The organism is Sanguibacter sp. TS_SC_8 (assembly GCF_055361235.1).
Genome location: NZ_CM143955.1, coordinates 3,661,378 through 3,718,071, shown reverse-complemented (window position 1 = coordinate 3,718,071; position 56,694 = coordinate 3,661,378). Strand labels below are relative to the sequence as shown.

52 protein-coding genes and 1 tRNA gene (2 of these 53 cut by a window edge) are annotated in these 56,694 nt (G+C 71.8%); 27 read left to right on the top strand and 26 right to left on the bottom strand.

Annotation, left to right across the window (positions count from 1 at the left end; genetic code table 11):
• From ACWA15_RS16705 to ACWA15_RS16695, 3 genes are all read right to left on the bottom strand, one after another.
• A protein-coding gene (locus ACWA15_RS16705; protein WP_464056649.1) for a DEAD/DEAH box helicase family protein crosses the window boundary here: on the bottom strand, window positions 1-84 show its 5' portion. 441 nt of this gene lie to the left of the window's left edge; only the first 84 of its 525 coding nucleotides appear in the window; the start codon lies at window positions 82-84; the stop codon falls past the left edge of the window.
• 29 nt (window positions 85-113) lie between these two features.
• On the bottom strand, window positions 114-1,529 hold the full coding sequence (locus ACWA15_RS16700) for a TrkH family potassium uptake protein (protein ID WP_464056648.1): 1,416 nt from the start codon (window positions 1,527-1,529) through the stop codon (window positions 114-116).
• Between the two features lie 71 nt (window positions 1,530-1,600).
• Window positions 1,601-1,801: a hypothetical protein gene (locus tag ACWA15_RS16695; protein ID WP_464056646.1), complete on the bottom strand. Its 201-nt coding sequence runs from the start codon at window positions 1,799-1,801 to the stop codon at window positions 1,601-1,603.
• Between the two features lie 221 nt (window positions 1,802-2,022).
• Between ACWA15_RS16695 and ACWA15_RS16690 the strand changes: the two genes are divergently transcribed.
• Window positions 2,023-2,217 carry a hypothetical protein gene (locus tag ACWA15_RS16690; RefSeq protein WP_464056645.1) on the top strand — a complete coding sequence of 65 codons (195 nt, stop codon included), beginning with the start codon at window positions 2,023-2,025 and terminating at the stop codon, window positions 2,215-2,217.
• Between the two features lie 52 nt (window positions 2,218-2,269).
• On the opposite strand, the gene ACWA15_RS16685 is transcribed toward ACWA15_RS16690, so the two are convergent.
• A tRNA-Lys gene (locus ACWA15_RS16685) sits at window positions 2,270-2,342 on the bottom strand.
• Window positions 2,343-2,738: 396 nt separating this feature from the next.
• Between ACWA15_RS16685 and ACWA15_RS16680 the strand changes: the two genes are divergently transcribed.
• Window positions 2,739-3,020: an iron-sulfur cluster biosynthesis family protein gene (locus tag ACWA15_RS16680; protein WP_464056644.1), complete on the top strand. Its 282-nt coding sequence runs from the start codon at window positions 2,739-2,741 to the stop codon at window positions 3,018-3,020.
• 113 nt (window positions 3,021-3,133) lie between these two features.
• Here the strand turns inward: ACWA15_RS16680 and ACWA15_RS16675 are convergent, their stop codons facing one another.
• Window positions 3,134-3,871, bottom strand: a complete 738-nt coding sequence (locus ACWA15_RS16675; RefSeq protein WP_464056643.1) for a M50 family metallopeptidase — start codon at window positions 3,869-3,871, stop codon at window positions 3,134-3,136.
• Window positions 3,872-4,299: 428 nt separating this feature from the next.
• On the opposite strand from ACWA15_RS16675, the gene ACWA15_RS16670 reads away from it, so the two are divergent.
• On the top strand, window positions 4,300-5,820 hold the full coding sequence (locus ACWA15_RS16670; RefSeq protein WP_464059548.1) for a DEAD/DEAH box helicase: 1,521 nt from the start codon (window positions 4,300-4,302) through the stop codon (window positions 5,818-5,820).
• A 113-nt stretch (window positions 5,821-5,933) separates the two neighbouring features.
• On the top strand, window positions 5,934-6,338 hold the full coding sequence (gene msrB / locus ACWA15_RS16665) for a peptide-methionine (R)-S-oxide reductase MsrB (RefSeq protein ID WP_464056641.1): 405 nt from the start codon (window positions 5,934-5,936) through the stop codon (window positions 6,336-6,338).
• Window positions 6,339-6,435: 97 nt separating this feature from the next.
• On the opposite strand, the gene ACWA15_RS16660 is transcribed toward msrB, so the two are convergent.
• The 3 genes from ACWA15_RS16660 to ACWA15_RS16650 all read right to left on the bottom strand — a co-directional run bounded on the left by ACWA15_RS16660 (window position 6,436) and on the right by ACWA15_RS16650 (window position 10,311).
• Window positions 6,436-8,142 carry an MDR family MFS transporter gene (locus ACWA15_RS16660; protein ID WP_464056639.1) on the bottom strand — a complete coding sequence of 569 codons (1,707 nt, stop codon included), beginning with the start codon at window positions 8,140-8,142 and terminating at the stop codon, window positions 6,436-6,438.
• A 9-nt stretch (window positions 8,143-8,151) separates the two neighbouring features.
• Complete coding sequence (locus ACWA15_RS16655; RefSeq protein ID WP_464056638.1) at window positions 8,152-8,628, bottom strand: MarR family winged helix-turn-helix transcriptional regulator; 477 nt, start codon at window positions 8,626-8,628, stop codon at window positions 8,152-8,154.
• Window positions 8,629-8,835: 207 nt separating this feature from the next.
• Complete coding sequence (locus ACWA15_RS16650; RefSeq protein ID WP_464056637.1) at window positions 8,836-10,311, bottom strand: sugar porter family MFS transporter; 1,476 nt, start codon at window positions 10,309-10,311, stop codon at window positions 8,836-8,838.
• 223 nt (window positions 10,312-10,534) lie between these two features.
• Between ACWA15_RS16650 and ACWA15_RS16645 the strand changes: the two genes are divergently transcribed.
• The 3 genes from ACWA15_RS16645 to ACWA15_RS16635 all read left to right on the top strand — a co-directional run bounded on the left by ACWA15_RS16645 (window position 10,535) and on the right by ACWA15_RS16635 (window position 13,126).
• Complete coding sequence (locus tag ACWA15_RS16645; protein WP_464059547.1) at window positions 10,535-11,134, top strand: hypothetical protein; 600 nt, start codon at window positions 10,535-10,537, stop codon at window positions 11,132-11,134.
• 361 nt (window positions 11,135-11,495) lie between these two features.
• Complete coding sequence (locus ACWA15_RS16640) at window positions 11,496-12,116, top strand: DUF47 domain-containing protein (RefSeq protein ID WP_464056635.1); 621 nt, start codon at window positions 11,496-11,498, stop codon at window positions 12,114-12,116.
• A gap of 5 nt (window positions 12,117-12,121) precedes the next feature.
• Window positions 12,122-13,126 carry an anion permease gene (locus tag ACWA15_RS16635; protein WP_464056634.1) on the top strand — a complete coding sequence of 335 codons (1,005 nt, stop codon included), beginning with the start codon at window positions 12,122-12,124 and terminating at the stop codon, window positions 13,124-13,126.
• Window positions 13,127-13,217: 91 nt separating this feature from the next.
• Here the strand turns inward: ACWA15_RS16635 and ACWA15_RS16630 are convergent, their stop codons facing one another.
• The 4 genes from ACWA15_RS16630 to mshD form a co-directional block, all read right to left on the bottom strand.
• A complete protein-coding gene (locus tag ACWA15_RS16630; RefSeq protein ID WP_464056633.1) occupies window positions 13,218-13,838 on the bottom strand; it encodes an L-threonylcarbamoyladenylate synthase in 621 nt (206 codons plus the stop codon).
• Between the two features lie 103 nt (window positions 13,839-13,941).
• A complete protein-coding gene (locus ACWA15_RS16625) occupies window positions 13,942-14,976 on the bottom strand; it encodes an NUDIX hydrolase (RefSeq protein ID WP_464056632.1) in 1,035 nt (344 codons plus the stop codon).
• Window positions 14,973-17,303 (bottom strand): RNA degradosome polyphosphate kinase, encoded by a 2,331-nt coding sequence (locus ACWA15_RS16620; protein ID WP_464056631.1) that lies wholly within the window; start codon window positions 17,301-17,303, stop codon window positions 14,973-14,975. Before ACWA15_RS16620 ends, ACWA15_RS16625 begins: the two co-directional genes overlap by 4 nt.
• Window positions 17,300-18,301, bottom strand: coding sequence for a mycothiol synthase (mshD, locus tag ACWA15_RS16615; protein WP_464056630.1), 1,002 nt, complete (start codon window positions 18,299-18,301; stop codon window positions 17,300-17,302). Before mshD ends, ACWA15_RS16620 begins: the two co-directional genes overlap by 4 nt.
• A gap of 149 nt (window positions 18,302-18,450) precedes the next feature.
• Between mshD and ACWA15_RS16610 the strand changes: the two genes are divergently transcribed.
• Genes ACWA15_RS16610 through ACWA15_RS16600 form a run of 3 tightly spaced genes read left to right on the top strand, consistent with a single transcriptional unit; the run spans window position 18,451 to window position 22,410 of the window.
• Window positions 18,451-19,233 (top strand): ATP-binding cassette domain-containing protein, encoded by a 783-nt coding sequence (locus ACWA15_RS16610; protein WP_464056629.1) that lies wholly within the window; start codon window positions 18,451-18,453, stop codon window positions 19,231-19,233.
• A 40-nt stretch (window positions 19,234-19,273) separates the two neighbouring features.
• Window positions 19,274-21,775: a YhgE/Pip family protein gene (locus ACWA15_RS16605; RefSeq protein ID WP_464056628.1), complete on the top strand. Its 2,502-nt coding sequence runs from the start codon at window positions 19,274-19,276 to the stop codon at window positions 21,773-21,775.
• A 41-nt stretch (window positions 21,776-21,816) separates the two neighbouring features.
• Window positions 21,817-22,410, top strand: coding sequence for a TetR/AcrR family transcriptional regulator (locus ACWA15_RS16600; RefSeq protein WP_464056626.1), 594 nt, complete (start codon window positions 21,817-21,819; stop codon window positions 22,408-22,410).
• Here ACWA15_RS16600 and ACWA15_RS16595 read toward each other — a convergent pair.
• Window positions 22,394-22,654: a hypothetical protein gene (locus ACWA15_RS16595; RefSeq protein ID WP_464056625.1), complete on the bottom strand. Its 261-nt coding sequence runs from the start codon at window positions 22,652-22,654 to the stop codon at window positions 22,394-22,396. The genes ACWA15_RS16600 and ACWA15_RS16595 overlap by 17 nt on opposite strands.
• A 108-nt stretch (window positions 22,655-22,762) precedes the next feature.
• Window positions 22,763-26,089, bottom strand: coding sequence for a proline dehydrogenase family protein (locus tag ACWA15_RS16590; RefSeq protein WP_464056623.1), 3,327 nt, complete (start codon window positions 26,087-26,089; stop codon window positions 22,763-22,765).
• A 187-nt stretch (window positions 26,090-26,276) separates the two neighbouring features.
• Here ACWA15_RS16590 and ACWA15_RS16585 point away from each other — a divergent pair, with 187 nt between their 5' ends.
• The 5 genes from ACWA15_RS16585 (at window position 26,277) to ACWA15_RS16565 (ending at window position 32,728) form a co-directional block, all read left to right on the top strand.
• Entirely contained in the window at window positions 26,277-27,536 is a 1,260-nt protein-coding gene (locus ACWA15_RS16585; RefSeq protein ID WP_464056621.1) for an efflux RND transporter periplasmic adaptor subunit, read from the top strand.
• A complete protein-coding gene (locus ACWA15_RS16580) occupies window positions 27,529-28,281 on the top strand; it encodes an ABC transporter ATP-binding protein (RefSeq protein WP_464056620.1) in 753 nt (250 codons plus the stop codon). Before ACWA15_RS16585 ends, ACWA15_RS16580 begins: the two co-directional genes overlap by 8 nt.
• Window positions 28,278-29,510, top strand: a complete 1,233-nt coding sequence (locus tag ACWA15_RS16575; protein ID WP_464056619.1) for an ABC transporter permease — start codon at window positions 28,278-28,280, stop codon at window positions 29,508-29,510. Before ACWA15_RS16580 ends, ACWA15_RS16575 begins: the two co-directional genes overlap by 4 nt.
• A 68-nt stretch (window positions 29,511-29,578) precedes the next feature.
• A complete protein-coding gene (locus tag ACWA15_RS16570; RefSeq protein ID WP_464056618.1) occupies window positions 29,579-30,580 on the top strand; it encodes a hypothetical protein in 1,002 nt (333 codons plus the stop codon).
• 18 nt (window positions 30,581-30,598) lie between these two features.
• The gene (locus tag ACWA15_RS16565) at window positions 30,599-32,728 is read left to right on the top strand and encodes an efflux RND transporter periplasmic adaptor subunit (protein ID WP_464056616.1); all 2,130 of its coding nucleotides are present in this window, start codon (window positions 30,599-30,601) and stop codon (window positions 32,726-32,728) included.
• Window positions 32,729-32,770: 42 nt separating this feature from the next.
• Here ACWA15_RS16565 and ACWA15_RS16560 read toward each other — a convergent pair whose 3' ends face one another.
• The 3 genes from ACWA15_RS16560 to ACWA15_RS16550 all read right to left on the bottom strand — a co-directional run bounded on the left by ACWA15_RS16560 (window position 32,771) and on the right by ACWA15_RS16550 (window position 37,296).
• Window positions 32,771-33,652 (bottom strand): hypothetical protein, encoded by an 882-nt coding sequence (locus tag ACWA15_RS16560; RefSeq protein ID WP_464056615.1) that lies wholly within the window; start codon window positions 33,650-33,652, stop codon window positions 32,771-32,773.
• A 7-nt stretch (window positions 33,653-33,659) separates the two neighbouring features.
• Entirely contained in the window at window positions 33,660-35,660 is a 2,001-nt protein-coding gene (gene acs / locus ACWA15_RS16555) for an acetate--CoA ligase (RefSeq protein ID WP_464056614.1), read from the bottom strand.
• 238 nt (window positions 35,661-35,898) lie between these two features.
• The gene (locus tag ACWA15_RS16550; protein ID WP_464056613.1) at window positions 35,899-37,296 is read right to left on the bottom strand and encodes a cellulase family glycosylhydrolase; all 1,398 of its coding nucleotides are present in this window, start codon (window positions 37,294-37,296) and stop codon (window positions 35,899-35,901) included.
• A 204-nt stretch (window positions 37,297-37,500) separates the two neighbouring features.
• Between ACWA15_RS16550 and ACWA15_RS16545 the strand changes: the two genes are divergently transcribed.
• Window positions 37,501-38,124: an NADPH-dependent FMN reductase gene (locus tag ACWA15_RS16545; RefSeq protein WP_464056611.1), complete on the top strand. Its 624-nt coding sequence runs from the start codon at window positions 37,501-37,503 to the stop codon at window positions 38,122-38,124.
• On the opposite strand, the gene ACWA15_RS16540 is transcribed toward ACWA15_RS16545, so the two are convergent.
• Window positions 38,121-39,044 carry a formate/nitrite transporter family protein gene (locus ACWA15_RS16540; protein WP_464056610.1) on the bottom strand — a complete coding sequence of 308 codons (924 nt, stop codon included), beginning with the start codon at window positions 39,042-39,044 and terminating at the stop codon, window positions 38,121-38,123. The genes ACWA15_RS16545 and ACWA15_RS16540 overlap by 4 nt on opposite strands.
• A 183-nt stretch (window positions 39,045-39,227) precedes the next feature.
• Between ACWA15_RS16540 and ACWA15_RS16535 the strand changes: the two genes are divergently transcribed.
• Both ACWA15_RS16535 and ACWA15_RS16530 read left to right on the top strand, forming a co-directional pair.
• A complete protein-coding gene (locus ACWA15_RS16535) occupies window positions 39,228-40,307 on the top strand; it encodes an NADH:flavin oxidoreductase/NADH oxidase (RefSeq protein ID WP_464056609.1) in 1,080 nt (359 codons plus the stop codon).
• A 58-nt stretch (window positions 40,308-40,365) separates the two neighbouring features.
• Complete coding sequence (locus tag ACWA15_RS16530) at window positions 40,366-41,085, top strand: AAA family ATPase (RefSeq protein ID WP_464056607.1); 720 nt, start codon at window positions 40,366-40,368, stop codon at window positions 41,083-41,085.
• Between the two features lie 68 nt (window positions 41,086-41,153).
• On the opposite strand, the gene ACWA15_RS16525 is transcribed toward ACWA15_RS16530, so the two are convergent.
• Together ACWA15_RS16525 and ACWA15_RS16520 are read right to left on the bottom strand one after the other, a co-directional pair.
• Window positions 41,154-42,539, bottom strand: a complete 1,386-nt coding sequence (locus tag ACWA15_RS16525) for an NAD-dependent malic enzyme (protein ID WP_464056605.1) — start codon at window positions 42,537-42,539, stop codon at window positions 41,154-41,156.
• 388 nt (window positions 42,540-42,927) lie between these two features.
• Complete coding sequence (locus ACWA15_RS16520; protein WP_464056604.1) at window positions 42,928-43,767, bottom strand: HAD family hydrolase; 840 nt, start codon at window positions 43,765-43,767, stop codon at window positions 42,928-42,930.
• Between the two features lie 186 nt (window positions 43,768-43,953).
• On the opposite strand from ACWA15_RS16520, the gene ssd reads away from it, so the two are divergent.
• From ssd to ACWA15_RS16475, 9 genes are all read left to right on the top strand, one after another.
• Window positions 43,954-44,742 carry a septum site-determining protein Ssd gene (ssd, locus tag ACWA15_RS16515; RefSeq protein ID WP_464056603.1) on the top strand — a complete coding sequence of 263 codons (789 nt, stop codon included), beginning with the start codon at window positions 43,954-43,956 and terminating at the stop codon, window positions 44,740-44,742.
• Window positions 44,694-46,001, top strand: a complete 1,308-nt coding sequence (locus ACWA15_RS16510) for a TadA family conjugal transfer-associated ATPase (protein ID WP_464056602.1) — start codon at window positions 44,694-44,696, stop codon at window positions 45,999-46,001. The genes ssd and ACWA15_RS16510 overlap by 49 nt, the downstream gene beginning before the upstream one ends.
• A gap of 17 nt (window positions 46,002-46,018) precedes the next feature.
• Window positions 46,019-46,798, top strand: coding sequence for a hypothetical protein (locus ACWA15_RS16505; RefSeq protein ID WP_464056601.1), 780 nt, complete (start codon window positions 46,019-46,021; stop codon window positions 46,796-46,798).
• 29 nt (window positions 46,799-46,827) lie between these two features.
• The gene (locus tag ACWA15_RS16500) at window positions 46,828-47,397 is read left to right on the top strand and encodes a type II secretion system F family protein (RefSeq protein ID WP_464056600.1); all 570 of its coding nucleotides are present in this window, start codon (window positions 46,828-46,830) and stop codon (window positions 47,395-47,397) included.
• Window positions 47,398-47,807: 410 nt separating this feature from the next.
• Window positions 47,808-48,008, top strand: a complete 201-nt coding sequence (locus ACWA15_RS16495) for a DUF4244 domain-containing protein (protein ID WP_464056598.1) — start codon at window positions 47,808-47,810, stop codon at window positions 48,006-48,008.
• Between the two features lie 2 nt (window positions 48,009-48,010).
• Window positions 48,011-48,478 (top strand): TadE family type IV pilus minor pilin, encoded by a 468-nt coding sequence (locus ACWA15_RS16490; RefSeq protein WP_464056596.1) that lies wholly within the window; start codon window positions 48,011-48,013, stop codon window positions 48,476-48,478.
• Window positions 48,475-48,879: an Rv3654c family TadE-like protein gene (locus ACWA15_RS16485; protein WP_464056594.1), complete on the top strand. Its 405-nt coding sequence runs from the start codon at window positions 48,475-48,477 to the stop codon at window positions 48,877-48,879. The genes ACWA15_RS16490 and ACWA15_RS16485 overlap by 4 nt, the downstream gene beginning before the upstream one ends.
• A 172-nt stretch (window positions 48,880-49,051) precedes the next feature.
• Window positions 49,052-49,792: a zf-HC2 domain-containing protein gene (locus ACWA15_RS16480; protein WP_464056593.1), complete on the top strand. Its 741-nt coding sequence runs from the start codon at window positions 49,052-49,054 to the stop codon at window positions 49,790-49,792.
• Window positions 49,793-49,873: 81 nt separating this feature from the next.
• The gene (locus ACWA15_RS16475) at window positions 49,874-51,154 is read left to right on the top strand and encodes an aspartate aminotransferase type Ic (RefSeq protein WP_464056592.1); all 1,281 of its coding nucleotides are present in this window, start codon (window positions 49,874-49,876) and stop codon (window positions 51,152-51,154) included.
• Between the two features lie 76 nt (window positions 51,155-51,230).
• On the opposite strand, the gene ACWA15_RS16470 is transcribed toward ACWA15_RS16475, so the two are convergent.
• The 6 genes from ACWA15_RS16470 to ACWA15_RS16445 form a co-directional block, all read right to left on the bottom strand.
• Window positions 51,231-52,109, bottom strand: coding sequence for an oxygenase MpaB family protein (locus ACWA15_RS16470; protein ID WP_464056591.1), 879 nt, complete (start codon window positions 52,107-52,109; stop codon window positions 51,231-51,233).
• A 51-nt stretch (window positions 52,110-52,160) separates the two neighbouring features.
• Entirely contained in the window at window positions 52,161-53,267 is a 1,107-nt protein-coding gene (locus ACWA15_RS16465) for a DNA alkylation repair protein (protein WP_464056589.1), read from the bottom strand.
• Window positions 53,268-53,320: 53 nt separating this feature from the next.
• Window positions 53,321-54,079, bottom strand: coding sequence for an iron ABC transporter ATP-binding protein (locus ACWA15_RS16460; protein WP_464056588.1), 759 nt, complete (start codon window positions 54,077-54,079; stop codon window positions 53,321-53,323).
• Complete coding sequence (locus tag ACWA15_RS16455; protein ID WP_464056587.1) at window positions 54,076-55,170, bottom strand: iron chelate uptake ABC transporter family permease subunit; 1,095 nt, start codon at window positions 55,168-55,170, stop codon at window positions 54,076-54,078. Before ACWA15_RS16455 ends, ACWA15_RS16460 begins: the two co-directional genes overlap by 4 nt.
• Window positions 55,157-56,122, bottom strand: coding sequence for an ABC transporter permease (locus tag ACWA15_RS16450; RefSeq protein WP_464056585.1), 966 nt, complete (start codon window positions 56,120-56,122; stop codon window positions 55,157-55,159). Before ACWA15_RS16450 ends, ACWA15_RS16455 begins: the two co-directional genes overlap by 14 nt.
• Before the next feature lie 95 nt (window positions 56,123-56,217).
• Window positions 56,218-56,694, bottom strand: the final stretch of a protein-coding gene (locus tag ACWA15_RS16445; RefSeq protein ID WP_464056584.1) for an ABC transporter substrate-binding protein. The gene runs 504 nt beyond the window's last position; only the last 477 of its 981 coding nucleotides appear in the window; its start codon lies beyond the right edge, outside the window; its stop codon occupies window positions 56,218-56,220.

Here is a 56,694-nt window from a genome sequence, read left to right as displayed (position 1 = left end):
CCGTGAATCCGGGATCAGCCGTTGCACGAGAGCAGCGGTGGTCGTCTTCCCGACCCCATGAGTGCCGTTCAGCCACACGATCATCGGCCCATGCTAGCGACAGCGCCGCCGGGTCAGCCGACGATCGGGGCGGCCTCCGGCAGCCGGACGAGGCGCTCCTTCGACCGCAGCGCCAACGCCGTGCCGAGCGTCACCGGGCCGAGCCGCCCGATGAACATGAGCACGCAGAGCATCACCTGGTGCCACGGCTCGAGGTCGGCGGTGATCCCAGTCGACAGGCCCACGGTCGCGAAGGCGGACGTGACCTCGTAGAGCACCTCGTCGGACGTGAAGTTCGAGGTCATCGCGATGGCGATGGTGGGGATGAGGACCGCGGCGACGCCGAGGAGGGCGACCGCGAGGGCCTGACGCTGCGCGAACGGGGCGATCCTCCGGTCAAAGAGGGTCGCGTCCGGGTCGCCCCGGAGCTCGGCCCAGATGACGATGAGCAGCACGGTGAAGGTGGTGATCTTGATGCCGCCCGCAGTGCCGCCGCTGCCGCCACCGATGAACATGAGCACGTCGCTGCCCAGCCACGTCGCACTACCCATCTGCGCCACGTCCACGCTGTTGAAGCCTGCGGTGCGCGGCATGACGCCTTGGAAGAAGCCCGCGAGGATCTTTCCTCGGGTGTCGAGCGCACCCAGCGTCGCGGGGTTGCTCCACTCCGCCACGGTGATGAACACTGCGCCGAGCACGAGGAGCGCCGCTGTCATGAGGACGGTGATCTTCGTGTGCAGGCTCCACGCCTGGGGCCGGTGGGGGCTGCGCCACAGCTCGAGGATCACCGGGAAGCCGATGCCGCCGACGATCACCGCGGCCGCGATGGGCAGGCAGACCCAGGGGTCGGTCACGAAGCCCATGAGGCTGTCCGTGTACAGCGCGAAGCCCGCGTTGTTGAACGCCGAGACCGCGTGGAAAAGACCGAGCCAGAGCGCCCGCCCGATCGGCTCGTCGTAGGTGAGGACGAACCGGCCGGCGAGCACGAGCGCCGCGAGCCCTTCGACGAGCACCGTGACGATCCCGATGCCCAGCAGGACCCGGCGGACGTCGCCGATCCCGACGCTCCGGGTGGCTGACGCGCTCATGAGCCTGGTGTGCAGGCCCAGTCGGCGGGAGATGAGGAGCCCGAGGAGGGACGCGAGCGTCATGATCCCGAAGCCGCCCACCTGGATGAGCGCCATGATGACGGCCTGCCCGAAGGGGGTCCAGAACGTCGCCGTGTCCACGACGATGAGGCCGGTCACGCAAATGGCAGAGGTCGACGTGAAGAGGGCCTCCAGGACGGTCGCCCCTCGTCCGGCGCTCGAGGCCGGCAGGAGCAGCAGGAGCGTCCCGATGCCGATGGCGGCGGCGAAGCTGGTGACGAGGATCTGCCCGGGACGCCGCCGGATCCCTGGATGGGTTGTCGTTCCAGGTCGGTTGCGAGACGAGCCGTGACGTCCACCACTGCGAAGGCGGTCACGGATCGACGAGGGGTGCTGGGCCATGCGTGCGACTCCGAGCGACGCGCCCGCTCCTGGTCAGCAGACTCGAACGTGGCCATCGTAACTGCAGGTCGTCACCGTCGGGGCAGTGCGGTGATGAAGTCGCGCACCGCGTCGGTCGCGACCTGGCCTTGCGGACCGAACCACAACAGGTGTGTCAGCGCGTCGCTCCAGACGACGTCCGCGTGGGGGATCTCCTCGGCGATCACGCGCGTGTGCTCGACGCCGACGGCGCCGTCGTGCCGGCTCTGGACCACGGGCGCCGGGGGGACCATTGTGGCAAGAGTCGGCGTGGGCAACCACCGGAAGCCCGCTCCCACCATCGCTGACCGCCCACCGGCAGAGATCCCCACGGCACACACCTGTCGAATGCCGAGGTGCCGTTGATGAACGCGGCGCACGGCTCAGGAGAAGTTGTCCTGGATCTAGCGGTAACGTTGCAAACTGTTCCGCAAGTCCCGGTGCTCGGGGGTGCAGCTTCTATCTAGGGGAACTCGTGATCGGCTCCAAGAACGTCTGGGGGGCGCTGGTCGGCCTCGCGTTTGTCATCCTGGGCGCGGGTGGCGCGGCGAACGGGAAGGTTGGACCAAGCATCGCGCTGACCGGCGTCGGACTCGTCTTCGCAGGGTGGCACCTCTATCACCTGGCGATCGTTCGTCGGAACGGCAGTGACGGCCCGACGCACGTCTGATTCGCCGCGTCGGTGGCTCGTCGTTCGGCGATCACCCGCCCGACGAAAAGAGTGGGCCCCGTGGGGCTCGAACCCACGACCCGCGGATTAAAAGTCCGATGCTCTGCCAACTGAGCTAGGGGCCCTGGCGCGCTCGCCCGCCCGGTGCTGGCCCGGCGTCGGGCAGGGGAACCTGCGGTGACGAGGGGCAACGTCGGAGGTGCTGACTCGCCGAGTGATCAGATTACGCGGTCCGCAAGCCGAACGGGTAACCGAAGCGTCCGGGCGGGCGCCAGGGGCGTGCGGAGTGACATGCGTGCAGGACCTTCACATGCTCCCAGCAGGTCCGGGATGCTGCGGCTCCGACCTGGAGATCGCGTGAACCCGCAGCCCACGACCTGATAATCATGGCGTTCTGGCTTGCGTTATCGGCTGAGGATTGTTTCGGTGGGGGGGTCCGTATGACTCCCGGACGTGCCTTTCGCCGCCGCGCAACCCGTGGCGGGAGGGGCTGGGAGTGCCCGGCTACGAGAGGAGATCTCGTGCTTACCCTGACTGACAACGCCCGACTCGCTGTGCAGGACCTGGCCACCCAGGCGAACCTTCCGGACGGTGGTGGTCTGCGGATCGCCGCGGCCGACGGGACTCCCGGTGACTTCGACCTCGCCCTCGTGACCGAGGCTCCGCCGACCGACGAGGTCATCGACCTCGAAGGAACCCACGTGTTCGTCGAGCCGGTGGCTTCCACCTCGCTCGCCGACCTCGCGCTCGACGCGGACGCCACGGGAGACTCGACGTCGTTCACGCTCACCCCGCAGGACTGACGGCTTCGCGCCGTCAGGCGCGGTAGAGCGCAGTGCCCCGGTCGGAAACGACCGGGGCACTGTTGTGTCTGCTCTTGTGTCTGCTCTGACCTGCGGCGAGACCCGCCCGGCCGCTAGAAGCGCGGGAGGTCCTCGATCGACCAGGCGCCGATCCACCACGACCCCAGCGCCAGCGCGCCGACCGTGACGACGAAGAACGCGCAGACCCAGAACAGCCCCGGCAGCGGGGTGAGGCGGGCGAGCATGTCCGCGTCGGAGGTGCGGGCCCGTCCCGCCCGGCGGGAGGCCTGCAGCTCGATGACCGGGCGGGGGGCGGCGAGCAGCAGGAACCACGTCACGAGGTACGCGGCGGCCGTCTGCCACTGCGTGCTCGCGAACCACGAGACGGCAACCAGGGCTGCGGCGCTGACGAGGATCGAGAGCAGTCCGAACCAGTTGCGGATCTGCATGAGCATGAGCGCAAGCACGACGATGAGCAGCCACAGCAGACCGACGCCGTAGCCCTGGCGGAGCATGAAGGCCGCGCCGAGGCCGATCAGCCCGGGGCCGGTGTACCCCGCGAAGGCGGTGAGGATCATGCCGAGGCCGCGCGGCTTGCCGGAGGACACGGTGAGCCCGGAGGTGTCCGAGTGCAGCCGGATCCCGGTGAGCCGGCGCCCGGTGATGAGCGCAACGAAGGCGTGCGCTCCCTCGTGGGCAATCGTCACCACGTGCCGGGCGACCCGCCACGTGGGGCTCAGGACGATGAGCAGGGCGACGCCGGCGGTCGCCCACACGATCCACTGCTCGGGGGCGGGAAGCTGCTCGGTCGCGCGGGACCAGATCTCGGAGAGGATCGACACGGAAGACATTCGACCACACCAACCCGCACGTCCTCCCCAGGCCCGCCCGGTCTTGCGTCCCTCTGGTGCACACTTTCCGCCCCTTTCTGGCCGCGAACGGGGCGGAAAGTGTGCACCCGGCGAGGGGCCGGGAGTGAGGGGAGCGTGCGGGGGCGTGCGGGGGGAGGCGGGGGGAGGCGGGGGAGGTGGGGATCACACCGATAATCCGGCCGGGTTTGCAGAGGGCGTGAGAGACTTGACCCAGGCAGCGCGAGTTCCGCGCGCCGAGCGTCGAGGGAATCGCCCGACGGCGCATAGAGATAAGGCACCCCTTGACGAATTCACAGCGCTCCGGCGCGCCCGCAACTTCCCGTACCCAGAACGCCTCCGCGCGCACCGCAGCTCCGGCCGCGGTAGCCCCCGACGCGGCGTTCACGGACTTTGCGCTCCCCACCTCGATCATCAGCTACCTCGCTGAGACCGGGATCATCGCACCCTTCCCGATCCAGACGACGACGCTCCCGGACACCCTCGCGGGCCGCGACGTGCTCGGCCGCGGACGCACCGGCTCCGGCAAGACCCTCGCGTTCTCGCTGCCGACGGTGACCCGCCTCGCGGCCAGCTCCGGCCGCCGCAAGCCGAGCCGCCCGCGTGGCCTCGTGCTGGTCCCCACCCGTGAGCTGGCCAACCAGATCAACGCGGTCATGGAGCCCCTCGCCAAGCTCGTCGGTCTCAAGACCACGACGATCTTCGGTGGCGTCGCCCAGAGCCGCCAGGTCACCGCGCTGCAGGGCGGCATCGACATCGTCATCGCCTGCCCGGGCCGCCTCGAGGACCTCATCAGCCAGAAGCTCGTCTTCCTCGACGAGGTCGAGATCACCGTCCTCGACGAGGCCGACCACATGGCCGACCTCGGCTTCCTGCCCGGCGTCAAGCGGATCATGGACCGCACCCCCGCCAAGGGCCAGCGCCTGCTGTTCTCGGCCACCCTCGACAACGGCGTGGACCAGCTGGTCAAGCGCTACATGGACGCTCCTTCGAGCCACGCCGTGGACAGCGCCGAGTCGCACGTCTCCACGATGACGCACCACATCTTCGAGGTGTCCGACGCCGCCGCCAAGCGCGACGTCATCCAGGCCCTCGCCTCGGGCACGTCCAAGCGCCTCCTCTTCACCCGCACCAAGCACCAGGCCAAGAAGCTCGCCAAGCAGCTCACGGCCGACGGCGTCCCCGCGGTCGACCTGCACGGCAACCTCGGCCAGGGCGCGCGCGAGCGCAACCTCGCCGCCTTCTCCTCCGGCGTGGTCAACGTGCTGGTGGCCACGGACATCGCGGCCCGCGGGATCCACGTCGACGAGGTCAGCCTCGTCGTGCACGTGGACCCGCCCGCCGAGCACAAGGCCTACACCCACCGTTCGGGCCGCACGGCCCGCGCCGGGTCCGGTGGCGACGTCGTGACGATCATGCTCCCCGAGCAGCGCGGCGACGTGCGTGACCTGACCCGCCAGGCGAAGATCAACGCCCAGCCGCGCAAGGTCGTCCCCGGCGACGAGGCCATCGCGCGCCTTGTCGGCGAGGTCGCTGCCTACGTCAAGCCGGCTCCCGTCCAGGAGCAGACCGAGCAGCAGCGGTCCAGCGGCGGCGGCGGTCGTGGCCGCTCCGGTGGCCGCGGTGGACGCTCCGGCGTCTCGGCGACCGGCGCACCGCTGACCGAGCGCTCCCCGTCCTCACGCAGCGGCGGCGGCTCGACCGGCGGCTCCTCGCGCGGCGGGGCACCGTCCCGTGGCGCAGCCGGTGGCCGCTCCGGTGGACCCGGCCGCAGCTCCGGTCGCGGCGCTCCGGTGCAGTACTCCACGAGCACGCCCGGCTCGGGCATGACGTCCTCGCCGGCCTCCGCCGCCCCCAGCGGTGACGGTCGCAGCGAAGGCCGTGGCGGCCCGCGTCGCTCGAGCACCCAGGGACGTCGTCGCTCGAGCTGACCGACTGCTCGACTACCGCACGACCACCGCACCACCACTCAGGCCCGCCGGAATCTTCCGGCGGGCCTGAGCGTTACCGGGGGAGCAGGACCAGCCACGACGGAAGGACGACGATGACGTACGACGTGACCAAGACCGATGATGACTGGCGCTCCGAGCTCAGCCCGGAGGAGTTCGCGGTGCTGCGTCGCGCGGGCACCGAGCGTCCCGGCACCGGCGCGCTGCTCGACGAGAGCCGCACCGGTATCTACCACTGCCGCGCGTGCGGCAACGAGCTGTTCCGGTCGGAGGCGAAGTTCGATTCCCACTGCGGGTGGCCGAGCTTCTACGCCCCCAAGGAGTCCGACGCCGTCGAGCTCCTCGAGGACGCCAGCCTGGGCATGGTGCGCACCGAGGTGCGCTGCGCCAAGTGCGGCTCGCACCTGGGCCACCTGTTCGACGACGCGCCCCAGACCCCGACCGGGGACCGGTTCTGCATGAACTCGGTGTCGCTGACCTTCGAGGACACCCCGGCCTGAGCCACCTGCACCCCTGAACGCGACGAAGGCCTGGACCAGATCGGTCCAGGCCTTCGTCATGTCCGGCGGCCGGTCACCCTGCAGCCGGGCCGTGAGATCAGCGGGCGACGGGGGTGAGCGCGTCGTCGGCCGTGTCGTTGCTGTCCGCGGCGACGGAACCGATCTCGGTCGACCCTGCGCGTGCTTGGTCGGCGGCCAGTGCCTCCGCGCGGGCCAGCTCCTCGAGACGCTCCTGGACGCCGGACTTGTTGCCGAGCGGGATCTCCTTGAGGAGGACCACCGCGATCAGGGCGATGATCGCGATCGGCGCGGCGATGAGGAAGATCTCCGCCACGCCGGCGCCGTAGGCCCGTTCGACCAGGTCCTTGAGCGGCCCCGTCAGGGTGGTGACGTCGGGGATGGTGCCCCCGCTGAGCCCCCCGCCGTCGACCCCCAGATCGCCGAGACCCTTGGTGATCTCGGAGGTGATGCGTGAACCCAGGATCGCGCCCAGGACCGAGACGCCGACCGCGCCACCGAGGGTCCGGAAGAACGCGATGGTCGCGGTTCCGGTGCCCATCTCAGAGGGGGCCAGGGTGTTCTGCGCGGCGAGCACGAGGTTCTGCATGAGCATGCCCATACCGATCCCGACGATGAACAGGTAGACACCGATGACGGCCATGTTCGTGTGATAGTCGATCGTGCCCATGAGGCCCAGACCCGCGGTGAGTGCGATGCCCCCGGCAACCATGAACTTCTTGTAGCGCCCGGTCCGGGTGATGAGACCGCCGACGCCGACCGAGGCGAGGAGGTTGCCGGCGATCATCGGGATGGTCAGCAACCCGGAGACGGTCGCGGACTTGCCGCGGGCGACCTGCATGTACTGGCTGAGGAAGACGGAGGTGCCGAAGAGGGCTACTCCGACGGCCGCGCTGCCGATGATCGCGAGGACCACGGTCCGGTTGCGGAACAGTGAGAGGGGGATGATCGGCGCCTCGACCCGGCTCTCCACCCAGACCGCCAGTCCGAGCAGCGCGAGAGATCCACCGACCATCGCGAAGGTCTGCCACGAAGCCCAGGCGAAGGTGTTGCCGGCGAACGTGACCCACAGGAGCAGCCCGGAGATCCCGAGCGAGAGCAGCAGTGCGCCCCAGTAGTCGAGGCGGACCCGCACCCGCGGCATCGGCGGCAGGCGCAGGGTGGCCTGCAGGGTGATGATCGCGGCGATCGCGAACGGGATGCCGATGAAGAAGTTCCAGCGCCACCCGACCGTGTCGGTCAGCGCGCCGCCGAGCAGCGGGCCACCGACCATGCCGACGGCCATGATGCCGCCCATGAGGCCCATGTACTTGCCTCGCTGACGCGGGGAGATGATGTCCGCGATGAGCACGGTGGCCAGGGCGGTGAGGCCGCCGGCGCCGATGCCCTGGAACGCGCGGAAGAGGATGAGGGTGCCGGTGCTCTGCGCGAACCCGGCGGCCGCGGCTGAGACGACGGTGATCACGAGGGCGATCTGGATCAAGGTCTTGCGGTTGACCAGGTCGGCGAGCTTGCCCCAGATGGGCGTGCTGATCGTCGTGGTCAGCAGGGTCGCGGTGACCACCCAGGTGAACGCGGACTGCGTGCCCTGGAGGTCGGCGATGATCTTGGGGAGCGAGGAGGAGACGACCGAGGTCGCCAGGATCGACACGAACATCCCGAGGAGGATCCCGGAGAGGGCCTTCATGACCTGGCGGTGGCTCATCTGCGCGGGCTCGCCGGGGAGGTGGTCGGCGACGAGGGTCGGATCAGCCTGCTGATCAAGGGTCTTGGGTGGAGTGGTCATGCGACGTCCTTAAGAATCTTTGGTGTGGGCTGCCTGCGAGTGCTCGCCCTGGTGCGCTGTGATCGTCTGTGCGATCGCCGTCATGTGATCGGTGGCGAGCTTGAGCTCGGCCGGGTCCCAGTCCTGGAACATCTCCGCCATCAGGACGGTGACGGCCTCGCTGAGCTCGGCGACCTTGGCCCGTCCCTGCTCGGTCAGCACGACCGTGCGGGCTCTGCGGTCGTCGTGGTCGACGTCGCGTGCGGCGAGTCCGGCGTCCACGAGAGCGCTCACCTGCCGGCTGGTCACCGAGAGGTCGACGCGGAAGTGCTGGGCGGCACAACCGATCTGGACGGGGCCATGGGTGTTGAGGTAGCGCAGCAGGCCGATGCTCGTGCGAGGCAGATCGAGGGTACGGGTCAGTCGCGATCCGATCTCGCGCTGCGCGTGGCCGAACTCCTCGAAGGCGCGGAGGATGTCGTGGACTGCCGGGGTGGTGGGGGTCATGAGATGGTCCTTTCGACTACCTCACGGTAAATCACTTGCTTGCGGTCTGCAAGTATCTTCGGATGTGGCGGTCATCACCCGCTCCACACGACGACAGGTGCACAGCTTCCGCCCGTTTCCCGGAGGAAAGGGGGCGGAAGCTGTGCACCTGTCGAGGGGGCCGGAGCTGGGGCCGGAGCCGGGGTCGCGGTCGCGGGCGGAGCCTGGTCAGTGGCGGGTCGGGGCGGTGTCTTCCATGTCTTCGAGCTCGCGGTTGCGGGTCTCCTTGACCTTGAAGGCGACGAAGACGAAGGACAGCAGTGCGAAGGTGCCGTACATCGCGTAGACCCAGGAGAGGCCGAGGCCGTCAGCCATCGGGGGGAAGGAGACCGTGATCGCGAAGTTCGCGATCCACTGCGCGGCAGCGGCCAGGGCCAGGGCCGAGGCGCGGATCCGGTTGGGGAACATCTCTCCGAGCAGGACCCACACGACCGGGCCCCAGGAGGCACCGAAGGAGACGACGAAGACGTTCGCGGCGACGAGGGCGATCGTGCCCCAGGCGCCGGGGAGCGAGACGTTGTCACCTGATCCCGTGGCCTGGGTGAAGGCCAAGGCCATCATGCCGAGCGAGACCGTCATCCCGGCAGAGCCGGCGAGCAGCAGCGGCTTTCGGCCGACCTTGTCGACCAGGGCGATCGCGATGAAGGTCACGAGGACGTTCGTCACCGCCGTGATGGTCGAGTACGTGAAGGAGTCAGAGTCGTCAAAGCCGACCGACCGCCACAGGGTCGTCGAGTAGTAGAAGATCACGTTGATCCCGACGAACTGCTGGAACACCGAGAGCAGGATGCCGACCCAGACGATCGGCAGCAGGCCGAACCGCGGTCCGCGCAGCGACGTCTGCTTGACCAGCTTGGCGTCGCGGGTCACCAGGTGCTCGATCTGGGCCACCTTGGCGTCCACGTCGACGGGACCCAGCACCGATCGCAGGACCGTGCGAGCCTCCTCGATCTTCCCCTTGGCGACGAGGAACCGCGGCGACTCCGGGACGGTCAGGGCGACCCAGGCGTAGACGGCCGAGGGGATGACCGCGATGAGGAACATCCACCGCCAGGCCTCCAGCCCGAAGAGGCTGTCACCGAGGGCGATCGGCATGCCCGCGTCCACCGGTCCGGCGGTCGTGGCGAAGAGCTGGTCGGAGAGCAGTGCGACGAAGATACCGATCGTGATCGCCAGCTGCTGGAGCGAGGCCAGTCGCCCGCGGATGGCGGTCGGTGAGATCTCAGCGATGTAGGCAGGGGTGATCACCGAGGCGATGCCGATGCCGATGCCGCCGACGATGCGCCACAGGATGAGGTCCCACACGGCGAACGCGAAGCCGGAGCCGATCGAGGAGACGAGGAACATCAGCGCGCCGAGCAGCATCACCTTGGGACGGCCCCACAGGTCAGCCAGCCGACCTGCGTACCAGGCTCCCAGTGCGCAGCCCAGCAGGGCGACGGCCACGGCGAACCCGGTGACCGTGGCGCTGAGCTCGAAGTCGGTCTCGATCGCGTCGACCGCACCGTTGATGACCGAGCTGTCGAAGCCGAAGAGGAAGCCACCCACAGCCGCCGAGATCGACAGGCTGATCGCCTTGCGGTGGGCGGAGCGTTCGGCACGGGACTGGTCTGGTTCGATCGGTTGTTCCGTTGAATCGGTCATCTTCCGCCTCCGGACGATCGTTGCGGGCTCGTGGCGTCGTGCGCGAGCTCCGGGATTTTTGCCTCCCACACAGTAGTGGGGCCCGGGATCCCGACCGGCATGGCGCCCGGGGTCCCTGGTCCTTCACACTGTAGTGATGAGTGACTTCCCCGGCGCGCCCACCTCGTCCACCACCACCCAGCCTGACCAGCAGCGACAGGGCCGTCACCCGCGCCGACCTGCCATGTTGGACCCGCGCGACGCCGATGAGATCCCCGGCGAGCTGGACCCCGCGCTGCGAGGTGAGATTGCGCACACCACCGCGGCCGCGATCGTCCACCGGGCCAGGGAGAGCGAAGACCCGGAGGTGGTGGAGCGTCTGGTCCGCCTCGTCGAGGACGAGGGGCTCGACGTCGTCGCCGCGTTGTGGGCGGACAGTTCCGCGGACACGCTCCCGGGCGCGCTGTGGCGGCTGTACGTGCTGCGCGAATGGGTGCGCAGGGATCCTGACACGGTCGCCGAACGGTACCGCCTCGGTGTGGCCGCCGCCCCCGTGCACGAGGTGGTCGCCGGGGTCGTCACCCCCACCGGTCCCGGCGACGTACGCACCGTGGCCGACGCCGTGCTGTCGGGAGTCTTCGCCGGCGATCTCGCGGTGGCGCTCGAGCGCGGCGCGGCGTTCTGTCGTGTGCTGGCGGTCGGTGCAGCCTTCGACGCCGACTACGTGGACACCGTCGACACCGGGCACGCGGCGAGGATGACCCGTGGGGCGGCGTCTCTGGTGCGGACGGCCGAGGAACTCGAGCACGCCGCGAGCCTCTGGCGCGCACGGCGCCTCGACTGATCGATCTGACTCTCGTCGATCTCGGCGATCTCCCGACCCCGCGTCCCACTCCCGTGTGCGAGCCGCGTAAAGTAGGACTCGACGTCGGGCCACGGTAGCCCCGGGCTCCACATTAAGCCGCTACGAGCGGCCTTCGCGCCGTCAGGCGCTGCGTGGTCCGGCGTCCTTTTTTGATCCTCGGTGCGTCCCGCCCCCCCACAGCGACACCATGAGTTCACTGTGAATATGGCTCCGCGACACCCCCCGAGTTGTGTGTTCACCAAAGTGCTGCCCTACTCTGTTAACGATCAGCCGATCACACCTGTTGCTGCTCTGATTTTTCACTGCCAGCCAACGTCGCTTCCCCCCACCGGAGTCAGCTGTGCGCCTGCGCCTCACACCGCGCGATACCTCGTTCTTCGATCTCTTGGCCGACCTGGCAAGTCATCTGGTGACTGGGGCGAACCTGCTCAGCGAGCTCCTCGGAGCCGATCGAGCCGGACGCAAGGTACTAGCCAAGAAGCTCGCTGACAGCGAGCACGCTGCCGACGACGCGACGCACTCGATCATGCGCCGGCTGAACCAGACCTTCGTCACCCCCTTCGACCGGGACGACATCTCCGGTCTCGCCTCAGCCCTTGACGACTGCATGGACTACATGGAGGAAGCGGGTGACCTCATCGTCTTGTACAAGCTCGACGAGCTGCCCGCCCGGGTGTCCGACCAGATCCAGGTCCTCCAGCGCTGCGCCGAGCTGACCGCCGAGGCTATGCCGCACCTGCGCTCGATGGGCGACCTCACCGAGTACTGGGTCGAGGTCAACAGCCTCGAGAACCAGGCTGACAAGATCCACCGCAAGTTGCTCGCCGAGATGTTCGACGAGATCACCGACCCCATCCACCTGATGAAGCTCAAAGAGGTCGTCGAGACCCTCGAGTTCGCGGCGGACGCCTTTGAGACCGTGGCGAACATGGTCGAGACCATCGCGCTCAAGGAGTCCTGAGCCCGGTGGAGGTCGCGCTCGTCATTCTTGTTGTCGCGCTCGCACTGGGCTTTGACTACACCAACGGTTTTCACGACGCGGCCAACGCGATCGCCACGTCCGTCTCCACCCGGGCACTGACCCCGCGGGCTGCGCTGATCATGGCCGCGGTGATGAACTTCGTCGGTGCCCTGCTCGGCACGGAGGTCGCCGAGACGATCGCCAAGTCGATCGTCAACCTCGAGGGGGCGCCACCCCACACGTCGCTGGTGGTCGTCGTGGCGGCCCTCATCGGTGCGATCACCTGGAACCTCATCACCTGGTGGTTCGGGCTCCCGTCCTCCTCCACGCACGCTCTCATCGGCGGGCTGGTCGGTGCGGGCCTGGCGGCTGGGCTGGGGATCTACTGGGACAAGATCGTCGACAAGGTCGTCCTGCCGATGGTGCTCTCCCCGCTCATCGGCTTCACCCTGGCCTTCGCCGTGATGATCGCCGTCCTGTGGATCTTCAAGAGCGCCTCCCCGAGCAAGGCGACCCGCCGGTTCCGGCTCTCCCAGACGGCCTCGGCCGCCGCCATGGCGCTCGGTCACGGACTCCAGGACGCGCAGAAGACGATGGGTGTCATCTTCATGGCGCTCCTCACCGTCGGATGGGCGAACGCCGACGAGGGCATCCCGCTCTGGGTCAAGCTCGCCGCCGCCGCGGCGATCTCCCTCGGCACCTATGCCGGTGGCTGGCGCATCATGCGGACCCTGGGCCGCAAGATCATCGAGCTCGACCCGGCGCGCGGCTTCGTGGCCGAGAGCGTCTCCGCGGTGGTCCTCTACGTCAACGCCTTCGTCCTGCACGCGCCCGTCTCCACGACGCACACGATCACCTCGGCGATCATGGGCGTCGGCGCGACCAAGCGGCTCTCCGCGGTGCGCTGGGGTGTGGCGAAGAACATCGGCATCGCGTGGGTCCTCACGATCCCCGCTGCCGCGTCCGTGGCCGCGCTGATGTACTTCATGCTGCACCCGGTCCTCGGCTGACCAGCACGCACAGCACAGTCAACCCGCACGACACCGCAGCGCCCCCGGGGATCTCCCCAGGGGCGCTGCGTCGTCGGCGGAGGGGCCAGGTCTACTCGAAGCGGCTCGGGTCGCCGAGGCCGACGCGCACCACCTCGGGTGCGCCGCTCGACCAGTCCACGACGGTCGTCGGCTCGCTGCCGCAGTCGCCGGCGTCGAGCACGGCGTCGAGCACGTGGTCGAGCTCTTCCTTGATCTGCCAGCCGTCGGTGACCTGGTCGGCCGCGCCGTCGAGCAGGAGGGTGCTCGAGAGCAGCGGCCCGCCGAGCTCGCGGATGAGCGCGAGGGCGACCGGGTGGTCGGGGATGCGCACGCCGACGGTCTTCTTCTTCGCGTGGGCGAACCGACGGGGGACCTCCTTGGAGGCCGGGAGGATGAAGGTATAGGCGCCCGGGGTCGCCGCCTTGATGGCGCGGAAGGCGACGTTGTCGAGGATGACGAACTGGCCCAGCTGGGTGAAGTCCGAGCACACGAGCGTGAAGTGGTGCTTGTCGCTGAGCCGGCGGATCGACCGGATCCGGTCCGCTCCGGTGTGGCTGTCGAGGGAGCACCCGAAGGCGTACGAGGAGTCCGTCGGGTACGCGATGAGCGCGTCCTCGCGCAGCAGATCAGCGACCTGTGCGATGGTGCGAGCCTGCGGGTTGACGGGGTGGACGTCGAAGTATCTGGCCATGACCTGAGCCTAGGCTCCATCCGGCGACGTTTCACCACGACCGGCCCGGCCCAGGGGTGCGGGTCGGTGGACGTGGATCAGGGGGAGTGGGTCAGCGCGCGGATCAGTGGATCGTGGGCCGGATGTGCTCGACGCCGACCACCCGCGGGCCTTTGGGGCTCTGCGCCACGTGCGTGACGAGAACCTCGCCGGGCTCGAGGAACGGGTCCTTCGTGGGCAGCGCGGCCGCGACCGCTCGGCGGGAGTGCTGGCCGAGCACGTCCAGGACGGTCGGCAGCACCGGGCGGTGCGTGCACAGCGCCGTGGGGGTGGCCGACTCGAGCAGGGCGCGGATGACGGCAGCGACCTGGCTGGGGGAGCGTTCGTGGTGCACCTCGGTGAGGTGCTCGCTGCTGATCGACGTGAGGCCGGCAGCCCGGGTGTAGGGCTCGATGGTGTCAGCGCAGCGCCGCCACTGGCTGGTCACCACGGCGTTGACACCGAAGGCCGCGAGCACGGGCACGAGGGCGACCGACTGCGCGTGCCCGGTCGGGGTCAGCGGGCGGTCCGTCTCGGATCCGTGCCAGTTGCTGCGGCCCAGCGCCTTGCCGTGCCGGGCCACCACGAGCGCCGTCGTGGCCAGCCGGCCGTGCTCGTACTCCTCGGCGAGCGCGGCCAGCGGGATGCGGTCGGCCGCGCGGGTGAGCTTCTCGGTGGCCTTGTCGACCGTGAACCACCCGATGTCGTCGATCTCGGTCGGGTTGACCGGGTGGACCGGGGCGCGCGCCGTGAGCGGGGACGCGCCGGGCGTGGCGCGGGTCGCCGCCCAGTAGTGCACCCGCTTCACCGCGCCCTCGGGGGTGAGGTACTGCAGGCCGGGCAGCGGCACCCCGAGGATGACCGGTCGCCCGGTCTCCTCGGCGACCTCGCGCGCTGCGGCGGCAGGCAAGGTCTCACCCGCGTCGAGCTTGCCCTTGGGCCAGGACCAGTCGTCGTAGCGGGGCCGGTGGATGAGCTGGACCTGCAGCTTGCCCTTGTGGACGCGCCACACCAGCGCGCCCGCAGACTCGATGACAGCCGCCTGGTCGGTGGCCGGGTCGCTCACGCCGGTGGTGCCTCGCACGCGGAACCGCGATCCGGTGGGAGAGCTCACACTCACCGGCCCAGGCTCAGGCGGCGACGCTGACGGGCGATGAGGTCGTGCTGGATGTCGTTCAAGGGATCGCCGTTCGCGTCGAGGTGGTGTCGGTTCCAGGTGCCGTCGGAGCGCAGGTGCCAGGACGAGGTGGAGTCTGCCATGGAAACGTCGATCATCTCGATGAGATCGTTGATCTGAGACTCGTCCGAGAGTCGGATGAGGGTCTCCACCCGACGGTCGAGGTTGCGGTGCATGAGGTCGGCGGAGCCGATGTAGACCTCGGGTCCGGTGGCCGGTCCTTCCCCGAAGGCAGGCCCGTTCGAGTTGGCGAAGGCGAAGATCCGGGAGTGCTCGAGGAAGCGTCCCAGGATCGACCGGACCCGGATCGTCTCGCTCAGCCCGGGCACGCCGGGGCGCACCGCGCAGATGCCGCGGACGACGAGGTCGATGGGTACCCCGGCCTGGGACGCGCGGTAGAGCGAGTCGATGACGGCCTCGTCGACCATGGAGTTGACCTTGATCTTGATCCACGACGGCTGGCCTGCGCGGGCCGCGGCAGCCTCGCGGTCGATGCGCTCCAGCAGCCCGGTCCTCACCGAGCGCGGCGCGACGAGCAGACGGTGGAAGCGGGACTGCGGCGCGTACCCGCTGAGCTGGTTGAACAGCCGGGTGAGGTCCTGGCCGACGTCGGGGTCGCAGGTGAGCAGCCCGAGGTCGGTGTACAGCCGCGCCGTCTTGGGGTTGTAGTTCCCGGTGCCCACGTGGCAGTACCGGCGCAGGCCGTCCGGCTCCTGGCGCACGACGAGGGAGAGCTTGCAGTGGGTCTTGAGCCCGACGATCCCGTAGACCACGTGCACACCGGCCTGCTCGAGCTTGCGCGCCCAGGAGATGTTGTTCTGCTCGTCGAAGCGGGCCTTGATCTCGACGAGGGCGAGGACCTGCTTGCCGGCGTCGGCCGCGTCGATCAGCGCGTCGACGATCGGGGAGTCACCCGAGGTCCGGTAGAGGGTCTGCTTGATGGCGAGCACGGCGGGGTCCGCGGCGGCCTGCTCGAGGAAGGTCTGCACCGAGGTCGAGAAGGAGTCGTAGGGGTGGTGCAGCAGGATGTCCCGGTCACGGATGGCAGCGAAGATGTCCGTCGGGCTGGCGCTCTCCACCTCGGCGAGGAACCGGTGCGTGGTGGGGACGAACCGCGGGTAGTTGAGGTCGGAGCGGTCCAGGTCGGCGATGAGGTTGAGGCCGGTGAGGTCGAGCGGTGCCGGCAGCGTGTACACCTCGTCCTCGACGACGCCGAGCTCGCGCACGAGGAGCTGGCGGATCCGCGGGCTGATGCCCTCGGCGAGCTCGAGGCGCACCGGCGGCCCGAAGCGACGGCGCAGCAGCTCCTTCTCCATCGCCTTGAGGAGGTTCTCGGCGTCGTCCTCCTCGACCTCGACGTCCTCGTTGCGGGTCACGCGGAAGGTGTGGTGCTCCACGACCTCCATGCCCGGGAAGAGGTGGTCCAGGTGGTGGGAGATGATGTCTTCGAGCGGCACGAAGGACGTCCGGCCCTTGTTGGTCTGGGTCCCGGGCGCGCTCGGGCGGCCCTTGGCGTCGACCGCGATGAAGCGGGGCAGCAGGCCGGGGACCTTGACCCGGGCGAAGTGCTCCTTGCCGGTGGCCGGGTTGAGCACCAGGACCGAGAGGTTGAGCGAGAGCCCGGAGATGTAGGGGAAAGGGTGCGCCGGGTCGACCGCGAGCGGGGTCAGGACCGGGAAGATCTGCTTGCGGAAGAACTTGTGCAGGCGGTCCTGCTCCTGGGTGGACAGCTCCTCCCACCGCACGATGTTGATGCCCTCGGCGTCGAGCGCACCTCGGACGCCACCGGAGAAGGCCCGGGCGTGGCGAGCCATGAGGACGTTGGCCCGCGAGCTGATCGCCTCGAGGGTCTCCCGCGGGGTCATGCCGGAGGCAGCCGTCACGGCCAGTCCGGTGGCGATGCGCCGCTTGAGGCCGGCGACCCGGACCATGAAGAACTCGTCGAGGTTGGAGGCGAAGATCGCCAGGTAGCGCACCCGGGCGAGGAGCGGCTGGGTCTCGTCCTCGGCGAGCTCGAGCACCCGCTCGTTGAACGCGAGCCAGCTCAGCTCACGGTCGCCGAAGCGGTCCTGGGGCAGCTCAGGAAGCTCGGCGTGCACGGCAGGGGAGAGCGATGCGTCCTCACCCTCGCCGATGTGCTCGGCGATGTGTGCGGCAAGCTCGGGGTCGTACAGACCGGAGCGGGGCTGGACCGTGGCTGCGGCGGCGCCGGGGCGTGGCGCGGGGGACTTGTCGGTGCCACGGCGTGATGTCGTCGTCGAATCGCTCATGGGTTCATCGTGACATCACTGGATGAATTTTGGGTGTCCATCTCTTCGCCGAACTGAACGTCGACCATCACTTGGGCGAATCCGACCGCTGCGTAGGTGCGAATGGCCACCGTGTTGTCGCCCTCGGTGTACAGCTCAGCGGTCGCCAGCCCCAGCGCGGTGAACCGGTCCAGGCTCGCGCGGGTCAGGATCGAGCCGAGGCCCAGCCCCTGTGCGGACGGGTCGACGCCGAGGGCGTAGATCTCCCCGGCGCCCCCCGGCGCGCCCCCCGCGGCGCGTGTCTCGTCGGGGACCTTGAGCCAGCTGAAGCCGAGGATCTCGCCGTCTGGGCCGTCCGGGCCGTCCGGGTCGCTGCCGCCGCGCCGGGCCAGCAGGAAGGACTCGGGGTCGAACCAGTCCTCGGCCATCCGGGCGTGCAGGTCGGCCGCCGTGATCCGGCCCTGCTCCGGGTGGCTCGCGAAGGCGCGGGCGTTGACCTCGAGCCAGGCGGCCTCGTCGGCGCCGGGCCGGAAGGTGGCCAGGTACACGCCGTCGGGCAAGGAGGGGGGCTCGGGGCGGGAGGAGGTGAGGTCGAGGCTCATCTTCCAGAGCTCGCGCACGACGACGAGACCGGCCTGGCCGGCCAGCGAGCGGGCGGCCGGGAGGTCGCCGTGCGCCCACACCTTCAGGGTGCGGCGCCCCGCCTGGGCGAGCAGCTGCGCGCGGGAGAGCAGCCCGGAGCCGACGCCGTGACGGCGCGCGAAGGGGTGGACCACGAGCTCGGCGGACGCGGTTCCGGCGACCGCGAGGTCGACCTGGGCGTACCCGGCCAGGTCGTCGGCGGCACGGACGAAGAGGTGGGCCACCCGCGCGCCCGGGTCGGTGAGCCACAGGAGCGGCTGCTCGGAGAGCGGGGCCACCCCGTCGACGTGCTGGGCGGCGCGCACGAGGCGGCGCACGGCACCGGCGTCGGTCTCGGTCAGGGGGCCGGTCACGACCGCGATCTGGGTGTCATCCACCGGGCAATTCCATCACGGTTCGGCAGGCAGTGACGCAGATCGCACCGTGCGCGGAGGGGTTCGGCTTGAAGTCGTCGATCCACCGAGCGTACTTTAGTACTGACCGGTCAGTCTAAAAGTGATCGGGTGCCACTCTCGGAGGACCACTCATGAACCAAGCCGTCGCTCAGCACGTCCGCGACGCCGTCGAGGCGACACCGGCCGCGCAGGCCGGGCCGCCCGAGCGCCCGCTCGCGATCAGGGCCCGCGGCCTCACCCTCGCCGGTTCGCGCGGCCTCGTCTACGGACCGCTCGACCTCGACGTCCTCACCGGGGACCTCGTCGTGCTGCAGGGGCCCCAGGGCGCCGGCCGGTCGTGCCTGCTGCTCACCCTCGCCGGCCGGATGGTGCCCGACGCCGGCAGCCGACTGACCCTGCTGGGCACAGCCTTGCCGGCGCGGCGCGGGCAGCGTCAGCGCCGCCAGGTCCAGCGCCGCGCCGCGATCGCCGGCTTCTCCGGGATCGACGAGCTCGACGACGCCGTCACGGTCGCCGACACGATCCGGGAGCGCCTCGCCTGGCTCTCCCCCTGGTACCAGCGCACCCCGGCGGTGACCGAGACGGCCTATGCGGCCCTGGCCGACCCCGTCTTCGGTCCGCGTGCCCGCCCGGCCCTGGACTCCATGGTCTGGGACCTCGACGAGGTCGACGCCATGCTGCTGCGGATCATGCTCGCCCTGGCTCAGGGCCCCGAGCTGCTCGTCGTCGACGACCTCGACCAGGTGCACGACAGCGCCCGCCGCCAGCTCGTCTGGGACCGCCTCGACGCGATCACCGCGGCCGGGGTGACGGTGATCGGCTCGGTCGCCTCGGCCGGTGAGGTCGGCGCCATGCGCTGGTCCACCCCGCCCACCACGGTGTCCCTGACGACCGGCCCGCTGCCGGTCGCGTGACCCCGCGCCCCCACTCCTCACGAACGGAACCACTCCTGTGATGTCTTTCACCTCGACCGGTACGGAGCTGCGGCGCTTCCGCCGCGGGCTGCTGCCCAAGCTCGGGATCGGGGCGATGATCTTCGTCCCGCTGCTCTACGGGGCCATGTACCTCTGGGCGTTCTGGGACCCCACCGGCAACCTCGACGCCCTCCCGGTCGCGATCGTCAACGCCGACACGGGCACGGTGACCGACGACGCGCCGGTCAACGTGGGTGACCAGGTGACCAAGAGCCTCGTCGACTCCGGCGACCTCCAGTGGGCCCGGGTCGACGCCGCGGACGCCGAGCGTGGAGTGCGGGACGGCACGTACTACTTCGCGGTGACCATCCCCGCGGACTTCTCCACCACCGTGGCCGGAGCGGGGGGCGACGACCCCCGGGCCGCCGAGCTCATGGTCACCTACAACGACGCCAACTCCTTCCTCGCCTCGACCCTCGGCGGCAGCGCCATGACGCAGGTCCAGGGCGCGATCCGGGAACAGATCGGCGAGCAGGCAGTCGACAAGCTGCTCGTCGGGCTGGGCAGCGCCCGCGACGGGTTCGCCCAGGCCAGCGACGGCTCGCTGACCCTCACCGCGGCGAGCGGGCAGCTCTCCGACGGCGCGGGCGCAGTGAGCGACGGGGCCACCTCGGCCGCCGACGGCGCCGCGACGCTCGCCACCGGGACCAGCCAGCTGGCCGACGGCGCGAGCAGCGCCGAGACCGGCGCCGGCCAGATCGCCACCGGCGCCGGCACGCTCGCCTCCGCCAGCACCTCCCTGAGCACCGGCGCGCAGTCTCTCGCCGGCGGGACGACCGACCTCGCCGCAGGCGCGGGGACGCTCTCCACCGGAGCCTCGACCGTCTCCGCAGGTGCCAGCTCCCTGGCCACGGGCGCCTCCGACGCCCTCACCGGCGCCACCGCCCTGGCCACCGGCGCCACCAGCACCCAGGCCGGACTCCTCCAGCTCGCCTCCGGCGCCCAGACCCTGGCCGGCGCCTTCACCGCCGAGACCGGGCTCGTGGCCGGGATGGACAGTGCCGTCACCGGCGCGCAGACGTTGTCCGCGGGCGTCACCGCGGCCCAGACCGAGGTCACCGCGCTCGCCGGCCAGGTGCCCGCGCTCCGCCAGCTCGCGGAGTCGAACATCGCCGCGTTCCAGACGCTGCCGGCGACCCCCCAGATCACCGCCCTGATCGCGGCGAACCAGGCGACGCTGACCGCCCTGCCCACCGACGAAGAGCTCACCGCCTCGGCGACGGCCTTCCAGACCCTGGTCGCCGGCGCGAACCAGCTCGCCACGAGCGAGACCTCCGGGCTCCCGGCGCTCGCGCACGGCATCTCCCAGGCGTCCGCGGGAGCCACCGCGCTCACCGCCCAGCTGCAGCCCGGCACCAGCGAGCCCACCGTGCGTGACGGCGTCGACCAGGTCGCCGCCGGAGCGGGGAGCCTGCGGGACGGCCTGACCACGCTCAGCACGGGCGCCACGTCCCTCGAGCAGGGCACGTCCGCGCTGACCACCGGCGCGAACCAGCTGACCACCGGCGCGACCACGCTGGACACCGGCGCACACACCCTCGCCGACGGCTCCACGCAGCTGAGCACCGGGGCCTCCGCCCTGTCGACGGGCGCCTCGAGCCTGCTCACCGGCACTCAGCAGCTCGCCGACGGGACCGCCGCGGCGGACACCGGCGCGCAAGCCCTGGCCACCGGGACAGCCACCCTCGCCGACGGCGCGACGCAGGTCTCCGACGGGTCGGTGCAGCTCACCACGGGCGCACAGACCCTCGCCGACGGGCTCGGGGCCGGCGCCGACGCGCTGCCCGACGACTCCGAGGCGCTGCGTGAGCAGCGGGCCCAGGTCATCGCCGCACCCGTGACGGTCACCGACACCCACATCGCTCAGGCCGAAGGGTTCGGTGAGGGCTTCGCGCCGTTCTTCATCCCGCTCGCCCTCTTCGTGGGAGCCCTCATCACGTGGCTGCTGCTGCGCCCCATCCCCAGCCGAGCGCTGGCCACACCCGCCTCGGGCTGGCGGACCACCCTCGCCGGCTACCTCCCGGCCCTGGTCATCGGCGCCGCGCAGGTCGCGGTCATGCTCGCGGTCATCCACTTCGGGGTGGGCCTGCAGATGGAGCACGTCGCCGGGACCATCGCGTTCACGATGCTCGTCGCGGCCACCTTCCTCGCCCTGCAGCAGGCGCTCATCGCGCTGCTCGGCCCGGCTGCGGGCAAGGTCGCGATCCTGGCCCTGCTCATGCTCCAGCTCGCGTCCTCCGGGGGGACCTACCCGGTCGAGACGACACCGGCGTTCCTGCAGGCGATGCACCCGCTGCTGCCGATGAGCTACGCCGTCGACGGGCTCCGTCAGGTGATCACCGGAGGGGTCGACGCCCGCCTCGGCGTCGCGATCGTCTACCTCCTGGGCGTGCTGCTAGTGTCGCTGGCGATCAGCGCCTGGCGGGCCGGGCGGATGCGCACCTGGACGCTGGAGCGGCTGCACCCGGCGCTGGAGATCTGAGCGCGGACGGACGAGCACGACGAGCGGGACGGGTGAGAATCGTGGGGACCGAGGACCTGGGCACCCGGCGCGAGCAGGCCTTCGCGGCCCGCCGCGCCGGGACCCGGCAGCAGATCATCGATGCGGCGGTCGACCTCATCGCCGACCAGGGCTTCACCGCGACCTCGGTCGACGACATCGCCGCGGCGGCGGGCGTGGCCAAGGGGAGCGTCTACTACAACTTCGGGTCGAAGAGCGACGTCTTCGAGGCCGCGCTGGCCGTCGGCCTCGAACGCCTGACCCAGACCCTGGCGCAGGCGCGTGCGGGGCTGGTGGGCAAGGAGGCGCTCGCGGCCCTCGTCGCCGCGGTGCTCGAGCAGATCCAGGCCCACCCGAACTTCGCCAAGCTGCTCGCCGCCGAGGTGTTCCGGGTGGGCCGGGAGTGGCAGGTGACGGTCGGCCACATCCGCGCGGAGGTCATCGAGTTCTACGCCGCGGCGCTGCGTGAGGCCCGGCCCGGCGCGGACGTGTCGCTCCTGGCCGCCGCGGTCTTCGGGGCGACGCTGGTCGCCGGGCTGGAGTGGTTGGTCTTCCAGCCCGAGCGGGAGTTCGACGAGGTGCTCGCGGCGGTGCTCGCCCTCACCCTCGGCCTGTGACCACGAGCATGGTGACCGCCCCGACCACCGCCCCGATCGCGCCCAGGTCACCCGGCGCCGGGACTGCGGCGTGGTCCACCGGGACCCCGGCGTGGGCCGCCAGGACCGCGGCGCACGCCCCGGTCGCCAGGACGGCGGCGAACCGTGCGGTCTGAACCCGGCGCCTGATGGTGCGGGCGGGATGCCTGCTGCGGGCGGGCTGGGCAGGCTGGGCGGGTGGCGTGGTGCGCTGAGTGGCTGACATGCCAGCGACGCTAGGCACCCCACGGTGCCGGTGCGGGGCAGGGTCGGCCGGTCTGTGGACTCCCCGCGGCCCGCACCACCCTGTGGGCACCCTCTTTCAGAGAGCCCGTCACAGCGCGGCGGTCGGCGTAGCCGGCAGGTGGCCGAACCGGTGCACGGTCCGTGACACCGACTGCTCACGCAGCATGGTCACCAGCTCCCGACGCCCGCTCGCCACGACCGGTGCGTCGAGGACGGTGACCGTCCCGGTGCGCTCGGCCGCCGCAGCGCGCAACCCGGGGGCTCCGCCGACGACGCGGACGTGCCCGGTCACCTCACCGGAGGCCACCTGGGCGGCGAACCGGGCGTCGCCGGTCTGCTCGGCGCGGCTGACCGTGACCGGGACCCCCGCGCGTCGCGCGGCAGCGAGCACCCGGTCGACCTCGCAGGCCCGCCCGTCCGTCCCGACCCGCACCGTGATGTGGGGCAGCGGCCGGTAGCGCAGCACGTTCGACTCCGCCCGCAGCCCGGCCAGCTCCTGGTCGCCCGACAGGTCGGGCCAGCACCGGGCGTCGTCGGCCAGCGCCCAGGTGAGCCACGCCTGGGGCGCGCTCTCCCGGGAGGGCACGCTCGCGGCGTCGTGCCAGCGGCCGAGCTGCGCGACATAGCCGGGGCCGCCGGCCTTGGCGCCGGGGCCCACGACCGAGGCCTTCCAGCCTCCGAAGGGCTGCCGGCCCACGATCGCCCCGGTGATGTGCCGGTTGACGTAGGCGTTGCCCACCTCGATGCGGTCCAGCCACGTCGCGATCTCCTCCTCGTCGAGGGAGTGCAGCCCACCGGTGAGGCCGAAGGGCACCGCGTTCGCCACGGTGATCGCCTCGTCCAGGGTCTCCACCCGCATCACGCCCAGGACCGGCCCGAACACCTCGGTGAGGTGGAAGAAGGACCCGGGAGCGACGTCGACCTTGACCCCGGGGGTCCACAGGTGCTCGGGGTCGCCGGGCGCTCGGGCGGGCACCAGGCGCGGGCGCACGAGCCACCGCTCGCCCGGGTCGAGGGTGGTCAGCGCGCGCCGCAGCTTGGCCCCTGGTGGCCCGGTGAGCGGCCCCATCGTGGTCGCGAGGCGGGTCGCCGGCCCGACGGCGAGCGACGTCACCGCGTCCGCCAGCTGGCGGCGCAGCCGCGCGCTGCCCCCGGTCGACCCGACGAGGATGAGCAGCGACGCCGCGGAGCACTTCTGCCCCGCGTGCGAGAACGCCGACCGTACGACGTCCGCGACCGCGAGGTCCACGTCCGCCGAGGCCGTCACGATGATCGCGTTCTTGCCGGAGGTCTCCGCGAGCACCTGCAGGTCCGGGCGCCAGCGGGCGAAGAGCTGGGCGGTCTCGAGCGACCCGGTGAGCAGCACCCGGGTCACGTCCGGATGGGTCACCAGGAGCCTCCCGGCGCCCGCCTCCGGCGCGCGGACCACCTGGACCACGTCGGGGGAGTGGCCGTGGTGGACGAGGGCTTCACGCACCGCGCGGACACCGGTCTCGGCGCACCGCGGGGTGAGGTGGGAGGGCTTGATGATGACCGGGGCACCGGCGGCGAGGGAGGCCAGGACGGAGCCGAGCGGGATCGCGACGGGGAAGTTCCACGGCGGGGTGACGACCGTGACGCCCGCCGGGGCGAACACGGCGCCGGGCACGTCATCCAGCGCGGCGGCCTGCTCAGCGTAGTACGCCGCGAAGTCGACCGCCTCGCTGACCTCGGGGTCCGCCTCGGCGACAGTCTTGTGGGCCTCGTGGACCATCGTGGCCACGAGGTCGGTGCGTGCCTCCTCGAGCAGCCGGCTCGCGGTGCGCAGCACCTGCGCCCGCTGGTCCGGCGTCGTCCCTGCCCACGCACTCACCTGCCCGACGGCGCGCGCCACGACCGCGTCGACGTCGCCGTCCGTGCGCAGCAGCCGGGTGGGTGCGGGGTCGGCGAGCAGCCGGCGGTCGGTGGCGGGGGAGACCACGCGCTGGGCCCAGGCGCGGCTCGCTGCCAGGGCGGGGTCGGTGTCGGGGGCGTTGGCGAAGAACGTGCGCTCCGGTGCCTCCGCGCGCGCCGTGCGGCGCGGGGTAGGCGAGACGGCGTCGCTGGCGGTGACCGCCGCGCGAAAGGCCTCCTCCTGGGCGCCCATCTCCGGGGCGTGGGGCCCGGCGGTCAGGGCGTGCAGGAAGTTCTCCCCCGAGGCGTTCTCCTCGAGCCGGCGGACCAGGTAGGCCACCGCGGTGTCGAAGTCCTGCTCGGCGACCGCGGGCGTGTAGAGCACCAGCGGGCCGACCGTGCCGCGGACCTCCTCGGCCTGCGCGGGGGCCATCCCCTGGAGCATCTCCACGTCGAGGGCGCTGCCGACACCGCGGTCGCGGGCCAGCAGATGGCCGAGGGCGACGTCGAAGAGGTTGTGGCTGGCCAGCCCGATCCGCACGGCCCGGGTCCGCTCGGGGGTGAGCGCCCGGTCGAGGAGGTGGACGTAGTGGGCGTCGACGTCGGGCTTGCAGGGGTAGGGGGCCTGCGCCCAGCCGTGCAGCTCGGCGTCGACCCGCTCCATGGCCAGGTTCGCGCCCTTGACCAGGCGTACCTTGACCGCCGCACCGCCGGCCGCGCGGCGCCGGACGGCCGCCTGGGTCACGGTGTCCAGGGCGGCCGAGGAGTCGGGGAGGTAGGCCTGCAGGGCGATGCCCATCGGTGCGCCGGCCAGCTCCGGGTCGGCCATGAGCCGCAGGAAGACCGCGAGGGTGGGTGCGAGGTCGTGGTACTCCTCCATGTCCAGGGTGAGGAAGGTCCCGTGGTGGAGAGCGCTCAGGTACAGCGGCCGCACGGTCGTGCACACCCGCCGCACGGCGTCGGCCGTGTCCCACGCGGAGAGCTGACTGACCACCGCGGAGATCTTGATGGACACGTAGTCGATGTCGGGGCGCTCGACGAGCGTGCGCAGCCGGCTGGCCCGGTTCGCGGCCTCCCGCTCGCCCAGGACCGCCTCGCCGAGGAGGTTGATGTTCGGCCGGAAGCCCGCCTCGCGCAGCCCCGCGACGTGACAGGTGAGCCCCGCGCCGACGTCGGCCACGAGCCCGCCCACGAGCTGGCGCAGCCGGGCGCGGGCGGCCGGAACGACGACGCCGGGCAGGGCGGGGGCGACGGTGGCGCCGGCGAGCAGCAGGGCGTGGTCCAGCGGACCGAGGAAGGCGCCAGCGAGGAGGCCCTCGGTGCGCATCCGGGCGAGGTCGTGGGCGCCCGCGCGGTCGTCCTCGGGGCGGGCGACCCGGTCGACGAAGCGGATGGCCAGGTCCAGACCGGCCGGGTCGGCGACGAGGTGGGCCAGGCGCGTGGAGGAGCGGTGCCCGGCGGAGTGCTCGCCGGTGGCCGCGGCCTCCAGCCACGAGCGGGCGAGGTCCACGGCGGCGTCGGTGAGGTTCTCGGCAGCAGACATGGGTCCATCGTGCGCCCGCTGACCTGCGAGGGCATCCCATCGCCCGCGGCGAGTTTCACAGCGTCGCCACAGCATGGGGCTACCTGCCACCCAGACGGGCTCCGTAGCGTCCCTCATCTGCCACCAGGTGCATCCGTCGTGGAGCACTCGGTCCTGGCGTCGCGTGAGGGAGAGCATGAGAAGAGTGATGGGGCGCTTGCGCGTCCGGACGTGGATGATCGCCGGTGCCGCGGTCCTGGTGATCGCCGGAGCCTCGGTGTACTGGTTCGTGCTGCGAGACACCCCGGCCGCGGCCGGGCAGGCCCAGACGCAGTCGGTGGCCGCCAGCCTGACGACCCTGGAGAAGACCGTCACCGGGACCGGTACGCTCACGCCTGCGGTCCAGGAGGACGTCACCTTCACCTCGGGCGGGACCGTGACCTCGGTCCAGGTCTCCGCCGGTGACACGGTGACCGCCGGGCAGGTGCTCGCCACGATCGACACGCTGTCCCTCGACGCCGACGTGCTCGCGGCGCGGGCCAGCCTGGCCAAGGCGCAGGCGACCCTGGCCGACGACGCGGACGACGCCGACGGGACCGACGCCTCGGACGCCCAGATCGCCTCGAGCACCAAGCAGGTCGAGCTGGCGCAGTCGCAGGTGACCGCGGCCGAGGAGAAGCTCGCCGGGGCGACGCTGACCGCGCCGGTCGACGGAATCCTCACCTCGGTCGACCTCGCTGTCGGCGACGTCGTCGGCGGGTCCGGGAGCGGCAGTGCCACCGGAAGCGCCGGAAGCACGTCCGGGAGCAGCGCCGCCGGAACCGGCGGCACGTCCGCGACGGCCACGACCACCTCGTCGGCACAGTTCACGATCGTCGGGACGACCAGCTGGACCGTCGCGGTCACGGTCGACGAGTCCGACATCGCCTCCCTGGCCGTCGGCAACCAGGCCGAGCTCACCGTGGACAACCTCTCCGACCTGGTCTTCGGGACGGTCACGCAGATCGGTCTCCTCTCCACGAGCACCCGCGGGGTCGCCGGATACCCGGTGACGATCACGGTCACCGGTGATCCCGAGGGCCTCAACGACGGGGTGTCCGCGGAGGTGTCGATCATCTACGAGCGCCGCAGCGACGTCCTCACCATCCCCACGGCCGCGGTGCGCCGCGAGGGGGAGGGCTCGGTCGTCGACCAGCTGGCCGCGGACGGCACCCAGGTCGCCACCGCGGTGACCGTGGGCGAGACGAACGGCTCCACGGTCGAGATCACGGACGGACTGGTTGAGGGCGACGAGGTGCTCGTGACGATCGTCCCGTCGACGGGCCAGTCCGGCCAGACGGGTCGATCGGGTGAGGGCGGTCAGCTCCCGGGCGGCGGCACGCTGCCGGACGGCGGGGAGCTCCCCGACGGCATGGAGCTCCCCGACGGCTTCCTGCCCGGTGGACAGGGAGGACCCGCCGGTGGCTGACCTCGGGACCGACCTGACGACCTCCCCGGTCATCGACCTGGCCGGGGTGGGCAAGACCTACAGCTCGGGCGCGATCGAGTTCGAGGCGCTGCGCGGCATCGACCTGACCATCCACCAGGGGGAGTACGTCGCGATCATGGGGCCCTCGGGCTCCGGCAAGTCGACCCTGATGAACATCCTCGGCTGCCTCGACACGCTGACCGTCGGGGAGTACCGCCTCGCCGGCGAGGACGTCGGAGCCCTCGACGAGGAGGACCTCGCCCAGATCCGCAACCAGCGGATCGGCTTCGTCTTCCAGCAGTTCAACCTGCTGACGTCGCTGCCCGCGTGGCGCAACGTCGAGCTGCCCCTGGTCTACGGCCGGGTCGAGAAGGCCGAGCGGCGCAGGCGAGCGATGGCCGCGCTCGGCCGGGTCGGGCTCGCGGACCGGATCGACAACCGACCCGGTGAGCTCTCCGGCGGCCAGCAGCAGCGTGTCGCCGTGGCCCGGGCCCTCGTCGGGGAACCCGCCCTGCTCCTGGCCGACGAGCCGACCGGCAACCTTGACTCCGTCTCGACGGCGGACGTCCTCACCCTCTTCGACGAGCTGCACGCCCAGGGCCGCACGATCGTCCTCATCACCCACGAGCTCGAGGTCGCCGAGCGGGCGGACCGGATCGTCCGGGTCCGTGACGGCGCCATCCACTCGGACTCCGGGCGCCATCTCGACGCCACCACCCACGCACCCCAAGGACGTGTCCGATGACCTGGTCAGAGACTGTCCGGACCGGCCTGGCGGCCGTCCGCGCCCACGCCATGCGGTCCACCCTCACGGTGCTGGGCATCCTCATCGGGATCGCGGCGGTCATCCTCACGGTGGGCCTCGGGCTGGGCACCCAGAAGGACGTGAGCGCGGAGATCAGCTCGCTCGGCTCCAACCTGCTCATCGTCACGCCCGGGTCGAGCACCGACACCGACGGCATGCGCGGCGGGTTCGGCTCCGCGGCCACGCTCACCCGGTCCGACGCCGTCGCCCTCGCCTCCACTATCAATGCCCCCGACATCTCGGGGGTGGCCCCTGAGAAGACCAGCTCCCTCGCGCTCGAGACGAGCTCGACGAACTGGATGACCACCGTCGTGGGCACCACACCGGCCTGGCTCGACGTGCGCTCCCGCACCCTCTCGAGCGGTGACTTCTTCACCGCCGACGACGAGGCGACCGGAGCCGCCGTCGTCGTGCTCGGCTCCGAGACCGCGACGGAGCTCTTCGGCTCGATCGACGTGGTCGGCTACACCGTGACCGTCGAGGACGTCCCGCTCACGGTCGTCGGCGTGCTCGCCGCGGCCGGGTCGGACTCGGCGACCAACCTCGACGACCTGGCCGTCGTCCCGTTGAAGACCGCCGCGGACCAGGTCATCGGGGGGACCGACCGCAACTCGGTCTCGACCATCTACCTCCAGGCGGCGTCACCCGACCAGCTCTCGGCCGCCTACCAGGAGGCCCAGTCGCTCCTGCTCAGCCTGCACTCGATCGCCGACGCCGACTCGGCGGACTTCTCGATCGACAGCCAGGACGCTCTCGTGAGCACGGCGACCGCCGTCTACCAGACGCTGACCGTCCTGCTCGTCGGCATCGCGGCCCTGTCCCTGCTCGTGGGCGGCATCGGCGTCATGAACATCATGCTCGTCTCGGTCACCGAACGGACCCGGGAGATCGGCCTCCGCAAGGCCCTGGGCGCACCCCCGTGGGCCATCCGGCGCCAGTTCCTCGTCGAGGCGGCCGTCCTCGGGCTGGCCGGGGGCGTGGCCGGGGTGGCGCTCGGCGTCGGGGCGGCGAAGGCCTTGCCCGGGGTGCTGGACACCTCGATCGTCATCTCCCCGGTCGCGGTGGTCGGGTCCCTCGTGGTGGCCGTCGCGATCGGCATCACCTTCGGCGTCTACCCGGCGTCGCGCGCTGCCCGGCTGGCACCCATCGACGCGTTGCGCAGCGAGTGACGGCGCTGAGCGCTCCGATGGCGCCGTCACCTGTCCCTGTTCCCGTTCTCGTTCCCCTGGAGGTACCCATGTCCGACCGCACCGCACTCTCCCGTCCCGTCCCCCGGCGCCGCCTGCTCTCACCCGTCCCGTTGCTGGCCTGCGCCGCCGCCCTGTCCCTGGCCCTCGCCGGGTGCTCCGGCGACGACGACGCCGCGAGCCCGACGACGGCCGCCGCCACCGAGCAGGCCAGCGCCGCAGACGACGCGGGAGATGGCTCGGGTGGTCGCGGCGCGGGGTCTGGCACCTCAGGTCTCATCGCGTCCCTGTCCGGCAGCATCATCCAGGTCCAGGGCGCCGACTCCCAGACCGCCGTGAGCTTCAGCGATTCCACGACGGTCACCCAGACGGTCGCCGCGACGATCACCGACGTGACGGTCGGCAGCTGTGTCGTCGTCATGGGCGGGGTCGGTGACGACTCGACCGACGACTCGACCGACGACTCGACCGATGCCGACGCCGCCGCGGCGGCCACGTCGGTGGCCGTCTCCGAGGCCGTCGACGGTGGGTGCACCACCGCGTTCGGTGGTGGGTTCGGTGGGGGTGGCGAGCGTCCTGACGGGGCTGCCGGCGACGGGACGGGTGACCTGCCGTCCGACCTGCCCACCGATCTGCCGACCGACCTACCGACCGACCTGCCTGACGGAGCCCGCATGGGCGGCGGGTTCAGGTCCGTATCGACGGGCCTGGTGACCGCGGTCGATGCCGCGGCGGTGACCGTGGCGACCACCGCGCAGGACGGGACGACGTCGACCACGACCATCACCCTCGACGACGCGACCGCCTACACGAGGACGGTGGACGCCGACACCTCGGCGATCGTGGTCGGGCTGTGCGCCCAGGTCTCCGGCGACGCCGACTCGAGCGGGACCGTGGCGGCAACAAGCGTGGCCCTGACCGAGGCCGGTGAGGACGGTTGCAGCACCCGCGGCATGGGTGGCATGGGTGGGGCAGGGGGCCCAGGTGGTCAGGGTGGCGCCGGTGGAGGCGATGCGCCCTCCGGCCAGGCCAGCTCGAACGCCACGAACTAGACGGGGAGGACACGTCTCATGCCTGAGCAGATCGCACCACTCACGCCCGCTCCCCTGCGGACACCCACGCCAGCACCCACGCCGGCACAGCTTCGTCGCGCGCGTCGGCGTCGGCGGCGGATCGTCGGCTCGTCCTCGATCGCGGCCGTCATGGTCCTTGTCGTGGCCGGGGTGACCGTGGCCGGCGGCCGCAGCGCTGGTGGCTACCGGACCGCGGAGGCGGCCACGGGATCGGTCGAGCAGGTCGTCGAGGCCGTCGGCACGGTCGCCTCCGCGTCGCGCTCCGACGCGTCCTTCAAGGTGGGCGGGACCGTGAGCGAGGTCAAGGTCGCGGTGGGTGAGACCGTCGCCGCAGGTGACGTGCTCGCGCTCTTGGACACGACCGACCTCGAGGAGGCGGTCGAGGCCGCCGAGGCGGCACTGGTCGACGCCGAGCAGGCGCTCGCCGACGATCTGGACTCCCAGACGTCGTCGGCCAGCTCGACGACCTCGACGACTGTGGCCGAGACCGCCTCCCTCTCGTCCGGGACCGGGACCGGGCTCACCGCAGCCGCGGCAGAGGCGACCGGGTCGGCGACGGTCACGACCGCGGTCTACCAGGTCGCGTCCGCCTCCACCCCCGTGGCGACCCCGACCGTCGCAACCGTCGCCACCGACCCGGCCGTCGTGCCCGACGTCGCCGCGGCGCAGCTGGGGGTCGACGAGGCGGTGGCCGCCGTGGCGCTCGCGCAGCAGGCACTCCTGGACCAGTACGCGCTCGCGAGCGCCGCCCTGGCCACCAGCAGCACCTCGCTGGCCGGCTCGCAGACCGTGTGCCAGGCCTTCCTCGACCTCGCGCCGGACCCGGCAGCGGACGACGCCGCCACCGCGATCGACCCGGCCGACGCCGCGGCCTACCTCAGCGCCGCCCAGGCGGCGCTCGCAGCCCAGCAGCAGGCCCACGCCACCACCTCCGCGGCCCTGACCGCGTGCCAGACGGCGATCCGCACGGTCCTCACCGACCAGGCGACCACGGACACGACCCAGCAGGGCCTCACCGCGCGGGCGAGCGAGCTCGACTCCGCCGTCGCGCAGGCTCAGACGGCGTTCGCGACCTTGCAGACCGCCGTCGACGCCCAGACGGCCCCGACGACCGATCCGTCGTCGACCCCGAGCGCACCGGGCGGGAGCGTCGACGGGGCGACGAGCACCTCGCCCGGAACGACCTCGCCTGGAACGACCTCGCCCGGAACGGCCGGGTCCGGGTCGTCGGCTGGCCAGTCGGGGACAACCCCCTCCAGCTCAGCGGCAGGCGGCTCGTCTGCCAGCGGCTCCGCCGAGACCGGTAGCGCGTCCACGGGCGCGCCCAGCGGCGCGAGCGCGGGTGCGTCGGGCAGTGCGACAGCCGTGGCCTCCGCCGCGGACCTCGTAGCCGACCAGGCCGAGATCGACGTCGCAGTCTCCGACGTCGCGATCGCGCGCCACGACCTCACGCTCGCAACCCTGACCAGCCCGATCGCCGGGACGGTCGCCCAGGTCACGCTGGTCACAGGTGACGCGGTGACGGCGTCGTCGGACACCTCGGTCACCGTCATCGGCGAGGACGGGTACGTCGTCTCCCTGACCGTGCCGTTGACCTCGGTCGACGTCCTGGCCACCGGGCAGCAGGCGACGGTCACGACCCCCAGCGCGTCCGCGCAGCTCACCGGGGTGGTGAGCGAGATCGGCATCCTCGACGTCTCGACGACCTCCACACCGTCCTACGCCGTCACCGTCGCCGTCGAGACGACCGACGAGGCGTTGTTCAACGGGTCGTCGGCGCAGGTCGCCATCACCGCAGAGGCCAGCACGGACACGCTCACCGTGCCCAGCTCGGCGGTGCACCGGACCGGTGCGCAGTACACGGTGCAGGTGCTCCGGTCCGGTGTACCGGCGTCGGTCGACGTCGAGGTCGGCGCGATCGGCCCGGAGCTGACCGAGATCCTCTCCGGACTGTCCGCGGGCGACAGCGTGGTCCTCGCGGACCTGTCGCAGCCGATGACCACCGACGACTCGACGACCGACAGCACCGGCGGACTCACCGGCCTGGGTGGGCAGACCTCGGACCCCACGACGACCGTCGTCCCCGGACCGGGCGGGTTCCCCGGCGGCGCCCCGCCGGGAGCCTGAGATCCTGGGGCCTGAGACCCTGGAGCCTGAGACGAGGTGAGCTCAGGACGGCTGCCCGGTCACGTAGTCGAGCATCGTCTTGAGGTCTTCCAGCCGGGTGGTGAAGGCCCCGTTCTGGGGGTCGAAGTGGACGAGCCTGACCCCGGCGGAGGAGAAGTCGGCCAGCGCCGCGGCGGCGGCATGGGCCGGGATGCCCAGCACCTGGTCGGACCTCTCCAGGTTCTGGGACTGTGCGAAGTGCGCGGCCCGTGCGGGGCTGGAGAACGCCAGGATCGCCGGTCCCAGGTCCATCGTGATCGCGTACGGGCTGAACTGCTCGGTCCCCCCGCGCGGGATGAAGAACCAGGTGTCGAGGGCGAAGACCTCGCGCCACATGGCCGACTGGGCGGCGTTCTCGGTCGGCTTCTCCCGGGCGATGACCGCCAGACGGTCGAGGACCGTCTCCGCGGCCGGGTCAGCGTTGATCTCCGCGCGCTGCGCCGAGTTCGTCGCGGTGAGCCGGGCCAGGTCGCCGGCGAGGGTCTGTACCACCGTGGGGGGCGCGGCGAACGGGACGTCCTCGACGTTGAAGGCGAGCACGACGACGCCGGCGGCCACGAGCTGGTCGGCCGCGGTGAGCATCTTGTCCGGGGGAGAGGCGAACACCTTGTTCGCCCCGCCCCGCCCGCCGTCGGCGAAGGCGATCGCCCGCTTGATGTCGGTGAAGACCGGCACCGCCAGCTGACCGTCGAAGGTCACCAGCCCCGGGCGCAGGGTCTCGGCGTCGTCGCGCACGAAGAACCAGCGCTCGAGCCCGAGCACCACGCGCCACAGCGCGCCCCAGCGCAGGCTCGACTCCTCCGGCGAGGCACCCTCACCCATCTGGACTGCCGCCCGGGCGAGGTCGTCGATCACAGCGGGGGACGAGACATTCGTTTCAGTCATGCACCAATCATCCCTCAGGCGAGGGGGCTGGCGCGGCAAGCCCGCTCGAGATGAGAGCCATCACCGAGGAGTCGGCCAGGGTCGAGGCGTCGCCCACCACACGGTTCTCGGCGACGTCGCGGAGCAGACGCCGCATGATCTTCCCCGACCTCGTCTTGGGCAGCTCAGAGACGACGAGGATCCGGCGCGGCTTGGCGATCGGCCCGATCTGCTTGGCCACGTGGTTGCGCAGGAGGGTCTGGACCTCCTCGGGGTCGGCGCCGGTGGCGAAGGAGGACCGCAGGATGACGAAGGCCACCACCGACTGCCCGGTGGTCTCGTCCGCGGCGCCCACCACGGCGGCCTCGGCGACCATCTCGTGGGAGACGAGCGCCGACTCGATCTCGGTCGTGGACAACCGGTGGCCAGAGACGTTCATGACGTCGTCGACCCGGCCGAGCAGCCAGATGTCGCCGTCGTCGTCCTTCTTGGCTCCGTCGCCGGCGAAGTAGATGCCCCGGAACCGGGACCAGTAGGTGTCCTTGAACCGTTCCAGGTCGCCCCAGATCCCGCGCAGCATGGCCGGCCACGGCTGGGTGAGCACCAGGTACCCGCCGCCGCCGTCGGGCACCGGGTGGCCCTCGTCGTCGACCACGTCCGCCTTGATCCCGGGCAGCGGGGTCTGGGCGGAGCCAGGCTTGGTCGCGGTGACCCCCGGCAGCGGCGAGATCATCATCGCGCCGGTCTCGGTCTGCCACCACGTGTCCACGATCGGTGCCGTGTCGGCGCCGATGACCCGGCGGTACCACATCCACGCCTCGGGGTTGATCGACTCCCCGACCGACCCGAGCACCCGCAGGGAGGACAGGTCGTACTTGTTCGGGATCTCCTCGCCCCACTTCATGCAGGTGCGGATCGCGGTGGGGGCGGTGTAGAGGATCGAGACCTTGTACTTCTCGACGATCTCCCACCAGCGGCCCTGGTGCGGGGAGTCCGGGGTGCCCTCGTAGATGACCTGGGTGGCGCCGTTGACGAGCGGTCCGTAGACGACGTAGGTGTGCCCGGTGACCCAGCCGACGTCGGCCGTGCACCAGTACACGTCGGTGTCCGCCTTGAGGTCGAAGACGTACTTGTGGGTGTACGCGGCCTGGGTGAGGTACCCGCCGGTGGTGTGCAGGATGCCCTTGGGCTTCCCGGTGGTCCCGGAGGTGTAGAGGATGAACAGCGGGTGCTCGGCGTCCACCCACACGGGGGTGTGCTGCACGTCGGCCGCCTCCAGCGCCTCGTGCCACCAGATGTCGCGGCCCGGCGTCCACTCGACGTCCTGGCCGGTGCGGCGCACCACGAGCACGTGCTCGACGGACGACGCCGGCGCGCCCTCACGGGGGGCGACCGCCTCGTCGACGGCGGGCTTGAGCGCGGTCGCGGACCCGCGGCGGTAGCCGCCGTCGGAGGTGATGACGACCTTCGCCTCGGCGTCGGCGATGCGGCTGCGCAGGGCGTCGGCGGAGAACCCGCCGAAGACGACCGAGTGCGGCGCGCCGATCCGGGCGCATGCCAGCATCGCCACGACGGCCTCGACGAGCATCGGCAGATAGATGACCACGCGGTCGCCCTTGGCCACCCCGAGCGAGGACAGCACGTTGGCCGCGCGGGACACCTCGCGCTGGAGCTCGGCGTAGGTGACGGTGCGGGTGTCCCCGGGCTCGCCCTCGAAGTGCAGCGCGACGCGGTCTCCGCGGCCTTCCACGACGTGGCGGTCGACCGCGTTGTAGGCGGCGTTGAGGGTGCCGTCGGCGAACCAGCGGGCGACGGGTGCGTCCGACCAGTCCAGGGTCTGGGTGAAAGGGGTCTTCCAGGTGACGCACTCGTTCGCCTGCTCGGCCCAGAATCCCAGGTGGTCGGTGGCGGCACGCTCGTACAGGTCGGGCTGGGCGTTGGCCTGGGCGGCGAACACCGCGGTCGGGGGGAAGGCCCGGGTCTCGTGGAGTAGGTTCTCCAGACCTGTGGGCTGGTTGTCCTGGGTCACGACTACCTCCGGTGCGCATCGACTCTGTTGCGGGCGGGACCTTCGTCCCACCCGGAGTCTAATGTGCGCTGGCCCACACCCGAGGACACCAAACAAACTCCGCGCCGATCTGTCGTCAAACGGTCCTGGGCGTCGTGCGACGCCGAGCCGGGGCCGACCGGTGGGGAGCCGCGGGCATGGAGATGGCCGCTCTCCCGTGCGGGAGAGCGGCCACGTCGAGGTGGTGGTCAGGCGCGGCTCACCGGCCGGCGCAGCTCACCGTGACGGGGGCGGTCGGGGCTGGGCCTGAGCCGATGAAACCGATCGTCGCGGAGCTCGAGGCGGTCACCCAGCCGTTCCAGGCCTCGTTGACCACCGAGACGGTCGAGCCGGCCACGGTGGACCTGCCACCCCAGGACTGCGACATCGTGGTCCCGGACGGGAGGGCCCAGCGTGTCGTCCAGGACGTGATCGGTGCCGCGCCGCCGGTCACCACGACCTGGCCCTGGAATCCGCCTGGCCACGAGCCGAGGGTCGAGTACACCGCGGTGCAGGAACCGGCCGGAGTCGTCGGGTCGGTGGTGGGGTCGACGGTCGGCTCGGGCGTGGGGTCCGTCGTGGGGTCGACGGTCGGCTCGGGCGTCGGGGTGGTCGAGCCACCGAAGATCGACGCCTTGACGGACGTCGCCTTGATGCCGTTCGGGCCGTTGAACAGGCGCTGTCCCCAGGTGCTCAGGGTGTTCTTGTCGAAACCGGTGGCGAGGTCGAGGTACTCGACGCCGCCGCCGTTGCCCGACCACGACCAGCCGAGGTAGCCGATGTCCAGGCGCTCGGCCTCGGACAGGATCGTGTCCTCGGCGACGTCGCCGTCGGAGTGGGTGTTGCCGAACTCGCCGACGATGAGCGGCAGGTTCTTCGCGCGGAAGGCGTTGAGGTAGTTCGTCACCGTGCTGGGCTGGGCGTAGACGCCGTACATGTGGACCGAGAACACGGTGTTGCCTGTCGAGTCCGCCGCGTAGATCTGCGCGGCGTTGTCCCGCATCTGGCCCTTCCAGTCCTGACCCCAGGTCGGGGCGTCCACGACGATCGTGTGCGTGAACCCGGCCGCGCGCAGACGCTTGATCGCGGCGACGTTGTCCGCGACGTAGGTGGCGTTGACACTCTCGGAGTTGCCGTAGGGCTCGTTGCCGATGTTGATCATCACGTAGTCCTCCTGCCCGACCAGCGCGTCCTTGATCGACACCCAGTAGTCGACGGCGTTGTCCAGGGTGACCGCACCGGACTGCTCGCCGTAGCCGGTCGTGTCATGGACCTCGAGGATCGAGATGAGGTCGGCGTCCTTGGCCAGCCGGACGACGTTCTTGACGTCGGCCACGTCGTTCTTGGTCCACCGGTCGCCGCTGGACAGGACGGTGCGCACGGAGTTGGCGCCCAGCCCGGAGATGTCGGCGAAGGACTGGGTCTTACTCGCGTACCAGGTGTGGGCGTGGTTGACGCCGCGCAGCACCAGCTCGGTGCCGTCCTCCTCGTAGATGCGGCCGTCGTTCACGTGGATGCCGTCGTCGTCGGCGGCCTGAGCCACCCCGGTGAGCGGAAGGAAGAGGGCGGCGGCCGTGACGGTCACGGCCAACCCGGTAAGGCGCTTCTTGACCTGCATGATGGTGGACTCCTCGGTGGACGGCGGAGAAGTCAGGACGTCGGCGCTGACCTCGCGGACACTGTCTACCAACGGTTGGCGGCCCGGTTCCACGGGTGAAACGTTTCGGGTGGCGAGCTGCTCCCGTCCCCGCTCGGCGGTGGGACCGGTGGGACCGATGGGCGCGGTCGGGCGAGCAGGAGCACCCGGTGCTCGAATGGACCGATGGCGACCAATCTTGTGACGGTGGACCCAGGGACGGAGGTGGCCGGACCGCTGGTCGGTCTGGTGGTGGCAAGCACACGACCGGTGCGGGTGGGCGGTCAGCTCGGCCGGGAGGTCGCCCGGATCGTCCGGGAGGTCTGCCCCGACGCGGCGGTGACGACAGTCGACCTGCGTGCGCTCGCGCTGCCCTTCCTCGACGAGCCGCGGATGCCCTCGCTGGGCGGGTACGCCCACGAGCACACCCGGCGCTGGGCCGGCACGATCAGCGCGCTGGACGCGGTCGTCTTCCTCACTCCGCAGTACAACTGGGGATACCCGGCGCCGCTGAAGAACGCGATCGACTACCTGTTCGCAGAATGGCGTGGGCTGCCGGGGCTGGTGATCTCCTACGGCTCGCACGGCGGCAACAAGTGCAACGAGCAGATCACCCAGGTGCTCGACCGGGTCCGGGTGGACCTCGTCAAGCCCGGGGTCTGCGTCGTCGTGCCGAAGGAGGCCTACGGCCCGGACGACCACCTCACCGATCCGGGTGAGGTGGTCGCCCGAGCCGCCGGCGAGGTGAGCGAGAGGATCGGTGAGCTGGTCGTCCGGGCCCGCGTGCGGGCGGGGGAGCGGTGGCCCTAGGGGTGTGCGGTGACCCTGTCATCGGCGTCGAGGGGGTCTGAGGTGCCCGCACCGGTGGCGACGGGGGCCGAGGCGGCAGCCGCGGAGGTGAGCGGGGTCGCGACGACCGCCGCGACGACCTGCGCGTCGGCGGTGACGGGGCTGACCGGTGCGGCGGGGAGTGCCGGGCGCAGCGGGCCGGCGATGACCGCGTAGCCCAGGCCCACGATGAGGCCGCCGCCGACGAGGTTCCCCAGCCCGACGACGCCCATGTTGCGGGCGAAGTCGCTCCAGCTCGCCTCGGGGAGGCCGCCGATGAGGCCCAGGCCGAAGGTCGTCATGTTCGCCACGACGTGCTCGAACCCGGAGGTGATGAAGGCGAGCAGGCACCAGAAGATGACGGCCAGCTTGGCGCCCTCGGAGGTGAGGCGGACCGCGGACCACGCGGCCAGGCAGACGAGGATGTTGCAGAGGATGGCGCGGAAGAACAGCTCGGAGGTGCTCTCGCTGCCCTTGGCCGCCAGCATGCCGGCGATCATCTTGCCGCCGGGGGTCTCTGGGCCGAGCACCCCGGAGTAGTGGACCAGCGCGGCGAAGACGAAGGAGCCGGCGATGTTCATGACGAAGCAGAAGAGCATCGTCAGCCCGCCCTCCCGCCAGGAGATGCGGCCACCGATCGCGCCCTGGGTGAGGGTCATCATGTTGGAGGTCACCAGCTCACCGCCGGCGATGATCACCAGGGTGAGGGCGATACCGAAGACCAGCCCGGAGATGAGCTTGGTCGCAGGCGAGCCGGCGGCGAGGAACGGACCCGCTGCGGAGGCCATGAGGACGACCGCGACCCCGATGTACGCACCGGCGAGCATCGACTGGACCGCGTAGGCGACCGGACGACGGGTCGCCTCGACCTTGGTCCGGGCCGCGGCCCGCTGGTACTCCATGGTTTCTGGGATCGTCAGCACCCCACAAGCATCACCGTGCACCACCCCCGAATCGTGGGACCAATGACCCGACGCGCCGTCAGCATCGTCATGACAGGTGCTGCGCTGTCCTGTGCCGCGCAGCCGGGTGTGCGTGGCGTGGGTGCCGGGAATGCCGCTCCCGGATGCGCGGTTGGACCTGCCATGACCCGCCCCCTGCTCTTCGAGCCGCTGACGCTGCGCGCGCTGACCGTCCCCAACCGCATCTGGCTCGCCCCGATGTGCCAGTACTCGGCCACGGACGGACTGCCCGGCGACTGGCACCTCGTCACCCTGGGCGCCCGCGCACAGGGCGGGTTCGGTCTCCTGCTCACCGAGGCCGCCGCCGTCGTGCCCGAGGGACGGATCACCCCGCAGGACGCCGGGATCTGGTCCGACGCCCACACCCGCGCCTGGGCGCCGATCGTCGACTTCGTCCACGCCCAGGGCGCCGCGATCGGCATCCAGCTCGCCCACGCCGGCCGGAAGGCCTCGACCTTCCGTCCGTGGTCACCGCTCCAGGGCTCCGTCCCGGCGTCCGACGGCGGGTGGCAGACCGTCGGCCCCTCACCCGAGGCGTTCCCCGGCTACGGCGCCCCGCGCGAGCTCTCCCACGCCGAGATCGCCGACGTGCCCGCGGCCTTCGCCGCCGCGGCCCGGCGCGCGGACGCAGCCGGCTTCGACGTCGTCGAGCTCCACGCCGCCCACGGCTACCTCTTGCACCAGTTCCTCTCCCCGCTGTCCAACACCCGCACCGACGCCTACGGCGGGTCGCTCGAGAACCGGGCCCGGCTGCTCGTGGAGACCACCGACGCCGTCCGTGCGGTGTGGCCGGAGTCCAAGCCGCTGTTCGTGCGGATCTCGGCGACCGACTGGCTGCCCGGCGGGCTCTCGGTCGACGACATGGCGCAGGTCGCCAAGGTCCTCGGTGAGCACGGCGTCGACCTCATCGACGTCTCCACCGGCGGCAACGCCCCTGCCCCGATCCCGGTCGGCCCCGGCTACCAGGTCCCGGCCGCCCGCGACGTGCGCGGCGTGGCCGGGGTGCCGGTCGGCGCCGTCGGGCTGATCACCGACCCGGCCCAGGCCGAGCAGGTGCTCCTCGACGGGTCGGCCGACGCGATCCTGCTGGGCCGCGAGGCCCTGCGCGACCCGCACTGGCCGCTGCGCGCCGCCCACGCCCTGGGCCTGCCCGACGACGACGCCCGCTGGCCGGCGCAGTACGTGCGGGCGGCCTGGCGGTAGCCGGCGGGAGCGCGCGCCACCTCTTCCCCGGGACTGCTGGGACCTGGGACGATGTGGCATGAGGCTCGACAGGTACCCGATCCGCCGGCTCGCCGACCATGCGCTGGACCCCATGCCGCGCGGGGAGTGGCCGGCCACGCTCGCGCCGGTGGCCCAGATCCTCGACGACGGGCTCGAGCTCGGCCCGGCGACCGTGCTCGTGGGTGAGAACGGGTCGGGGAAGTCGACCCTCGTCGAGGCGGTGGCCATCGCGTACGGGCTCTCCCCCGAGGGCGGCTCGACCGGGGCGATGCACTCGACCCGGGTCTCGGAGTCGATCCTCGGCACGCACCTGCAGCTCGAGCGCAACGCGGGCACCACTCACCGCGGGTACTTCCTGCGGGCCGAGACGATGCACGGGCTGTTCACCTACCTCGAGCAGAACCCCGGCGGTGGTCCCGAGGCCACCTTCCACGAGATCTCCCACGGGGAGTCCTTCCTCGAGCTGGTGGTCGACAGGTTCAAGAAGCCCGGACTGTGGCTGCTCGACGAGCCCGAGTCGGCGCTGTCCTTCACCGGGTGCCTCGCGCTGCTGGGGATCCTCAAGGACCTGCTCGCCCAGGGCGGCTCCCAGGTGATCCTGTCCACCCACTCACCCGTCCTGGCGTCCCTGCCCGGGGCGACGATCTACGAGGTCGGCGACTGGGGGCTGCGGGTGACCGAGTGGGAGGACCTGGAGCTCGTGCAGAACTGGCGGTCCTTCCTCGACGCCCCGGGGCGGTACCTGCGCCACCTGTGAGCCGGGCGCGCGGGCCCCGGCTGTGCGCGGTCGGGGCTGCGCGGCGTCGGGCAGGACGCCCCCCTGGCTCAGGCCCGCGCGGCGGCCTCCACGGCCGCGGCCACCAGCGTCGTCACCTGGGGGTTGAAGACGCTCGGGATGATGTACGTCGGGTTGAGTTCGTCGTCGCTGATCACCGCGGCGAGGGCCTGGGCGGCGGCGAGCAGCAGCGCGTCGGTCACCTTGTGCGACTGGGCGTCGAGCAGGCCGCGGAACACCCCGGGGAAGGCGAGGACGTTGTTGATCTGGTTGGCGAAGTCGCTGCGCCCGGTCCCCACGATCTCGGCGTGCAGGGCCGCCTCGTCCGGGTCGATCTCCGGCTCGGGGTTGGCCATCGCGAAGACGATGGACCGCGGGGCCATCGTGGCGACGTCGGCCCCGGAGATGATGTGCGGGGCGGAGACGCCGATGAACACGTCCGCGCCGGCCATCGCGGCCCGCAGGGTGCCGGAGACCCCGCGCGGGTTGGTGTGCTCGGCGACCCAGGTCAGCGAGGGGTTCAGGCCCGCGCGCCCGCGGCTGACCACCCCGTCGATGTCGGCGACGACGACGTCGACCGCACCGGCCGCGAGGAGCAGCTTGAGCACGGCCGTCCCCGCCGCCCCCGCCCCGGACAGCACGATGCGCACGCCGGCCATGGTCTTCTCGACCACCTTGAGGGCGTTGGTCAGCGCGGCCAGCGCCACGATCGCGGTGCCGTGCTGGTCGTCGTGGAACACCGGGATGTCGAGCTCGGCCCGCAGCCGGCGCTCGATCTCGAAGCACCGCGGGGCGGAGATGTCCTCGAGGTTGATGCCCGCGAAGACCGGCGCGATCGCCTTGACGGCTGCGACGATCTCGTCGACGTCGGTCGTGTCCAACGCGATCGGGAACGCGTCGATCCCGGCGAACCGCTTGAACAGCGCGGCCTTGCCCTCCATGACCGGGAGGGAGGCGAGCGGTCCGATGTTCCCCAGGCCGAGCACGGCCGTGCCGTCGGTGACCACCGCGATCGTGTTGCGCTTGATGGTCAGACGGCGGGCGTCGGCCGGGTTCGCCGCGATCGCCTCGCAGACCCGGGCCACACCCGGGGTGTAGATCATCGACAGGTCGTCGCGGTTGCGGATGGGGACCTTCGACTCGATCCGCAGCTTGCCACCCAGGTGCAGCAGGAAGGTCCGGTCGCTCACCGGCCCGACGACCACGCCGGAGAGGGTCTTGAGCTGGTCGACGATCTCGGAGGCGTGGTCGTCCCCGCGGGTCGCGCAGGTCAGGTCCACCGTGATGCGCTCGTGGCCGGAGGCGGTCACGTCGAGGGCGGTGACGATCCCCCCGGTCTGCTCGATCACTGTGGTCAGCTCGCTCACCGCGGTCGGCCGGGCCTCGACCTCGAGGCGGATCGTGATCGAGGAGGACACGCTCGGCACTGTCGTCATGACCACACCCTAGTGATCAAGCCCGGTGGCACAACCGGGCGAGGCGGCACGAGCGTCCCGGTCGCCGACCTCGTGAGCGCGCCGCCGACCTCGTGAGCCACGGGGCGATCGGGCGGCGCGACCGCCGTGGCTCACGAGGTCGGCGACCGGCTCACGAGTTCGGAGCGGGGGCCCTGGGGGAGGGGAGACGGGCGGGGCGCCGTCTGGCATGGAACGACCTGACGGCGCCCCCTCGGAAGAAGAGGCGCCGTCAGGTCGGCACTGGCGAACGGAGAGCAGGCGTGCAGTGTGAGTTGTTGCTACGGGACTAGCCCGGTCAACACGTCCTAACGTGGACTGATCGCACGTGGGTTCCGGTTCGCTGTACATGTGCTGTTGTTCTTCATTTCTACCCCAGTTCCCCCCGCTTGGGAAGTGGTGGGAAGGGCCTGTGCGTCCGCGAACGGACCGTACGCCATAGCAGGACCGCCGTCGTGGCTGCCGCCGCCACGGCGACGACCGTCAGGGCCGAGGTGCGCGGGGACATGCGCCGGCTGAGGACGACCGGCCGGTTGAAGGTGAGCACGCCCCACCCGCGTTCGACGGCGAGGCGGCGCAGCGTGCGGTCGGGGTTGACGGCGAAGCTGTGCCCGACGACCTCGAGCATCGGTGCGTCGGTGATCGAGTCGGAGTAGGCGTAGGACCGCTCGAGGTCGTACCCGGCGCGACGGGCCAGGTCGACGATCGCCAGGGCCTTGTTCTCCCCGTAGGCGTAGAAGTCGATCTGGCCGGTGTACCGGCCGTCGGCGATCTCCATCCGGGTGGCGATCGCGTGGTCCGCGCCAAGCACCGCGGCGATCGGCTCGACGAGCTCGGAGCCCGAGGCCGAGACGATCACCACGTCGCGCCCGGCGGCGTGGTGGCCCGCGATGAGGTCGACGGCCTCGGAGTACACGTAGGGGTCGATGTGCTGGTGCAACGTCTCGGCGACGATCGAGGAGACCTGGTCGACCGGCCAGCCGGTGACCATCGAGCTCAGGTGCGCGCGCATGCGTTCGGTCTGGTCGGCGTCGGCGCTGCCGACCATGTACAGGAAGTGGGCGTAGGCGCTGCGCAGCACCGCGCCCCGGCTGATCAGACCACCCGCATAGAACGGCCGCGAGAAGGCCGCCGCCGAGGACGTCGCGATGATCGTCTTGTCCAGGTCGAAGAACGCTGCGGTACGGCGTGGCTCCGTGTCGTGGTTCACGCTGTCAGCCTAGCCCGGCGGGGTGCGTCCACCAGGGCGCTTCCACCAGTGCGCTCCCAGCAGTCGCCCGCACCGGTGGGCTCGCCCCGGGGAAGAGGTCGTCCCCAGCTCTGGTGACGGTGCGCCCGCGCACAGGTGCCCGTCCCGGTGGAGCGGGCGCCACAGGAGCCCGGTGACGATGGCGTGATGGGAGACGGGACGGGAGCGGAGGAGGGCAGCGGGACTGCTCGGGCGCACGACGCCCGGGCGGTGATCGGCGTCGTCGGGGCGCGGGGTGGGGCGGGGGCGTCGGTCTTCGCGGCGGCCCTCGCGGCCGTCGCCGCCCGCGAGGGCGCCCGGACCGTCCTGGTCGACGGCGCGCGCGACGGCGGCGGCCTCGACGTCCTGCTCGGCATCGAGGACGACCCGGGGCTGCGCTGGCCCGACCTGCACTCCGCCCGCGGGGAGGTGGTCGGAGACCAGCTGCACGCGCTGCTGCCCCGGTGGCGCGGCGCGGGTGTGCTCAGCGCCGACCGCACCCGCCCGGGCGCCCTGCCCGACGACGTGCCCCGGGACGTGGTGGGCGCGCTCACCCGGGCCTGCGACGTCGTCGTGCACGACATGCCGGCCGCGCAGGTGACGCGGTGGAGCGGGGACTGCACGGCGTGGGTGGTGCTGGCGCGACGCGACCTCACCTCCGTCGCGGGGGCGATCGCGCTCGACGGCGTGCTCGACCGGGAGGTGGCCGCCGGGGTGGTGGTGCGCGGGCCGGCGGCGGGGCGGCTCACCGCCCTGGACGTGGCCACGGCCAGCGGGCTCGACCTGTGGGGTGAGCTCAGGGACGTGCGGTCGATGACCGCCACCCTGGAACGGGGAGAAGGCCCGCGCCTCCCCCGACGGAGGTCGCGCGGGCTCGGCGCCGTGGCCCTGGACGTCCTCACCCGGGTGTGCGCGACCGGCCGTGGGACCGGGCCACGACGGTGGGCGCTGCGGTGACCGGGTCCGCGACTCCGGGCACCTGGGGCGGGGAACCGGTGCTCTCGGGGATCCGTGAGCGGCTGTCCCGGGTGGCCGGGCGCCCGAGCCGGGACCAGGTGGTCGACGCGCTGCGGGCCAGCGGGCTCGTGCTGGGCAGCACCGCGCTCGAGGAGATGGTCGCGGAGGTGCGCGCCGAGCTGCTCGGTGCCGGGGAGCTCCAGCCGTTCTTGGATGATCCCCACGTCAGTGATGTCCTGGTGAACGGACCCACCGAGGTGTGGATCGACCGCGGGCGCGGGCTGGAGCGCACCGACGTCGACCTGGGGACGGCCCGCGACGTGCGCACCCTCGCGGTGCGGTTGGCCGCGGCCGGCGGGCAACGCCTGGACGACGCGTGCCCCACGGTCGACGCGCAGCTGCCCGACGGCACCCGGCTGCACGCGGTGATCGAGCCCGTCTGCACCTCGGGGGCCCTCATCTCGCTGCGGGTCCTGCGCACCCGGGCTTTCACCCTCGCCGAGCTCGTCGCAGCGTGGATGATCCCGCCCGGCTGGGAGCCGGTCCTGCGCGCGATCGTGGCCGGGCGGGTGAGCTTCCTCGTCTCCGGGTCGACCGGCACCGGGAAGACCACCCTGCTCGCCGCGCTGCTCTCGATGGTCGACCCGGCCGAGCGGATCGTCACGATCGAGGAGGCCCGGGAGCTGGCTCCTCAGCACCCGCACGTCGTCGCGCTGGTGGCGCGCCAGCCCAACGTCGAGGGCTCCGGGACGGTCGACCTGTCGGCGCTGGTCCGCACCGCGCTGCGGATGCGCCCGGACCGGATCGTGCTGGGGGAGTGCCGCGGCGCCGAGGTGCGCGACGTCCTGACCGCTCTCAACACCGGGCACGAGGGTGGCTGCGCGACGGTGCACGCCAACACCGCGGCTGACGTCCCGGCCCGGCTGGAGGCGCTCGCGGCCCTGGCCGGGATGGACCGGGAGAGCGTCGCGGCGCAGGCGTTCAGCGCGCTCGACGTCGTGATCCATCTGCGCCGGACCCGGCGGCCCGGTGAGGTGGCCCGCCGGTTCGTCGCCGAGATCGGCGCGGTGCGCCGGGACGGGACGGGCCGGCTGGTCGTGGCGCCGGCCCTGACCTGGAACGGGGTCGGTGCGCCGCAGGAGCATGCGCAGTGGCCGGGGTTGGCCCGGCGGCTGGGGGTGGGGGACGGTGCTGGCGACGGTGTTCGTGCCGGTGTTCGTGACGACCTTGGTGACAGCGGGCTGCGGGAGGTGCGGTGACGGCGAGCCCGGGGGTCGTGCGCGATGTCCTGACGGTCACCGGGGACGCGATCGCGGAGGCCGGAGCGTCGGGCGTGGCGGTCGGGATGCTGGTGGGCTGCGCGGTCCTGGCACTCGGGGGGCCTCGGGGTCGCCCGGTGAGACGGCTGGGTGGCCGCGACCGGGGGGACGGTCGCCGACCGGGAACCGGCCGCGGGCGGTTTGGGTGGGGGCGGCCCGGGGCGATGGGCGGCCCGCGGACCGGCACCGGTGACGGGCGGCCGAGCGTGCAGGTGGTCGTGACGCAGGTGGCGGGGCTCCTGCGGGGTGGCGTCAGCCCTGGTCAGGCCTGGCAGATGGTGGGTGAGGTGCGCGTCGATCGGCTCGGTGTGCCCGACGCCGACGACCTCACCGCCCTGGTCGCCGCGGGCGACGGGTCGGGGCGCGCGGGGGAGGTGGACCAGGCCCGGCGGCAGGTGGCGGCGATCGTGGCCGCGTGCCGCCTGGCCAGCGAGGTGGGGGCGCCCCTCGCCGTCGTGCTGGAGGCGATCGTCGCCACGCTCGTGAGCGCGGCACGGGCGGAGTCGGAGCGCGCGGCAGCGCTGGCCGGCCCGCGGTCGACGGCGCGGGTGCTGGCCTGGTTGCCCGGCATCGGCGCGGTCCTGGGCCTGGCGCTGGGCGCGGACCTGCTGGGTCTCCTGCTGGCCGGTGGGGTGGGGGCGGCGGCGCCGGTGGGCGGCCTGGTGCTGGTCGGCGTCGGGCACCGGTGGACCACCCGGCTGGTGGCTCGGGCGCGCGCGGCCGGGGACCCGCCGTGATCGCGGGGAGCGTCGCGGTGGGTGCTGTGGTGGCTGCGTTCGTCTGGATCGGGCTCATGCCCTGGCGAGTGGCGGGCCGGCGCCCCGCGGTCCTGGACCGGCGCGGCTCCCTCCGGCGTCGTGGCCGGCCTCCTGGCTTGCGCCGCCGCGGCGGACACCCGTGGGGCGAGCCGCACGTCCAGCTCGCTGTGGTGCTCGACCTCGTCGGGGCGGCACTGAGCGCCGGGGCGGGGCTGCCGCGTGCGCTCGAGGCGACCGGGCGAGCCCTCGGCGGCCCTGACGGCCGTGCCCTCGGATCCGTCGCCTCGGCGCTGCTGCTCGGTGCCCCCTGGGAGAGGGCCTGGGCGCCCGCCCCGGACAGGTTCTCCCCGTTGGCCAGTGCGCTGCGGCCGGCGTGGGTGCACGGTTCGGCGCCGCGTGAGGCGCTGCGGGTGGCCGGGGTGCAGATCACCCAGGACACCGAGGCCCGGGCTCGGACCGAGGCCGCCCGGCTCGGTGTGCGGCTCGTGCTGCCGCTCGGGCTGTGCTTCCTGCCGGCCTTCGTGCTCATCGGGCTGGTCCCGGTGCTCCTGTCCCTGGGAGCCGGGGTGCTCGGGTGACGTGCTCCTTGGCGGGGTTCGTCGACGCGCTCGGCCGACGCGCTCTGTTGACTCAGCCCCGGTCGATGCCCGGTCGGTGCCCGGTCGGGCGCGGCAGAACATCCTGCGCACAAGGCGTCGGTCGTGGTGGGTCGCGCACATCCGGCGCCTGCGGCGCCACCCGCTCCGGGCTGGTCGGCGCAGGGTCGAGGGATCGCGCCGACCACGGTGCGCAGGCGTCCCGGTGCGCAGGCACCGGCGTTCGCCTCGATCGAGAGGAAACCGCTATGAGAACCACGTCCGAGCGGGCGCCGCACCGCCCACGGCAGCACCCACGGCTTGACCCACGGCTTGACCCACGGCTGCACCCACGGAGGCATCCACGATTTCCCCGACGGCCGCGCTCGCAGCACCGCCAGCGACCGGCAGGGATGAGCCGCATCCGGGCGTGGCGACGCTCGGTGGTGACCGCCCTGACGACCAGCAGGGAGGCCGGGATGGCGACCGCGGAGTACGCGATCGCCACCATCGCGGCAGTGGGCTTCGCCGGCCTGCTCATCCTCGTGCTCAAGAGCCAGACCGTGCGGAACCTGCTCACCGGACTCATCGAGTCCGCACTGAGCGTGGCCTGAAGATGGGCGACCGCCGCAGGGAGCGGCCCGGTGCCGGGCGGGTGGGTGCCGGGCTGGTGGGCGCCGGACCGGGCGGCGCACGACGGGCGGGCGCCGGAGCTGCGCGTGTCACCGACCGTGGCGCCGTCACCGCGGAGTTCGCGGTCGCGCTCCCTGCGGTGGTCCTCGTCCTGGTCGCGGTGCTCCTCGTCGCGATGGCCGGGGTCACCCAGCTGCGGGTGGCCGACGCGGCGCGAGCCGGCGCCCGCGCCGCTGCGGCCGGCGAGAGCGACGACCGGATCGTCGAGGTCGTGCGGCGCGTGGGCGGGGAGGACCTCTCCGTGACCGTGCTGCGTGCCGATCCGTGGGTCACGGTGCGCGTCCGTGCGCCGGTCGCGCGAGGGTGGTTCTCGGGAGGCCTGACCGCACAGGGTGAGGCGACGGCATGGCTCGAGAGCGCGATCGCTCCGGGCCCGGTCGGCTCCGGATGACCGGCTGGACCGTGCGCCGCCCGCGCCGCCCGCGACCGCCGCGTCGACTGAGCCGGCCGTGCCGAGATGGCGGGAGCGCGGGCGTGCTGCTGCTCGCGATCATCGCGGTGCTGGTGACCGGCGCAGTGGTGGTGGCGATGCTGGCCGGGTCGTCCGCGGCACGTTCGAAGGCGCAGGCAGCCGCTGACCTGGGGGCGCTGGGTGCGGCAACCGCTGCGATGTACGGCGACGGCGCACCGTGCGAGACGGCGCGCGCGACGGTCCGCCGCAACGGCGCAGCGCTGGTCTCCTGCCAGGACGAGGGCGCCGGGGTGTTCACCGTCTCGGTGCAGGTTCCGGCCCCGGGCGGCCGGGCCGCACGGGCAGATGCGCGCGCCGGCCCGGCGTCGGCCGCGCGATGAGCGATGAGGGGAACCGGTGGACCACGACGATTTCACCCGCTCGTGAGCGTCAGCCACGCGGCCGGGAGACGTCTTCACCACTGGAAGCGCCGGAGTCTCGCCTGGGCGGGCGGCGCTGGGTCGTGGCCGGAGCGTCACGGTGCCCGCAGCGGAACAGAGGAGCTGGACGACGGTGAGCATCAGTGCAGGCGCTGGTCCCCCGCGAGAGCCGGGGGCGGAGGTCGCGGTCTCCGACTCTCTCCTCGTCGAGCAGGTGCGTGCCGGTGACCTTGACTCCTACCTCCACCTGTGGGATCGGCACGTGGAGTCCGCCCGCGCTGTCGCGTCGACCGCACGGGTGGGCGCCAGCGAGACGGAGAGCGTGGTCAAGCGCGCCTTCTCCCGCGTGCTCGGGCAGATCACCATCGCGCTCGACCCGATGGGGCCGTTCCGCCCCTACCTGTTCCGCATGCTGCACGAGGAGCTCGGCATCCTGGAGCGGGACGCGCTGCCGCCGACGAACGTCCTGCAGGCATGCTGCCGACTGTCCGTGCGGGTCCAGACCGTGCTGTGGTACTCCGTCGTGGAAGAGGTCGACCCGCCCGAGGTTGCGGCGCTGATGGGAGAGGACGTCGACGAGGTGACCGTGCTGCTCACGCAGTCGATCGCCCTGCTGCGGGCCGAGTGGCTCGTCGAGCTCATCTGCGACCCGGCCATCACCGACGCCTGCGCGTGGCTCGTGCAGCGCGCTGACGCCCGGGCGCGCGGGGAGCTCGGAGAGGTCTCCGCCCGCCGCTTCGACAACCATCTGTCCGGCTGCGAGAGCTGCGCGAGGTTCCTCGCCGCGCTGGGGACCTTCCCTGCGGTGCTGCGGGACGCCTTCCGTCCGCTGTTCTCCGTGAACAGGCGCACCCCGAACCCGCCGGACCTCTAGGATCGGTAGGGGACCGAACAGGTCTCACCCTCCGCACGTCTGCACATGTCCGGCGCCACGGCCGGTGAGAGGTTGCCACGGATGTCTTCCCAGGTTGCGATCGAGACCCTCAGCCCCGCCGAGATCGTCGTCGAGCACGAGAAGTTGTCAGCGAAGTACGCCGAGCTCAAGGCCCGGGGCCTGTCCCTCGACCTCACGCGTGGCAAGCCCGCACCGGAGCAGCTGGACCTGTCCAACGCGTTGCTCGACCTGCCCGGCGCCGACGACTTCACCGAGGCCGGCACCGACACCCGCAACTACGGCGGGACGGCCGGCCTGCCCGGGCTCCGGGCGATCTTCGCCGAGCTGCTCAACATCCCGGCCGCCCAGCTCCTCGCGGGCAACAACGCGAGCCTGGAGATCATGCACGATCTCGTCGTCTTCGCGCTGCTGCACGGCACCACGGACTCCGAACGCCCCTGGTCCAAGGAGCCGGTCGTGAAGTTCCTCGCGCCGACCCCGGGCTACGACCGCCACTTCGCGATCTCCGAGTCCTACGGCATCGAGATGATCCCGGTGCCGCTGGGACCTGACGGCCCCGACATGGACGTCGTCCGGGCGCTCGTGGCCACCGACCCCGCGATCAAGGGCATCTGGACCGTCCCCACCTACGCGAACCCCACCGGAGCGGTGTACTCCGAGGAGGTCACCCGCGCGCTCGTGGAGATGGCGACCGCGGCCCCCGACTTCCGCATCATCTGGGACAACGCCTACGCCGTGCACACCCTCGTCGCCGACGGCGCGCCCGCCCTGGACATCCTCGGCTTCGCGGCCGAGGCCGGTCACCCCAACCGCCCGCTCGTCCTGGCGTCGACCTCGAAGATCACCTTCGCCGGTGCCGGCGTGAGCTTCTTCGGCGCTTCCGCGGAGAACATCGCCTGGTACACCACCCACTACTCGAAGAAGAGCATCGGCCCGGACAAGGTCAACCAGCTGCGCCACCTGCGCTTCTTCTCCGACGCCGACGGCGTGCGCGCGCACATGGACAAGCACCGCGCCATCCTGGCCCCCAAGTTCGACCTCGTGCTCTCGACCCTCGACGAGCGGCTCGGCGGCGCCGGCGTGGCGACCTGGACCCGGCCCGAGGGCGGCTACTTCATCAGCCTCGACGTGGTGCCCGGCACGGCCAAGCGGGTCGTGGAGCTGGCCAAGGAGGCGGGGATCGCGCTGACCGGCGCCGGATCCGCCTACCCCTACGGCAACGACCCTCTCAACACGAACATCCGGTTGGCGCCGAGCTTCCCCTCCCTCGAGGACGTCGGCGCGTCGATGGACGGCGTCGCCACCTGCGTCCTGCTCGCAGCCCTCGAAGCCCGCCTCTAGCCGTCCCCGGCCGACTCCCGCTGAGTGCGGTCGAACGGCTGTCTGATGTCCGGTTTGGGCAGCCGTTCGGCCGCACTCAGCGGAGTGCGTGGTCGGGCGGGGTGCTGGGCACGTCCTGGGCTGCGCTGAGCCAGCGCAGCCCACGGGTGGCCACGTGCCCGGAGGCGCGCCAGAGGGTGCGGTCCAGCAGCGGACGGTCCGGCAGGTGCAGGGGAGCGCGGGCCCAGGGCGGCAGCGTCGCCACCGCCGAGCGCGTGAGCAGCGCGTACGGGATCCGTGCCCGGCGAGGGACGGGAGCGTCGGCGATGAGGAAACGCGCGACGTCGAGCGCGGCCGGGGTGCTGGCGAGCTCGCCACGGAACTCCTGGAGGCAGGTGCGCAGCTCCGCCTGGGTGGTCGGGACATCGCTCGCGCCGAGCTTGATGGCGACCACGGCCGCCTGAGCGAGGTAGGTGTCGCACTCCGCGGCGGCCAGCGGGGCGGACCCGAAGAGCTGGTGCGCGGACAGGAAGCTGTCGACCTCGGCGACGTGGACCCAGGTGAGCAGGTGCGGGTCGTCCGCGCGGTAGGGGCGACCGTCCGGCGCGGTGCCCTTGATGTGGCGGTGCACGGCGCGCACCACCGCGACGGTGCGCTCGGCGTCCTCGGCCGTGGCGAAGGTCGTCTCGGCGAGGAAGGTGCTCGTGCGTGCCAGGCGACCCCACACGTCGTGACGGAAGTCGGAGAAGTCGTCGACCGCGGCCATCGCGAGGGGGTGCAGGGACTGCAGCAGCAGCGCGCGGAGGCCGCCGATGTACATCGAGGTGTCCCCGTGCACGCGCTGGATGGGGCTGCCCGCGGGGAACCACCGTGGACCGGGGGTGGAATGGATGCGGTCGCGGGCAGCGGGCCCGTCGGGACCGGCGACCATGGCGAAGAGGCCGTCGCTGAGCCGGGAACGCAGGGAGGTGGTCACCGTCCCAGTGTCCCCCACGGGGGTGCGCGGCGACCAGAGAGCGACCAGGGGTCAGGTGGGCGGCAGCAGCTCGAAGGTCGCCCGGCCGCTGGCCACACCGTTCACCTGGATCTCGATCGCGTGCTCGCCGGGGTGGTAGCGGCGGGTGGTGATCACCTTGAAGGAGTGGCGCCGGGCGAGGGTGAGCTGCTCGCCGGGCTGCAGGGTCGTGGTGGTGATCTTGAAGACCTTGGGCGTCTGGGTGCCGTTCGCCTTGCGGTGGTGGACGACGTAGTCGATGACCAGCCGGGCCGGTTCGCGCCCGGTGTTGCGCACCGTGGCGGTGAAGGCGAGGAGGTCGCCGACCTGGACCTCCGCCGCTGCGAGCACGGGGCCGTCCACGACGGCCCCTGGCGCCGGGGCGAAGCCCAGGAGCGCCAGCGCGTCGGGGTTGCCTGCCTTGACGAGGGTGCGCAGGGCGTGGCGGACCAGGCGCTCGGTCGCGGCGTCGGGCGTGGTCAGCCAGCGCCGGGCGACCTCGACGACGACCTCGGGGGAGTGCCGGCTGAGGTCGTTGAGGTGGTTGGCGACCGAGCGGCGCACGTCCTCGCTCTCGTCACGGTAGAGACCGTCGAGGATGGGCACGGTCGCGCGCGGGTCGGCGGCGAGGGCGGGCACCCGGGTGCCCCAGGGCAGGAACTGGCGGGTGCCTTCGCTCGCGAGCCGGCGCACGTGCTCGTCGGGATGGTCCGTCCAGGCGGCGATCGTCGCCAGCGCCCGGGGGAGGTCGCTCGCGAGCAGCGGGCGGATCGCGAACTCGGCCGTGAGGCGCCCGGTCAGGTCGGCGAGCAGGGCGAGGGCGCCCTCGAAGGCCGCCGGGTCGTCGTCGGCCAGGGCCCGGGCGGTGACGGCCTCGGTGACCGGCCAGACCATCCAGCCGGAGAGGCGGTCGTCCGCCAGCGCGCGCCGCAGGGTCGACTCGAGGCTCGACCAGGTTCCGGGCAGGTCGCTCAGCACCGCGGCCGACAGGAGGTCGGTGCGTTCGCGCAGGGTGCGGCCGGGCAGGAGGGTCGCTGCCCGCGCCAGCTCGGGCAGCGCCGCCCCCGGGGCGGCGGTCGCGATCACCTGGTGCAGGAGCTCGGCGACGTCGGGTCCGAGCAGCTCGTCGGCGGTAGGCATGGGTCTATCGTCGCCGATGTCGGACGCGGCGGGTGTCAGGGGCGGCCTTGATGTCAGGCGGCGTAGACGGCGGTGGGGCGCCCGTTGATGTGGTGCACCTCGACGGGGGTGTCGAAGACGTCGGTGAGCACGTCGTCGACCATCATCTCCGCCACGGTCCCGGCGGTGACGACCTGGCCGTCGCGTAGCGCGATGATCCGGTCGGAGTAGGCGGCGGCGAAGTTGATGTCGTGGATGACGATGACGATCGTCTTGCCCAGCTCGTCGGCCGCCCGGCGCAGCTGGCGCATCATGAGCACCGAGTGCTTCATGTCGAGGTTGTTGAGCGGCTCGTCGAGCAGCACGTACCGGGTGTCCTGGGCGAGCACCATCGCGACGAAGGCCCGCTGGCGCTGGCCGCCGGAGAGCTGGTCGAGGAAGCGGTCGGCGAGGTCGGTGAGGTTGAGGAAGCTGATGGCGGCCTCGACCTTCTCCCGGCACTGCTCGGTGAGCCGGCCCTGGGAGTGCGGGAACCGGCCGAAGCCCACGAGCTCGCGGACGGTCAGCCGCGCGGTCATGTGGTTCTCCTGGCGCAGGATCGACAGGTGCTTGGCCAGGTCCCGGGACCGTGTGGTCCGCACGTCCATGCCGCCCACGGTCACCGTCCCGGAGGTCGGGTCGAGCAGCCGGCCGATGATGGTCAGCAGGGTCGACTTCCCGGCGCCGTTGGGGCCGACGACGGCGGTGATGCCGCCGTCCTGGATGACGCCGCTGACCGGGCCGAGGACGACGGTGTCCTGGTAGCTCTTGGAGACGTCGGCGAACTCGATCACAGGGTGCCCTTTCGCAGGATCATGAGGAGGAACAGCAGGCCGCCGACGAACTCGATGATGACGGTGAGGAAGCCCGCGGCGTAGAAGACGTGCTGCATGAGGAACTGCCCCGCCGCGAGGGTGAACAGCCCGAGCAGGAACGCCATCGGCAGGACGTAGGCGTGCTTGTACGTCCCGGCCAGCTGGTAGGCGAGGGTGGCGACGATGAAGCCGTAGAAGGTCATCGGCCCCACGAGCGCGGTCGAGAACGCGATCATCGTGGCCACCAGCACGAGCATCACGGTGAGCTCGCGCTTGTGGTCGACGCCGATCGCGGTCGCGGCGTCGCGCCCGAGCAGCAGCGCGTCGAGGCGCATCCGGCGCAGCCAGATCACCACGGCGATCACCGCGCAGACGGCGAAGGCCAGCGGCAGGTAGTCGTCCTTGACCGCGCTGAGCCGGCCGAAGAGCTTGACCGAGAGCAGGTCGTACTCGGTCGGGGAGAGCAGGCGCTGCAGGAAGGTGGAGAGGGAGTCGAAGGCCATCCCGATGACCACCCCGACGAGCAGCATGAGGAACAGGCTGCCGAACCTCCCCGAGAACAGCCACCGGTACAGCAGCGTGGCGAACAGGACCATGAGCGCGGTCTGGGCGACGAGCTTGGGCAGCCCCTCGGTGCTCGCGATGACCGTCCCGCCGAAGACGAACACCATGAGGGTCTGCATGAGCGTGTACATCGAGTCGAAGCCGATGATCGACGGCGTGAGGATCCGGTTGCTCGTCACCGTGTGGAAGACGACGGTGCCCACACCCTGCGTGAACGCCGCGATGACCATCGCCCCGACCATGGTCAGGCGCCGGGGGAAGGTGAAGTCGAAGGACCCGCGGATGAACAGGAGCAGGAAGCACGCGATCGCGATCACGGTGAGCGCGCCGACGATCCACAGCCGCACGGCGGGCGTGAGGCGCGCAGTGACCCGCGCCGGGAGGCGCGGGAGGCGGGGCAGGCGCGGGAGGCGCGGCAAGCGCGTGGTGAGCCGACGGCGTCGGGCTGGCGCGGCGTCGGGCAGCGCGGACGGGGCCGCGGAGGTGGTGGGGCTAAGCACTGACATGACGACGCTGCCTCAGAACCAGAGCGATGAAGACGACGGCGCCGACGGCGCCCAGGACGACGGAGGCCGGGATCTCCATGGGGGCCACGACCGTGCGCCCGACGAGGTCGCAGGCCAGCAGCAGCCCGGTGCCGATGACCGCGACCCAGGGGAGGTTCTTGCGCAGGTCGTCGCCGAGCAGCATGGAGACCAGGTTGGGGACGACGAGGCCGAGGAACGGGATGAAGCCGACCACCACGGAGGTGATCCCGGTGGCCAGGGCGACCATCGTCACGCCGGCGAAGACGACCCGCTCGTAGCGGATGCCGATGTTCGTCGCGAGGTCCTTGCCCAGGCCGGCGGCGGTGAAGCGGTCCGCCATGACGACGGCGAGGACGGCGATCACCAGGACCGCCCACAGCGGTTCGTAGAAGCCGCGGACGATGCCGCTGAACCCGCCCGAGCGCCACGCCGACATCGACTGCAGCAGGTCGAAGGTTCCCGCGAGGAACGTCGTGACCGCGCCGACCACCGCACCGAGCATGATCCCCACGAGCGGGACGATGATCGAGGAGCGCACCGTGATCCGGCGCAGCACGCCGAGGAACACCATCGTCCCGACGAAGGCGAACCCGCTGGCCACGACCATCTTGACGAGGGGCGGGGCGGCCGGGGCGAGGATCAGGCAGGTGAGCACACCCAGCCCGGCCCACTGGCTGGTGCCGGCCGTCGTCGGCTCGACGAACTTGTTCTGGGTGATCATCTGCATGATGACGCCGGAGAAGCTCATCGCGACCGCCGCGAAGATCAGCGCCAGGGTGCGCGGGACCCGGGAGATGACGAACATGTTCCGGGCCGCGGGGTCGGTGAAGAGGTTCGACACGGTGATGTCGTACCCGCCGACCAGCAGCGACGCGACGATCAGCGCGCCCACCGTGACGGCGACGAGCGGCAGCAGGATTCTGCGGGGCATGGGGACGGCCTTGGGGGGGGGAGGCGGGGTGCACGACGGCGGGCCGCCGGTCCGCGAGGGTCCGGGCGGCCCGCCGGGGCGCGGGGCGGGTGGTGCTACTTGGCGGTGAAGGCTGCCGTGACCTGCTCGTAGGTCTGCGTGTAGGCCTGGATGCCTTCGCGGGTGTAGAACTGCGGGTCCAGGTAGATGATCTGGTCGTTCTGGGCGAAGGTGGTCTCGGCGAAGGCCTCGGTCGCGTCGATGATGGCCTTGGCGGGCTGTGCGCCCTCGGTCTTGGCGCCGGCGTCGCGGTCGAGCACGATCATCCAGTCCGGGTTCGCCGCGGCGATGGTCTCCGGGGCGAGGCCGGAGTCGCCGTGGATGTCGCCTTCCTTGCCGGCGAAGATGTCGGTGAGGCTGAGCGGCTCGAGGATGCGTCCGATGCGCTCGGCACCGTTGTCGATCTTGCCGCCGTTGACGACCGAGAGGAAGACGGTCTCGCCGTTGGTGGCTGCTGCGGCGTCGGCCGAGGCGGCGTCGAGGTCGGCGATGAGCGCTGCGGCCTCGTCCTGCTTCTGGAAGATCTCTCCGAG

Coding starts and splice junctions, on each gene's coding strand:
- ACWA15_RS16700 (WP_464056648.1), bottom strand. CDS start 1,529: ATGGCCCAGCACCCCTCGTCGATCCGTGACCGCCTTCGCAGTGGTGGA.
- ACWA15_RS16695 (WP_464056646.1), bottom strand. CDS start 1,801: ATGGTCCCCCCGGCGCCCGTGGTCCAGAGCCGGCACGACGGCGCCGTC.
- ACWA15_RS16675 (WP_464056643.1), bottom strand. CDS start 3,871: ATGTCTTCCGTGTCGATCCTCTCCGAGATCTGGTCCCGCGCGACCGAG.
- msrB (WP_464056641.1), top strand. CDS start 5,934: ATGACGTACGACGTGACCAAGACCGATGATGACTGGCGCTCCGAGCTC.
- ACWA15_RS16660 (WP_464056639.1), bottom strand. CDS start 8,142: ATGACCACTCCACCCAAGACCCTTGATCAGCAGGCTGATCCGACCCTC.
- ACWA15_RS16655 (WP_464056638.1), bottom strand. CDS start 8,628: ATGACCCCCACCACCCCGGCAGTCCACGACATCCTCCGCGCCTTCGAG.
- ACWA15_RS16650 (WP_464056637.1), bottom strand. CDS start 10,311: ATGACCGATTCAACGGAACAACCGATCGAACCAGACCAGTCCCGTGCC.
- ACWA15_RS16645 (WP_464059547.1), top strand. CDS start 10,535: ATGTTGGACCCGCGCGACGCCGATGAGATCCCCGGCGAGCTGGACCCC.
- ACWA15_RS16630 (WP_464056633.1), bottom strand. CDS start 13,838: ATGGCCAGATACTTCGACGTCCACCCCGTCAACCCGCAGGCTCGCACC.
- ACWA15_RS16620 (WP_464056631.1), bottom strand. CDS start 17,303: ATGAGCGATTCGACGACGACATCACGCCGTGGCACCGACAAGTCCCCC.
- ACWA15_RS16610 (WP_464056629.1), top strand. CDS start 18,451: ATGAACCAAGCCGTCGCTCAGCACGTCCGCGACGCCGTCGAGGCGACA.
- ACWA15_RS16605 (WP_464056628.1), top strand. CDS start 19,274: ATGTCTTTCACCTCGACCGGTACGGAGCTGCGGCGCTTCCGCCGCGGG.
- ACWA15_RS16595 (WP_464056625.1), bottom strand. CDS start 22,654: ATGTCAGCCACTCAGCGCACCACGCCACCCGCCCAGCCTGCCCAGCCC.
- ACWA15_RS16590 (WP_464056623.1), bottom strand. CDS start 26,089: ATGTCTGCTGCCGAGAACCTCACCGACGCCGCCGTGGACCTCGCCCGC.
- ACWA15_RS16585 (WP_464056621.1), top strand. CDS start 26,277: ATGGGGCGCTTGCGCGTCCGGACGTGGATGATCGCCGGTGCCGCGGTC.
- ACWA15_RS16575 (WP_464056619.1), top strand. CDS start 28,278: ATGACCTGGTCAGAGACTGTCCGGACCGGCCTGGCGGCCGTCCGCGCC.
- ACWA15_RS16570 (WP_464056618.1), top strand. CDS start 29,579: ATGTCCGACCGCACCGCACTCTCCCGTCCCGTCCCCCGGCGCCGCCTG.
- ACWA15_RS16565 (WP_464056616.1), top strand. CDS start 30,599: ATGCCTGAGCAGATCGCACCACTCACGCCCGCTCCCCTGCGGACACCC.
- ACWA15_RS16560 (WP_464056615.1), bottom strand. CDS start 33,652: ATGACTGAAACGAATGTCTCGTCCCCCGCTGTGATCGACGACCTCGCC.
- ACWA15_RS16550 (WP_464056613.1), bottom strand. CDS start 37,296: ATGCAGGTCAAGAAGCGCCTTACCGGGTTGGCCGTGACCGTCACGGCC.
- ACWA15_RS16545 (WP_464056611.1), top strand. CDS start 37,501: ATGGCGACCAATCTTGTGACGGTGGACCCAGGGACGGAGGTGGCCGGA.
- ACWA15_RS16540 (WP_464056610.1), bottom strand. CDS start 39,044: ATGGAGTACCAGCGGGCCGCGGCCCGGACCAAGGTCGAGGCGACCCGT.
- ACWA15_RS16535 (WP_464056609.1), top strand. CDS start 39,228: ATGACCCGCCCCCTGCTCTTCGAGCCGCTGACGCTGCGCGCGCTGACC.
- ACWA15_RS16530 (WP_464056607.1), top strand. CDS start 40,366: ATGAGGCTCGACAGGTACCCGATCCGCCGGCTCGCCGACCATGCGCTG.
- ACWA15_RS16525 (WP_464056605.1), bottom strand. CDS start 42,539: ATGACGACAGTGCCGAGCGTGTCCTCCTCGATCACGATCCGCCTCGAG.
- ssd (WP_464056603.1), top strand. CDS start 43,954: ATGGGAGACGGGACGGGAGCGGAGGAGGGCAGCGGGACTGCTCGGGCG.
- ACWA15_RS16495 (WP_464056598.1), top strand. CDS start 47,808: ATGAGCCGCATCCGGGCGTGGCGACGCTCGGTGGTGACCGCCCTGACG.
- ACWA15_RS16490 (WP_464056596.1), top strand. CDS start 48,011: ATGGGCGACCGCCGCAGGGAGCGGCCCGGTGCCGGGCGGGTGGGTGCC.
- ACWA15_RS16485 (WP_464056594.1), top strand. CDS start 48,475: ATGACCGGCTGGACCGTGCGCCGCCCGCGCCGCCCGCGACCGCCGCGT.
- ACWA15_RS16475 (WP_464056592.1), top strand. CDS start 49,874: ATGTCTTCCCAGGTTGCGATCGAGACCCTCAGCCCCGCCGAGATCGTC.
- ACWA15_RS16465 (WP_464056589.1), bottom strand. CDS start 53,267: ATGCCTACCGCCGACGAGCTGCTCGGACCCGACGTCGCCGAGCTCCTG.
- ACWA15_RS16455 (WP_464056587.1), bottom strand. CDS start 55,170: ATGTCAGTGCTTAGCCCCACCACCTCCGCGGCCCCGTCCGCGCTGCCC.
- ACWA15_RS16450 (WP_464056585.1), bottom strand. CDS start 56,122: ATGCCCCGCAGAATCCTGCTGCCGCTCGTCGCCGTCACGGTGGGCGCG.